68 protein-coding genes, 1 tRNA gene, 1 pseudogene, 1 riboswitch and 1 other annotated feature (1 of these 72 only partly in view) are annotated in these 56,166 nt (G+C 37.5%); of the genes and pseudogenes, 48 read left to right on the top strand and 22 right to left on the bottom strand.

From position 1 onward, the window contains the following. The 10 genes from ribE to KTHG_RS09330 all read left to right on the top strand — a co-directional run. Positions 1 to 351: the 3' portion of a riboflavin synthase gene (gene ribE, locus KTHG_RS09375; RefSeq protein ID WP_139993055.1), read on the top strand. The gene continues 279 nt to the left of window position 1, outside the view; 351 of the gene's 630 nt are visible here — the last part of the coding sequence; the start codon falls outside the window, past its left edge; its stop codon occupies positions 349 to 351. Positions 352 to 362: 11 nt separating this feature from the next. Further along, on the top strand, positions 363 to 983 hold the full coding sequence (gene ribB / locus KTHG_RS09370) for a 3,4-dihydroxy-2-butanone-4-phosphate synthase (RefSeq protein ID WP_139993053.1): 621 nt from the start codon (positions 363 to 365) through the stop codon (positions 981 to 983). Further along, positions 976 to 1,443, top strand: coding sequence for a 6,7-dimethyl-8-ribityllumazine synthase (gene ribH, locus KTHG_RS09365; RefSeq protein WP_139993051.1), 468 nt, complete (start codon positions 976 to 978; stop codon positions 1,441 to 1,443). The genes ribB and ribH overlap by 8 nt, the downstream gene beginning before the upstream one ends. 358 nt (positions 1,444 to 1,801) lie before the next feature. Beyond that, a complete protein-coding gene (locus KTHG_RS09360) occupies positions 1,802 to 2,173 on the top strand; it encodes a hypothetical protein (protein WP_126991701.1) in 372 nt (123 codons plus the stop codon). 172 nt (positions 2,174 to 2,345) lie between these two features. Continuing rightward, complete coding sequence (locus tag KTHG_RS09355; protein WP_139993049.1) at positions 2,346 to 2,978, top strand: FusB/FusC family EF-G-binding protein; 633 nt, start codon at positions 2,346 to 2,348, stop codon at positions 2,976 to 2,978. A 26-nt stretch (positions 2,979 to 3,004) separates the two neighbouring features. Further along, positions 3,005 to 3,292, top strand: a complete 288-nt coding sequence (locus tag KTHG_RS09350; RefSeq protein WP_139993047.1) for a hypothetical protein — start codon at positions 3,005 to 3,007, stop codon at positions 3,290 to 3,292. A gap of 381 nt (positions 3,293 to 3,673) precedes the next feature. Further along, positions 3,674 to 4,057, top strand: a complete 384-nt coding sequence (locus KTHG_RS09345) for a hypothetical protein (protein ID WP_139993045.1) — start codon at positions 3,674 to 3,676, stop codon at positions 4,055 to 4,057. A 14-nt stretch (positions 4,058 to 4,071) separates the two neighbouring features. Then, positions 4,072 to 4,617: an RNA 2'-phosphotransferase gene (locus KTHG_RS09340; RefSeq protein ID WP_139993043.1), complete on the top strand. Its 546-nt coding sequence runs from the start codon at positions 4,072 to 4,074 to the stop codon at positions 4,615 to 4,617. A gap of 24 nt (positions 4,618 to 4,641) precedes the next feature. After that, on the top strand, positions 4,642 to 5,130 hold the full coding sequence (locus KTHG_RS09335) for an LURP-one-related/scramblase family protein (RefSeq protein WP_139993041.1): 489 nt from the start codon (positions 4,642 to 4,644) through the stop codon (positions 5,128 to 5,130). Between the two features lie 152 nt (positions 5,131 to 5,282). After that, positions 5,283 to 9,143 (top strand): lamin tail domain-containing metallophosphoesterase family protein, encoded by a 3,861-nt coding sequence (locus tag KTHG_RS09330; RefSeq protein ID WP_139993039.1) that lies wholly within the window; start codon positions 5,283 to 5,285, stop codon positions 9,141 to 9,143. 38 nt (positions 9,144 to 9,181) lie between these two features. On the opposite strand, the gene KTHG_RS09325 is transcribed toward KTHG_RS09330, so the two are convergent. Continuing rightward, complete coding sequence (locus KTHG_RS09325) at positions 9,182 to 9,685, bottom strand: GNAT family N-acetyltransferase (RefSeq protein WP_126991708.1); 504 nt, start codon at positions 9,683 to 9,685, stop codon at positions 9,182 to 9,184. A gap of 106 nt (positions 9,686 to 9,791) precedes the next feature. On the opposite strand from KTHG_RS09325, the gene KTHG_RS09320 reads away from it, so the two are divergent. Then, a complete protein-coding gene (locus KTHG_RS09320; protein ID WP_139993038.1) occupies positions 9,792 to 11,288 on the top strand; it encodes a class I adenylate-forming enzyme family protein in 1,497 nt (498 codons plus the stop codon). Positions 11,289 to 11,303: 15 nt separating this feature from the next. Further along, positions 11,304 to 11,501: a DUF4017 family protein gene (locus KTHG_RS22120; RefSeq protein WP_139993036.1), complete on the top strand. Its 198-nt coding sequence runs from the start codon at positions 11,304 to 11,306 to the stop codon at positions 11,499 to 11,501. A gap of 185 nt (positions 11,502 to 11,686) precedes the next feature. On the opposite strand, the gene KTHG_RS09310 is transcribed toward KTHG_RS22120, so the two are convergent. The 5 genes from KTHG_RS09310 to KTHG_RS09290 all read right to left on the bottom strand — a co-directional run bounded on the left by KTHG_RS09310 (position 11,687) and on the right by KTHG_RS09290 (position 15,708). Continuing rightward, a complete protein-coding gene (locus KTHG_RS09310) occupies positions 11,687 to 12,283 on the bottom strand; it encodes a zinc-binding dehydrogenase (RefSeq protein ID WP_126991711.1) in 597 nt (198 codons plus the stop codon). Positions 12,284 to 12,321: 38 nt separating this feature from the next. Next, on the bottom strand, positions 12,322 to 12,552 hold the full coding sequence (locus tag KTHG_RS21815) for a hypothetical protein (RefSeq protein WP_233600622.1): 231 nt from the start codon (positions 12,550 to 12,552) through the stop codon (positions 12,322 to 12,324). Positions 12,553 to 12,867: 315 nt separating this feature from the next. Then, on the bottom strand, positions 12,868 to 13,791 hold the full coding sequence (locus KTHG_RS09300) for an NAD(P)H-dependent flavin oxidoreductase (protein WP_255512421.1): 924 nt from the start codon (positions 13,789 to 13,791) through the stop codon (positions 12,868 to 12,870). 277 nt (positions 13,792 to 14,068) lie between these two features. Next, the gene (locus KTHG_RS09295) at positions 14,069 to 15,271 is read right to left on the bottom strand and encodes an MFS transporter (protein ID WP_139993034.1); all 1,203 of its coding nucleotides are present in this window, start codon (positions 15,269 to 15,271) and stop codon (positions 14,069 to 14,071) included. Then, on the bottom strand, positions 15,271 to 15,708 hold the full coding sequence (locus KTHG_RS09290) for a MarR family winged helix-turn-helix transcriptional regulator (protein WP_126991714.1): 438 nt from the start codon (positions 15,706 to 15,708) through the stop codon (positions 15,271 to 15,273). The genes KTHG_RS09295 and KTHG_RS09290 overlap by 1 nt, the downstream gene beginning before the upstream one ends. A 117-nt stretch (positions 15,709 to 15,825) precedes the next feature. On the opposite strand from KTHG_RS09290, the gene KTHG_RS09285 reads away from it, so the two are divergent. The 5 genes from KTHG_RS09285 (at position 15,826) to KTHG_RS09265 (ending at position 19,803) form a co-directional block, all read left to right on the top strand. Beyond that, a complete protein-coding gene (locus KTHG_RS09285; protein ID WP_139993032.1) occupies positions 15,826 to 16,401 on the top strand; it encodes a transglutaminase-like domain-containing protein in 576 nt (191 codons plus the stop codon). Between the two features lie 226 nt (positions 16,402 to 16,627). Further along, positions 16,628 to 16,930: a metal-sensitive transcriptional regulator gene (locus KTHG_RS09280; RefSeq protein ID WP_126991716.1), complete on the top strand. Its 303-nt coding sequence runs from the start codon at positions 16,628 to 16,630 to the stop codon at positions 16,928 to 16,930. Between the two features lie 12 nt (positions 16,931 to 16,942). Further along, positions 16,943 to 17,149 carry a copper chaperone CopZ gene (gene copZ, locus KTHG_RS09275; RefSeq protein ID WP_139993031.1) on the top strand — a complete coding sequence of 69 codons (207 nt, stop codon included), beginning with the start codon at positions 16,943 to 16,945 and terminating at the stop codon, positions 17,147 to 17,149. Between the two features lie 81 nt (positions 17,150 to 17,230). Further along, on the top strand, positions 17,231 to 19,633 hold the full coding sequence (locus KTHG_RS09270) for a heavy metal translocating P-type ATPase (RefSeq protein ID WP_139993029.1): 2,403 nt from the start codon (positions 17,231 to 17,233) through the stop codon (positions 19,631 to 19,633). Positions 19,634 to 19,729: 96 nt separating this feature from the next. Next, positions 19,730 to 19,803 (top strand) — tRNA-Arg (locus KTHG_RS09265). 252 nt (positions 19,804 to 20,055) lie between these two features. Here the strand turns inward: KTHG_RS09265 and KTHG_RS09260 are convergent. Both KTHG_RS09260 and KTHG_RS09255 read right to left on the bottom strand, forming a co-directional pair. Continuing rightward, a complete protein-coding gene (locus KTHG_RS09260) occupies positions 20,056 to 20,256 on the bottom strand; it encodes a cold-shock protein (RefSeq protein ID WP_126991719.1) in 201 nt (66 codons plus the stop codon). Positions 20,257 to 20,463: 207 nt separating this feature from the next. Further along, positions 20,464 to 20,925, bottom strand: a complete 462-nt coding sequence (locus KTHG_RS09255) for a CarD family transcriptional regulator (RefSeq protein WP_126991720.1) — start codon at positions 20,923 to 20,925, stop codon at positions 20,464 to 20,466. A 363-nt stretch (positions 20,926 to 21,288) separates the two neighbouring features. Here KTHG_RS09255 and KTHG_RS09250 point away from each other — a divergent pair, with 363 nt between their 5' ends. Further along, positions 21,289 to 21,573, top strand: a complete 285-nt coding sequence (locus tag KTHG_RS09250; RefSeq protein WP_126991721.1) for a hypothetical protein — start codon at positions 21,289 to 21,291, stop codon at positions 21,571 to 21,573. Positions 21,574 to 21,625: 52 nt separating this feature from the next. Here KTHG_RS09250 and KTHG_RS09245 read toward each other — a convergent pair whose 3' ends face one another. After that, positions 21,626 to 21,880, bottom strand: coding sequence for a hypothetical protein (locus KTHG_RS09245; protein WP_139993027.1), 255 nt, complete (start codon positions 21,878 to 21,880; stop codon positions 21,626 to 21,628). A gap of 167 nt (positions 21,881 to 22,047) precedes the next feature. On the opposite strand from KTHG_RS09245, the gene KTHG_RS09240 reads away from it, so the two are divergent. From KTHG_RS09240 to KTHG_RS21805, 3 genes are all read left to right on the top strand, one after another. Then, entirely contained in the window at positions 22,048 to 22,335 is a 288-nt protein-coding gene (locus KTHG_RS09240) for a YjcQ family protein (RefSeq protein WP_126991723.1), read from the top strand. Between the two features lie 83 nt (positions 22,336 to 22,418). Further along, entirely contained in the window at positions 22,419 to 22,793 is a 375-nt protein-coding gene (locus tag KTHG_RS21810) for a DNA alkylation repair protein (protein ID WP_255512420.1), read from the top strand. Continuing rightward, the gene (locus KTHG_RS21805) at positions 22,738 to 23,106 is read left to right on the top strand and encodes a DNA alkylation repair protein (protein ID WP_255512419.1); all 369 of its coding nucleotides are present in this window, start codon (positions 22,738 to 22,740) and stop codon (positions 23,104 to 23,106) included. Before KTHG_RS21810 ends, KTHG_RS21805 begins: the two co-directional genes overlap by 56 nt. Before the next feature lie 40 nt (positions 23,107 to 23,146). Here KTHG_RS21805 and KTHG_RS09230 read toward each other — a convergent pair whose 3' ends face one another. After that, entirely contained in the window at positions 23,147 to 23,404 is a 258-nt protein-coding gene (locus tag KTHG_RS09230; RefSeq protein WP_139993025.1) for a hypothetical protein, read from the bottom strand. Positions 23,405 to 23,553: 149 nt separating this feature from the next. On the opposite strand from KTHG_RS09230, the gene KTHG_RS09225 reads away from it, so the two are divergent. From KTHG_RS09225 to KTHG_RS09215, 3 genes are all read left to right on the top strand, one after another. Beyond that, on the top strand, positions 23,554 to 23,811 hold the full coding sequence (locus tag KTHG_RS09225; RefSeq protein WP_126991726.1) for a hypothetical protein: 258 nt from the start codon (positions 23,554 to 23,556) through the stop codon (positions 23,809 to 23,811). Positions 23,812 to 23,942: 131 nt separating this feature from the next. Beyond that, positions 23,943 to 24,359: a stage III sporulation protein AH gene (locus tag KTHG_RS09220; RefSeq protein ID WP_139993023.1), complete on the top strand. Its 417-nt coding sequence runs from the start codon at positions 23,943 to 23,945 to the stop codon at positions 24,357 to 24,359. A 57-nt stretch (positions 24,360 to 24,416) separates the two neighbouring features. Beyond that, positions 24,417 to 24,698, top strand: a complete 282-nt coding sequence (locus KTHG_RS09215) for a hypothetical protein (protein WP_139993021.1) — start codon at positions 24,417 to 24,419, stop codon at positions 24,696 to 24,698. Positions 24,699 to 24,781: 83 nt separating this feature from the next. On the opposite strand, the gene KTHG_RS09210 is transcribed toward KTHG_RS09215, so the two are convergent. Next, positions 24,782 to 24,997, bottom strand: a complete 216-nt coding sequence (locus KTHG_RS09210; protein WP_126991728.1) for a helix-turn-helix domain-containing protein — start codon at positions 24,995 to 24,997, stop codon at positions 24,782 to 24,784. Positions 24,998 to 25,094: 97 nt separating this feature from the next. On the opposite strand from KTHG_RS09210, the gene KTHG_RS09205 reads away from it, so the two are divergent. From KTHG_RS09205 to KTHG_RS09180, 6 genes are all read left to right on the top strand, one after another. Continuing rightward, entirely contained in the window at positions 25,095 to 25,373 is a 279-nt protein-coding gene (locus tag KTHG_RS09205; protein ID WP_139993019.1) for a DUF3784 domain-containing protein, read from the top strand. 44 nt (positions 25,374 to 25,417) lie between these two features. Beyond that, the gene (locus tag KTHG_RS09200) at positions 25,418 to 25,699 is read left to right on the top strand and encodes a hypothetical protein (protein WP_126991730.1); all 282 of its coding nucleotides are present in this window, start codon (positions 25,418 to 25,420) and stop codon (positions 25,697 to 25,699) included. Positions 25,700 to 25,827: 128 nt separating this feature from the next. Further along, complete coding sequence (locus KTHG_RS09195; RefSeq protein WP_126991731.1) at positions 25,828 to 26,280, top strand: LytTR family DNA-binding domain-containing protein; 453 nt, start codon at positions 25,828 to 25,830, stop codon at positions 26,278 to 26,280. Continuing rightward, the gene (locus KTHG_RS09190; protein WP_139993017.1) at positions 26,277 to 26,672 is read left to right on the top strand and encodes a DUF3021 domain-containing protein; all 396 of its coding nucleotides are present in this window, start codon (positions 26,277 to 26,279) and stop codon (positions 26,670 to 26,672) included. Before KTHG_RS09195 ends, KTHG_RS09190 begins: the two co-directional genes overlap by 4 nt. Positions 26,673 to 26,683: 11 nt before the next feature. Further along, the gene (locus KTHG_RS09185; protein ID WP_139993014.1) at positions 26,684 to 27,583 is read left to right on the top strand and encodes an ABC transporter ATP-binding protein; all 900 of its coding nucleotides are present in this window, start codon (positions 26,684 to 26,686) and stop codon (positions 27,581 to 27,583) included. After that, the gene (locus KTHG_RS09180) at positions 27,580 to 28,452 is read left to right on the top strand and encodes an ABC transporter permease (RefSeq protein ID WP_139993012.1); all 873 of its coding nucleotides are present in this window, start codon (positions 27,580 to 27,582) and stop codon (positions 28,450 to 28,452) included. The genes KTHG_RS09185 and KTHG_RS09180 overlap by 4 nt, the downstream gene beginning before the upstream one ends. Before the next feature lie 106 nt (positions 28,453 to 28,558). On the opposite strand, the gene KTHG_RS09175 is transcribed toward KTHG_RS09180, so the two are convergent. From KTHG_RS09175 to KTHG_RS09155, 5 genes are read right to left on the bottom strand one after another with little or no spacing between them, the layout of a single operon-like run. Beyond that, positions 28,559 to 29,845, bottom strand: a complete 1,287-nt coding sequence (locus tag KTHG_RS09175) for a nucleotide sugar dehydrogenase (protein WP_139993010.1) — start codon at positions 29,843 to 29,845, stop codon at positions 28,559 to 28,561. Between the two features lie 21 nt (positions 29,846 to 29,866). Next, positions 29,867 to 30,826: a glycosyl hydrolase family 18 protein gene (locus tag KTHG_RS09170; RefSeq protein ID WP_139993009.1), complete on the bottom strand. Its 960-nt coding sequence runs from the start codon at positions 30,824 to 30,826 to the stop codon at positions 29,867 to 29,869. An 18-nt stretch (positions 30,827 to 30,844) separates the two neighbouring features. After that, entirely contained in the window at positions 30,845 to 32,575 is a 1,731-nt protein-coding gene (locus KTHG_RS09165) for a polysaccharide deacetylase family protein (RefSeq protein ID WP_139993007.1), read from the bottom strand. Further along, the gene (locus KTHG_RS09160; RefSeq protein ID WP_139993005.1) at positions 32,562 to 34,376 is read right to left on the bottom strand and encodes a glycosyltransferase family 2 protein; all 1,815 of its coding nucleotides are present in this window, start codon (positions 34,374 to 34,376) and stop codon (positions 32,562 to 32,564) included. The genes KTHG_RS09165 and KTHG_RS09160 overlap by 14 nt, the downstream gene beginning before the upstream one ends. Further along, the gene (locus tag KTHG_RS09155; protein WP_139993003.1) at positions 34,373 to 35,797 is read right to left on the bottom strand and encodes a polysaccharide deacetylase family protein; all 1,425 of its coding nucleotides are present in this window, start codon (positions 35,795 to 35,797) and stop codon (positions 34,373 to 34,375) included. Before KTHG_RS09155 ends, KTHG_RS09160 begins: the two co-directional genes overlap by 4 nt. Before the next feature lie 551 nt (positions 35,798 to 36,348). Here KTHG_RS09155 and KTHG_RS09150 point away from each other — a divergent pair. Then, a complete protein-coding gene (locus KTHG_RS09150) occupies positions 36,349 to 36,531 on the top strand; it encodes a hypothetical protein (protein WP_139993001.1) in 183 nt (60 codons plus the stop codon). 131 nt (positions 36,532 to 36,662) lie between these two features. Here KTHG_RS09150 and KTHG_RS09145 read toward each other — a convergent pair whose 3' ends face one another. After that, positions 36,663 to 37,535 (bottom strand): LysR family transcriptional regulator, encoded by an 873-nt coding sequence (locus KTHG_RS09145; RefSeq protein WP_139992999.1) that lies wholly within the window; start codon positions 37,533 to 37,535, stop codon positions 36,663 to 36,665. A gap of 118 nt (positions 37,536 to 37,653) precedes the next feature. Between KTHG_RS09145 and KTHG_RS09140 the strand changes: the two genes are divergently transcribed. From KTHG_RS09140 to KTHG_RS09130, 3 genes are all read left to right on the top strand, one after another. Continuing rightward, on the top strand, positions 37,654 to 38,562 hold the full coding sequence (locus KTHG_RS09140; protein WP_139992997.1) for a DMT family transporter: 909 nt from the start codon (positions 37,654 to 37,656) through the stop codon (positions 38,560 to 38,562). A 165-nt stretch (positions 38,563 to 38,727) separates the two neighbouring features. Next, positions 38,728 to 39,255, top strand: coding sequence for an RNA polymerase sigma factor (locus KTHG_RS09135; protein WP_139992995.1), 528 nt, complete (start codon positions 38,728 to 38,730; stop codon positions 39,253 to 39,255). Next, entirely contained in the window at positions 39,197 to 39,655 is a 459-nt protein-coding gene (locus tag KTHG_RS09130; protein ID WP_139992993.1) for a hypothetical protein, read from the top strand. Before KTHG_RS09135 ends, KTHG_RS09130 begins: the two co-directional genes overlap by 59 nt. A gap of 118 nt (positions 39,656 to 39,773) precedes the next feature. Here the strand turns inward: KTHG_RS09130 and KTHG_RS09125 are convergent, their stop codons facing one another. After that, positions 39,774 to 40,199, bottom strand: coding sequence for a DUF1284 domain-containing protein (locus tag KTHG_RS09125; protein ID WP_126991745.1), 426 nt, complete (start codon positions 40,197 to 40,199; stop codon positions 39,774 to 39,776). Positions 40,200 to 40,324: 125 nt separating this feature from the next. Next, positions 40,325 to 40,563 (top strand) — a binding site (T-box leader). 41 nt (positions 40,564 to 40,604) lie between these two features. On the opposite strand from KTHG_RS09125, the gene metG reads away from it, so the two are divergent. Continuing rightward, positions 40,605 to 42,239 (top strand): methionine--tRNA ligase, encoded by a 1,635-nt coding sequence (gene metG, locus KTHG_RS09120; protein ID WP_139992991.1) that lies wholly within the window; start codon positions 40,605 to 40,607, stop codon positions 42,237 to 42,239. Positions 42,240 to 42,301: 62 nt separating this feature from the next. Then, a complete protein-coding gene (locus tag KTHG_RS09115; RefSeq protein WP_139992989.1) occupies positions 42,302 to 42,874 on the top strand; it encodes a hypothetical protein in 573 nt (190 codons plus the stop codon). A 198-nt stretch (positions 42,875 to 43,072) separates the two neighbouring features. Here the strand turns inward: KTHG_RS09115 and KTHG_RS22115 are convergent. After that, positions 43,073 to 43,245: pseudogene (locus tag KTHG_RS22115) on the bottom strand (IS3 family transposase); the annotation flags it as partial. Positions 43,246 to 43,501: 256 nt separating this feature from the next. After that, positions 43,502 to 43,915, bottom strand: coding sequence for a VOC family protein (locus tag KTHG_RS09110; protein ID WP_139992987.1), 414 nt, complete (start codon positions 43,913 to 43,915; stop codon positions 43,502 to 43,504). A 230-nt stretch (positions 43,916 to 44,145) separates the two neighbouring features. Here KTHG_RS09110 and sigB point away from each other — a divergent pair, with 230 nt between their 5' ends. The 6 genes from sigB to KTHG_RS09085 all read left to right on the top strand — a co-directional run bounded on the left by sigB (position 44,146) and on the right by KTHG_RS09085 (position 47,744). Continuing rightward, positions 44,146 to 44,901 (top strand): RNA polymerase sigma factor SigB, encoded by a 756-nt coding sequence (gene sigB, locus KTHG_RS09105; protein ID WP_139992984.1) that lies wholly within the window; start codon positions 44,146 to 44,148, stop codon positions 44,899 to 44,901. Positions 44,902 to 45,185: 284 nt separating this feature from the next. Then, entirely contained in the window at positions 45,186 to 45,662 is a 477-nt protein-coding gene (locus tag KTHG_RS09100; RefSeq protein ID WP_126991750.1) for a DsrE/DsrF/DrsH-like family protein, read from the top strand. Positions 45,663 to 45,679: 17 nt separating this feature from the next. Further along, positions 45,680 to 45,787, top strand: a complete 108-nt coding sequence (locus tag KTHG_RS22110; RefSeq protein WP_370362755.1) for a sulfurtransferase TusA family protein — start codon at positions 45,680 to 45,682, stop codon at positions 45,785 to 45,787. After that, positions 45,757 to 46,242, top strand: coding sequence for a sulfurtransferase TusA family protein (locus KTHG_RS09095; RefSeq protein ID WP_370362760.1), 486 nt, complete (start codon positions 45,757 to 45,759; stop codon positions 46,240 to 46,242). Before KTHG_RS22110 ends, KTHG_RS09095 begins: the two co-directional genes overlap by 31 nt. A 38-nt stretch (positions 46,243 to 46,280) precedes the next feature. Then, positions 46,281 to 47,408 (top strand): MBL fold metallo-hydrolase, encoded by a 1,128-nt coding sequence (locus tag KTHG_RS09090; protein ID WP_139992982.1) that lies wholly within the window; start codon positions 46,281 to 46,283, stop codon positions 47,406 to 47,408. Between the two features lie 108 nt (positions 47,409 to 47,516). Further along, the gene (locus tag KTHG_RS09085; protein ID WP_139992980.1) at positions 47,517 to 47,744 is read left to right on the top strand and encodes a sulfurtransferase TusA family protein; all 228 of its coding nucleotides are present in this window, start codon (positions 47,517 to 47,519) and stop codon (positions 47,742 to 47,744) included. A 128-nt stretch (positions 47,745 to 47,872) separates the two neighbouring features. Here the strand turns inward: KTHG_RS09085 and KTHG_RS09080 are convergent, their stop codons facing one another. Continuing rightward, on the bottom strand, positions 47,873 to 48,679 hold the full coding sequence (locus tag KTHG_RS09080) for a glycerophosphodiester phosphodiesterase (RefSeq protein ID WP_139992978.1): 807 nt from the start codon (positions 48,677 to 48,679) through the stop codon (positions 47,873 to 47,875). 109 nt (positions 48,680 to 48,788) lie between these two features. Here KTHG_RS09080 and KTHG_RS21190 point away from each other — a divergent pair, with 109 nt between their 5' ends. Both KTHG_RS21190 and KTHG_RS09070 read left to right on the top strand, forming a co-directional pair. Then, a complete protein-coding gene (locus KTHG_RS21190) occupies positions 48,789 to 50,123 on the top strand; it encodes an AAA family ATPase (RefSeq protein ID WP_186439543.1) in 1,335 nt (444 codons plus the stop codon). 3 nt (positions 50,124 to 50,126) lie between these two features. Further along, positions 50,127 to 51,143, top strand: a complete 1,017-nt coding sequence (locus KTHG_RS09070) for a 5-methylcytosine restriction system specificity protein McrC (RefSeq protein ID WP_126991755.1) — start codon at positions 50,127 to 50,129, stop codon at positions 51,141 to 51,143. 35 nt (positions 51,144 to 51,178) lie between these two features. Here the strand turns inward: KTHG_RS09070 and KTHG_RS09065 are convergent, their stop codons facing one another. Continuing rightward, complete coding sequence (locus KTHG_RS09065) at positions 51,179 to 52,051, bottom strand: YitT family protein (RefSeq protein ID WP_139992976.1); 873 nt, start codon at positions 52,049 to 52,051, stop codon at positions 51,179 to 51,181. A 313-nt stretch (positions 52,052 to 52,364) separates the two neighbouring features. Beyond that, positions 52,365 to 52,470, top strand: a riboswitch (SAM riboswitch). A 95-nt stretch (positions 52,471 to 52,565) separates the two neighbouring features. Here KTHG_RS09065 and KTHG_RS09060 point away from each other — a divergent pair. From KTHG_RS09060 to KTHG_RS09045, 4 genes are all read left to right on the top strand, one after another. Then, entirely contained in the window at positions 52,566 to 53,591 is a 1,026-nt protein-coding gene (locus tag KTHG_RS09060) for a methionine ABC transporter ATP-binding protein (protein ID WP_139992974.1), read from the top strand. Next, positions 53,581 to 54,243, top strand: a complete 663-nt coding sequence (locus KTHG_RS09055; protein WP_126991758.1) for a methionine ABC transporter permease — start codon at positions 53,581 to 53,583, stop codon at positions 54,241 to 54,243. The genes KTHG_RS09060 and KTHG_RS09055 overlap by 11 nt, the downstream gene beginning before the upstream one ends. 12 nt (positions 54,244 to 54,255) lie before the next feature. Beyond that, the gene (locus KTHG_RS09050; protein WP_139992972.1) at positions 54,256 to 55,110 is read left to right on the top strand and encodes a MetQ/NlpA family ABC transporter substrate-binding protein; all 855 of its coding nucleotides are present in this window, start codon (positions 54,256 to 54,258) and stop codon (positions 55,108 to 55,110) included. A gap of 20 nt (positions 55,111 to 55,130) precedes the next feature. Further along, positions 55,131 to 56,166 (top strand): M20 family metallopeptidase (locus tag KTHG_RS09045; protein WP_139993602.1); only part of this gene is annotated, 1,036 nt, incomplete at its 3' end.

Here is a 56,166-nt window from a genome sequence, read left to right as displayed (position 1 = left end):
GGTGGTCATATTGTCTCGGGTCATGTTGATGGTATCGCAACCATTGCGAAGAAACGTACAGTATCAAATGCCGTTTATATTGATTTACGAATGGATGCTGAACTGACACATTACTGTATTCCAAAGGGCTCGATTACAATTGATGGTACAAGTCTAACGATTTTTGATGTTCGTGAAAACGGAATTACGGTATCACTTATTCCTCACACCTATGCGGAAACGATTTTTAGCAAAAAGCGAGAAGGTGCTATCGTTAATGTTGAAAATGATGTAATTGCAAAATACGTCGAAAAACTGACAGCTAAACAGAAGCCATTAACACGCGATTTTTTAGCGCATCATGGCTATTAGGAGGGAACGACATGCTACATACAATTGATGAGGCACTTGAACAATTACTAAAAGGGAAAATGATTATTGTTGTTGATGATGAGGATCGTGAAAATGAAGGCGATTTTGTTGCATTGGCAGAATATGTGACTCCAGATACAATCAATGCGATGGCTACATACGGTAAAGGCTTGATTTGTACGCCAATTTCGACATCGATTGCACAAAAACTAAAACTTACACCAATGGTTACGAATAATACAGACAATCATGGTACTGCTTTTACAGTAAGTATTGATTATAAAGAAACCGAAACAGGGATTAGTGCATTTGAACGTGCATTAACAATTGAAAAAATGATTGGTAGTGATGAGCCAACAGATTTCCGTCGTCCTGGCCATATTTTTCCGCTCATTGCAAAAGATGGCGGAGTGTTAGAACGCCGTGGTCATACTGAAGCAGCCGTTGAATTAGCGAAGCTTGCAGGTGTGAAGGAAGCCGGCATTATTTGTGAAATCATGAGTGCAGACGGTCATATGGCACGCCTGCCAGAGCTTGAACGCATTTCAAGAATGATGAACTGTCCATTAATTTCTATTGAGCAATTAGTCGAATATGTAAAACAACAAAAGGAGCTGGTTACACATGGGTAAAACAATCGAAGCACAATTAGTAGGTACAGGGTTAAAAATCGGAATCGTTGTTGGTCGTTTCAACGAATTTATTAATTCAAAATTAGTTGATGGGGCAATGGACGGGCTTTTACGTCATGGTGTTGAAGATAAAGATATTGACACGGTATGGGTGCCAGGAGCATTTGAAGTGCCGTTTATTGCAAAAAAATTAGCAGAAAAAGGCGAGTATGATGCAGTAATTGGCTTAGGTACGGTTATTCGTGGCTCTACAACACATTATGATTATGTATGTAATGAAGCAGCAAAAGGTATTGCGCAAGTTGGATTACAAACTGGTATACCCGTTATTTTTGGTATTGTGACAACAGAGTCGATTGAACAAGCAATTGAACGTTCGGGCACAAAAGCTGGTAATAAGGGATATGATGCGGCAATATCTGCAATTGAAATGGCAAACTTAACAACATTATTAAAATAATATAATTCTTTTAACGTTTAATAGCTAATTATAGATATACGTCAAAAGAATGGATGCAATAATCTAAGTTTAGAAAATTGACTATATAATATATATAGAAGAAACACAAAAAAACGGGCATTGTAATATGAATGTCCGTTTTTGTCTTCTTTGTATTCCTTTAAAATCTCTTAGGACTTATTAAGCGAATAAAAAATAAAAGCTAGTAATAGGTTTGCTGTGAAGAATTATTATATGAAAGAAAATAAAGGAAAGAGCTCTAAAGACAAGACTAGAGACATATTGAAGTGTTCTATTATGTAAAAAAATTTCCATCATGTATAATGAAAACAATATCAAATGAATTGGAGGTAGTCATATGGAATATTATTCATTACAACATTTACTAGAGAATACGGAAGTTTGCTTGATGAACCGAGAAACCGGGGACAAGTACGATACGTGGTCGACAGAAGTTGAAATTGATTTAACGAGTTTAGGTATCCGAGCGGAGCATTTTGAAATTACACAGTTTGATATCGACATCGTACATAATAAGGAGCGTGATACAACGTTTTTTATTAATGCGACGCCATATGGCACCGATGATTATGAAATCTACTTGTGGTTTAATGATATATTAGGTCCACGCCTCATGGATATGTTTTTACGGACCATTCATGAGTTTGTACGAGAAAAACAAAGTTTAGCCGAGTCATTTATGAGCGATGATGACTGGACAAATGACTAATGGAGGGTGGCTTTGGCCACTCTTTTTTGTGCTATAATGAGGCTAATGAAAGTGTAGGAGGAATCTGACATGGCTTGTACAATACATGCCTGCTCTCAAGTGGGCTAATGCGGTCCAATTCCGTTCGGCTTTGGACCATAAACCAATTGCCTAGACAAACGGAGGAATAATGATGATAAATCCAATTTTAACAGTAGCTAATGTACGCTTGATTGAGCAACAAGTAAATAAAATTTTAAACTCGAAATCGTTATCAAAAGACCCGGAAATACTAAGTGCAGTAAAAGGTATTGCAGTTGCTGAACTAAAAGAAAAACTCCCTGTAGCGACAGAAGAAATTTTGCGTGCTGTTACCCAAATTTCTGATCGTACGGATGCTGAGCTTTTTATTGAGAGCTTAAAAATTTATACGATTCCATTTAAAGCAATTTCTGAAAAAGGACTGCAAAAACTATTTCGTAAAGATAAAAAATTAAAATTGCCGAAACTTGAAACCATTGATTGGCACGGTATTAGTTACTTATCATGGGCAGATCAAGGAACACATCGCCAATATATTGTCATTGAAAAAGATGGCACATTTATAGCGTTGCGTGGTATATCGCAGCCACAATATTATACGAAAGGCATTTGTGCAATTTGTAATCAGCATGGACCAGTTCATTTATTTACGGCAACGGTAAAAGGAAATGAAGATCGGTACACATCTTATAGTAATTATATTTGTGATGATCCTGAAAAATGCAATGCACATGTGACCGATTATAAGGTGCTAGAAGACTTTGTTGCGCGTAATTTAGTATAGTCTATAGCAGAAAGTAGGAAGTTTTTATGAAAGAAAATACTACATGGTTGCATATTCGTGCGACAATTACATTTGTCTCGCTTATCTGCTTAACTCTTTTTATCGCAATGGTTGCGATCTCAAAGGAGACTGTTGTGATTGATGTCAGTACCGCAAAATATATTTTCTTTGGTGCATTATTTTTATTTTTAATTGAATGTATTCGATTTGCACTACGATTTTATTATAATGTACGCTATAAATGGCTAATGATACTAGGCGGTATTTTCTTTGCTGCATGGGTCGTTGTGACATTTATTTGGGCAGTTTTATGAGTCATTAACATAAGAAGAGGCTTTGAGATACGAGTAACAACAACCGCTCCTTTGAGCATAAGAAAAACCGGAATCGTGCTGTGACGCGGTTCCGGTTTTTCTTATGCTAGATTTCTAAATTAAATAGACCGTTATATAAACGTGAAAATATGAAATAAAAATCACGATTATGAATAAAGGAACAGGGAATATAGTGTTGTCAATAGAGAGTGTAAGTTTTTAAATAAAAAGGCTTATTATTAATATATTCCTATATTGAAAAAGTTATTTAGTACTATAACCTAATCCTAATTACTTATTCTAATTTACAAACAAATCACATAAAATGAATAATATAGGGATGTTTGGATAAGTAATTTTGAGTGAAAAAGGAATGATAGTTTGTTTAAAATCGAGTTTATTGAAGAAGGTATCTCCATTCGAAAAATTATTTTGAAAAACTTAAAAACATGTACAGAAGAAATTTGCTTTGATCATACAATGCTATTGAGTTTTCGCAACTTTCGTTTTATGGAGATTGGAGAAATATATTGTTGTAAATTATTTTTATCAGGAAAAGTAACAGCTGATGGAGAAACGTATCGTTTTAATCGTTATGTTTCAATAGGTACACAACATTTTTGTGAAATTGTCAATTTTAAGGGAGATATCTATTACATAGAAGATTTTCACATGAAGAATCATTGTAAATTTATACGCTTTCATGTTGAACGGAAAGATTTAATTCAAGTAGGAGAAATTATACATCCTATTTTAAGTGAATAGTGAGGGGGATATAAATGAGTGGAGCTCGTTTTTATGAAAAATTGAGTCGGGAATTATCGCTCGTCCTTAGACATATGCCAGAAAAATATAACTTAGTTCTAGATGATCGGGGATGGGTGTCACTGGAACAATTATTAGCAGCATTGCATCAAATGGATAAATGGCGTTTTGTAACGATTCAAGATATTGAGAATATGATGAAACAGGCTACTAAACAGCGGCACGAAATAAAAGATGGACGAATTCGTGCGTATTATGGGCATTCATTTAAGGAAAAAATTAGAAAAGAAATTGCTATACCACCGCGTTATTTGTATCATGGCACAACACCAGAGGCAGCGGAACAGATTGTACAACAAGGTCTTAAGCCTATGTCACGTCAATATGTGCATCTATCAACAAATATTAAAACGGCACGTCTTGTAGCCGAACGTCGTACAGCAACTCCTGTATTATTTCGTATTGATACACAGCAAGTGAAGGAGCCATTCTATTTTGGAAATGAAGATATTTGGCTTGTTGACGCTATTATGCCTGAAAATTTGGAAATAATGCTATAGTGTAGGAAAGGAGGCGTTTATATTATGAAACAACTCTATATGAAACAAAAAATATTTAGCTTAAGTGGTAAGTTTTCAGTAACCGATTCCGGACAACAGGACCAATACTTTGTTGAAGGGAGCTTTATGCAAATACCTAAAACATTTACGATTTTGGATAAACAGCGTAATGAAGTAGCGCATATTACGAAAAAAGTATTTAGCTTTTTACCGAAGTTTTTTGTAGAAGTTGATGGACGTGAAATTTTAACAATTAAAAAAGAACTATCTTTTTTTAAAGGTCGTTATACCATTGAAGATGCTGCAATCGAAGTGCGCGGTGATTGGTGGGACATGGATTTTTCTGTCTACCACGACGGCCAGTTAATTGGAGATGTGCATAAAAAGTGGTTGAGTTGGGGCGACCAGTATGAAATAACCATTAACGATGAAGCATTTGAAACGATTTTAATTTCATTAGTTGTTGCGATTGATTGTGTCAAAGCATCTGAAGCAGCAGCTGCAAGCTCATAGTGAAAAATAGAAAGTGGGAATCATAGATAATATGATTCCTATTTTTGTGCTCTAAAATGGATTTTTTAATAAAAATTTACAAAAAATGAATAAAGTATTAAAGAATAAACTTTATACTAGAGTGCAATTGAGTATAAGAGGAGTGTTTTAATGTGAAAAGAACATGGATGTCTAACATAGTTGTCGCAACATTACTTGCTACAACAATCGTACCTTATTCACCTATCTACGGAGTGGCAACGGCGTCAGAAGCTAAAATAAATAAAAATTTAATGATTAAACATCAAGCAATTTCAACTGCGGATGCTAAAAAAGAGTTGTCAATTACAGCTGATTTTAAAGGAGATGTTCCACTTCAAAAAATGACTCTATTATATAAAGCGCAGAAGGGAGCAGAAGCGTGGAGTGAAAAGCCGATGCAATTAAAGGAAGGGCAGTATCATACAAGTCTAGCCCCATATGAATTGCAGGAAAATTTTACATATATGATTTCAGCAACAGATGGTGAAATCATAGAGGAAACGGTACCACAAGATGTTACGGTGGAATTACCCAAATACGAATCAAAACACTTACCACCGCTATTATTGACAGAAGTTGTACCTGACTCAACAAATGTAGACGGTTCAGATGGTTATGAATTTATTGAGGTGTACAATAATTCAAACCAAACAATTGATTTAAAAGATTATAAAATTCATTATCGTTATCCAACAAAGGGGCCAAAAGCTGATTTATTTTGGGGAGATGAGAATGAAAATCGTAATTTACCATTAGCTCCAGGTGAAACGATGATTTACTGGATTATGAATGGGAAAAATAATCATAAAAAACTTGCGGACTTTAACAAAAATTATGACTCTAATGTGGATGAGAATCATTTAGTGCGCGTGTATCATTCTGGCATGACGAATTCAGAATACCGTCAATTGACAATCTCTACAAATGCAAATGAAGACATTGTTATTGCATCTTATAATGAAAAATTAACAAACAATACACAAGATCCAACTGAGATAAATGATGTTGCGAAGGATATGGGAATTCAGTATCAATATCCAGAAGAAGGTTTGGTTATGCGTAAGCATAGCGCAAAGACAGTGAAAGGAAATCCAGGTAAAGTAAGTGATTTTCAAGTTCCGACTGAAAAAGTCGATTTATCAGGAGATACTAAAGCACCGGTTGTAAAAGATATATCAGGATTGACGGAAGTAACAGATCAGAAGGATATTCAGCTAAAATTTGATATACGAGATGAGCGACAACTACGCTCGGCACGTTTATACTATCGGATGAATGATGGTAACTATCATTCTGTAAATTTAAAACGAGGTGCAGATGGTTATTTTAGTCATACAATTTATGCAGTTGATTTAATTCAAAAAGAAAAAGTAGAATACTATATTGCTGCAACAGATGGGTTTAATCCAATACAAACTTCTACACGTACAATTATAAATCAATTACCAAAAGAAAAAGAAGGGCTATCATTAAATGTTGAAAATCAATCGCTCCTATCAAAGGAAGTACTATTAAAAGCATTTCATTCAAAAGACAATGAACCAACGACGCTATCATTTGACGGACAAGATGTAACAACTAAAGTAGAACGAGTATTGCCTAATCAAGCTTATTTTGCGTTAGATGTCAATCAAACAAATTTATACTTTAAAAATGCAGTGACAATTGGTAGAGAAGTATTACGTATTTATGATGATACTATCAATGAATACGCAACGATTACTGTACCAGTGGATCCCTCATATTTTAATCTTGGAGAGACCACAACCATTTCAATTCATGCGGGGGACAAAGTATCGCCATTTGGCGAAGCAGGTGAAAATCGAGATGATTATACAGTTAAAAATATTCGTTTAGTTATGCCCGATGGTGAGATTTTACGTGATGAGAAGTATACAGATCCAAAAAGAGAAATAAAAGTAGGAGATAGTTCAGGGATGGAACCAGATGTTGATTTCAACTTTACTATTCCAAAAAGTCAATTTAGTGGGAAAGCTTACCGTTTAGATACGACAGCAGTAAAAGATGGAGAACATGTATTCGAAGCAAAAAATAATAAAGACAATGAAAAAGCCACTGTGCTTGTAGATAATACATCGCCTATCATTACAACTTCGTTAAATGAAGGTGAACTATATAAGGGGCTTATCACGATTGATGCAGAAATAGAAGATGCTAATATTGGTACAGAAGTTCCTGAAGCTACATTAGATGGAGAAAAAATTACGCTTCCATACGATACATCTTCTGCAAAATTAAAGAGTGGAGAACATCAATTAATTATTAAAGCGACAGATGCTGTAGGAAATGTTGCTACTAAGAAAACCAATTTTAACACAGTAGAAGAACACCCATTTGCACCTGAAAATTTATCACATGAATTACGAGGAAAATCCGCAAAATTAAGTGTAGAGGTAGCAGATCCAACAAAAGATAGATTACGAGTAGATTTTAAGCGAGGCTATGTATATAAACCAACGGACGAAGGAGTAGAGGCGTTTGAACATAATGCAGATAAGGAACCGCCTGAGACAATCACTACAGCACAGGAAAAAACAATTGAAAATGTAGAGGCCCTTGCGAAAGCGGATGGACAATATATAACAACGAAAAGCACAGAAAAGTATCCATATCATCGGTTTAGTGTAAATTTGGATAGAAACATTACTGCAGAAGATTCAATTGATATTCACTGGGAAGGGAAATCACTTCTGGGACGAAAAGTATCAATCTATGTATGGAATTATGAAACATCAAAATGGGAAATAAAACAATGGAAGATTGCTAATGACGAGAAAAATTTTCCTCTTAATGCAACTGTAAAAGGGAACGAATATATTCGAAATCATCAACTTGAAGTAATGGTACAGGATGAAATCGCATCAACGAATCAATTTGATTATTCCTTTGTGTGGATGAGTGATACACAGTATTATTCTCAAAGCTATCCACAAATTTTTGATACGATGACGAAATGGATTGTGAATAATCGTCAAGCTATGAATATACGTTATGTGTTTCACACAGGTGATTTAGTTGATAAATCTTATGAACCTTATCAATGGTTAAATGCAGATAAATTTATGAACACGTTAGATGATGCTGATATGCCATATGGTGTATTAGCAGGGAATCATGATGTAAATCATAAAGATGAGGATTATAGTGAATATAGTCGATATTTCGGTGCTGCTCGATTTGAAGATAATGCGTCTTACGGTGAATCCTACAAAGATAATCGAGGGCATTATGATTTAATTAGCGAAAAGGGACAGGATTTTATCATGCTGTATATGGGATGGGGCATCACACAGGAAGATATCGCTTGGATGAATAAAATACTCGCAAAATATCCAGAGCGTAAGGCAATTTTAAACTTCCACGAATACTTACTTGTATCTGGACAGCGTAGTCCTATTGGAAATGATATTTTTGAAGAGGTTGTTAAACCAAATAAAAATGTACTAGCTGTATTATCAGGACATTATCATGATGCAGAAACGTTAACAGATGCCATAGACGATGATGGAGATGGAAAACCCGATAGACGGGTGCATCAAATGCTTGCAGATTATCAAGGTGGTCCAGAAGGTGGACAAGGATATATGCGCCTTATGCAGATGAATCCTATTAATAATCAAATTCAAATGAAAACATACTCACCTTATTTAGATAAATATAATTTCTATGACCCAACAGAATATCCAGCAAAAGATGAATTTGTGATAGATGCAGACATTGCACCGAAAGAAAAAGAAGTATCAACAGATGCAATATCTGTAGAAGTGTATACGAATGACTCAATTGGGCATGTAGATGATGTTAAAAGTGGTGAAACAGCAAATGTTTTATGGGATAAGTTGGAAATGAAGTCTACTTACAGTTGGTATGCGGTTGTACGGGATGAATTTGAAGGCACAACACGCTCCCCATTATGGACATTTACAACACCTAAAGATAATGGCAAACATAATGGAAATAAGAAGAAATAAAAAAGGAGGTTTCTCGCTTCAAGCGAGGCCTCCTTTTTTTAGACAAATTTATACATCAAAATATCATCAATATACTGATCATCGTCAATTTTGAACTCTTTTACTTTACGACCTTCTACGACAAAGCCAGCTTTTTTATACAGTTCAATAGCTGGTTCATTGATTGAAAATACACTAAGTGAAACTTTTTCAATTAATGGATTTTCTCTTGCCCATTTGAGTAATTGCTTTAATAGTTTTGAACCGATTCCTTGTTGGCGATAGTCTTCATCAACCATCATAAAAAAGGTGCCGGTATGTTGGAGTAGTACGCGGCGTGGTGATTGGAAATACAACCAGCCGACCACTTTTTCATTTTCTTCTGCGACAAAAATAACTTCTCGTTCATTTGTTTGTTTATCTTCAATCCACAAAATTTGTTGCTCAAGTGAACGATTAAATTCCTCTAATCGTGTGACAAAATAATATGGCTCTTCTAATATTTTTCGGTGTAGCGCGAGCATTTCAGGTGCATCGCCTACCGTAGCTAAACGAATAGTCATTCTAAACAACCCCCTTATTGGCTTCATTATACAGAGAAATACATCGAATAACTAATAGAATATTCGGGTAAATAATAGCATACCGGCTTAAAAGGAGAGGATATTTGTGAATACTTCGGAACTTTTAGCACGAAATGCAAGAAAATTTGCGACGCGTGAAGCGATTGTCTGCGAGGAGCATCGCCTCACGTATGCCGAATTAAACGGCTATGTAGAAAATTTAGCACATAGTTTACATGAATTAGAAATCGGCTATCGTGATCCTGTTGTCCTGTTAATGCCAAATTCAATTGAATTTGCGATAAGTTATTTTGCGATTCAACGCGTTGGAGGTATTGTCATACCAGTCAGTGCCCATTCAACGAAATATGAAATCGAGCATATTTTGGCGCATAGTAAAGCAAAAGCTCTTATCGTTCATGATGTACTATACCCAATTGTGGGAGAGATTAATAATGTCATTTGTTTAAAAACAGGAGATGAGGCAGGAAATTTTTTGAGTATGCGTTATTTAATGTCTCATCATAAAGAAAAAACACCGTTTGAACTATCGCTAAAAGAGGATGATTTAGCAGCAATTATGTACACATCTGGTACAACAAGTGAACCAAAGGGTGTGCTTTTTAACTATCGTAATATTTTATCTGTTGCTAATATGGCAGCAATTGAATTTGAGTTAAAGCCTGAGAGTAAGGTACTTGTTTTATTATCATTGAGTCACTCGGCACCGCTGCATATGTTTTTCCTTGGTGCATTACTAGTTGGTGCTACGGTTGTAACAGCACTAGAGTATTCAAATGATTCGATGCTTGAAATGATCCAGCATGAGCGGACAACTCATTTCTTTGGCACACCGCTGACCTATCATGTCTTAGCTCGTTCTGAGCAACTAAGCTATACAGATATTTCGACGATGATTTGGTGGGCGTATGGCGGAGCACCGATGTCAAAAGCAGAAGTGGAGCTCGTTTCAGAGGCACTTGGCACACAACGGTTAGTTTGTGTATATGGTTTGACAGAAACAGGACCTAGTGGTTCCATTCTATTACCTGAAGAGCATGATAAAGGAGCTGGAAGTATTGGGAAGCGGGCGATGTTTGGTACAGAAATGCGCATTGTAAATAATCTTGGAGAAGAAGCGGCTACGGATGAGATTGGTGAAATTTGGGTTGCTGGTGAAGGTGTGATGCAAGGATATATTGATAATCCATTAGAGACACAAGCAGTATTGCAACAAGGGTGGGTGCGTACGGGTGACCTAGCGAAGCGCGATGAGAATGGTTTTATATGGCTCGTTGATCGTAAGAAAGACATTATTATTACAGGTGGACAAATTGTTTATCCTCGCGAAACGGAGGAATTATTAAATCGTATTGATGGTGTTCATGAAACAGCTGTCATAGGTGTGCCACATCCTGAATTTGGTGAGATTGTGAAAGCCTATTATGTAAGTGATGAAGGCATTGACGGCGAAACATTAGGAAATTTTGCGAATGAATTTTTAGCAACCTATAAAGTGCCTCGCCGTTACGAGCGCATTGATATTTTACCACGCAATGCATCTGGTAAAATTTTAAAGCAAGCACTGCGTGAACGACAATAGAAGGAAGGTTTTGCAATGAAAGGATGGCTCGCTTCGATTTTGATGTATGCTTTAATTTGTGTTATAGGGCTAGCACTACTAATAATTCAAGGATATTCAATATGGTCTTGGAAGTTTTTTGTTTTACAACTATACGCCATCCCTATGTCACTTCTTGTATTAGGCTTCAATTATTGGCAATATAAAAAAGCGCCTAATAAACAAGCACTGTAATAAAAAGCATGTTTTTACTAAAATATCTTAAAAAAATTGAGACACTTTCAAGGAGATAAATGCTTTGAAAGTGTTTTTTAATAGGAATAGAAAGTATTTGGCTTAAAAAGCATGAACATTAATAAAGAAACCACCTTTCTCCAGTTGTATACCGGAAAAAGATGGTTGAGTAAACATATGCAAGTTTAAACTTTAAAAATTATTTTCCCACTATTACGTGTACCTTCAAGTAAGCGATGTGCCTCTTTTACGCCATCAACTGTAAATGGAAGTGTGTATGCAATTTGGTCAGCTAAACCATGTTTTTCATAGAAATCAAATAAATAAGGAATGACAATATCATTTGTCATTGCTGGTGTACGTGATAGGAAAACACGTTTTACATCTGGGCGGTATGAATTGTCTGGTAAAGTCGTCATGCCAACATAGGTCGCATTTTCTTTCGCTAATATTAATGCAGCATGCTCACCAGCGTTAAATAATGAAGCATCTAATACGAAATCTGCCGTTTTTCCATGTTGCTCAATAGCTTCAGGGTCACGATAATCGACGAACATATCAGCGCCAAGCTCTTTTAAGCGCGCTTCATTTTTTTTACTAGCTACAGCAATGATCTTAACATCCCATTCTTGTGCAAGTTGAACTAAGAAGCTACCAACGCTACCAGAGGCACCAACAATAGCAATTGTATCGCCATCTTTTAGTGGATAAAAACCACCATGTAAGCCCCAATAAGCAGTTGAGGCTGTAGCTGAAAAGCTTCCTGCGAAGTCCAGTGGCATATCTTCAGGGATTTTAAAGACATTTTTATTATTAGCTGCTATATGCGTAGCATAGCCACCACCACTTGAACGAACGATAACCTTGTCACCAATTGCAAAGCCATCAAGTGGTTCATATAGTTCGACAATTTCTCCTTGTAGTTCATTTCAAGCGCCGCAAATCCTAAATTAACACGGTCGAGATATGAAATAATATACAGTAGTAAAATATAGGGTAATATATGCCACATTGTTTTAGTAGTTGTTATTTTTTCGATTGTTTGTTGCATCTACTTCGCCTCCATCATAGTTTTAATACAGTATACGAGTTATGGAGACGAGAATAGACCAATGATTATCACGGTTTTTTAAGTGTAAATTCATAAAAAAATAATGATTTTTAATGTTAGTAAAAGAATTGTTATACGGTATGTATACTTGCTATGGTATTTTTATCAAAATAGAAATAGGACTGTATAATAAAAAGAACATCTCTAATGTCCCAGCTGTTTACGGGCAATAGAGATGTGGCTACTATAAAATTTGTAGAGAAGAAATAATTTCTTGGATGCTACCTTCTCTTGCTTGATGGCTATGCTCACCCATTAAATAAAAAAATAATCAGGATTTTTCAATGTCTGATTTGCTTTTAAAATGTCTCGCGTTAGTAAATATTGATAAGGGTAAGGTGCAATACAGTTTTCTGCTATACGATTTGTGAATGCGGTAGGTAGCCCACGCGCTGGTTTTCCTGTATACGCTGTAATAAATGTTGTGCTATGCTCTGTGGAATTCAAAATGGCTTGTTTATAAGCGATTGGAATTTCACATTCTTTAGCAACAAGTAGTGCAGTTCCTATTTGTACGGTATCTGCACCGATGTTTAATACTTCTTGAATTTGAGTTGCTGTCATTAAGCCGCCAGCAGCAATGAGTGGAAGTGTTACTAATGGTCGTGTTTCTCTGATAAGTTGATGTAGAGGAACATAATCAAAAGGCATTTGGAAAGTACCTCTATGCCCACCTGCTTCACTACCTTGTAAAACAATCGCATCAAAGCCAGCGTGCGCAATGGCTAGCGCTTCATTTTTGGTTGTAGCCGTACCAATTAAAAATACATGCTGTTTTTTTAATTTATCAATGATAGTTTGATTTGGCAGACCAAAAGTAAAGGAAATAATTTTCACATCTTCTTCTATGACAGCTTGAATTTGTTCATTGAAGTGATTTTCAAAATGTAAATTAGGGGAAGCAGTAAGATTTAGTTTAGTATAATCAGATTGCAAAGCTTCGCAGGCATTTGTGAATACTTCTTTAGATAATAAAGGAGGATTTTGTACAAATAAATTAACGCCAAAAGGTTTGACTGTTTTCATACGTATCTCTTGAATAGCTAATTTTAATTCGGATTTTGTAGCATATCCTCCGGCAATAAAACCTAAAGCCCCTGCCTCACATGAAGCAGCAACAAAATTTGGTGTTGTAACCCCAGACATAGGAGCTTGAATAATTTTTACTTTGTCTAACATATGCGCTCACCTCATTAAAATAGATTATCTAATCTTATTACCCGATGACTTTATAAAATATACTTAGATCGTCAATCCCTTACAAGATATAGTAGAATTTTAATAAAGATAGATAATATGAAAAAGAGGTTGGGACAAAACACGTTATTTTCTTTTTTAGCGTTCGCAACGAAAAAACGGAACCGCGCCACCGCGCGGTTCCGTTTTTTTCTTATGCCCATAGGAGAGGTTGTTTTTATACGTATGTCCCAGCCTCTTTTTATTTTGATATGTTTAGTTAATATGCTTGTGCTGTTAATTCTTTATCTTTGCGACCATGCAGCAACATATACAGCACAAGTGTAACGAGAATTAATACTGCTAAGCCAATATACAGTGTGCCAAAGCCGAAAATTGGTTCGACAAAACCAAGAATGTATGGTCCAAAGCCAAGGCCGGCATCGAGTGCGATAAAGAATGTTGATGTGGCAAGTCCAGCGCGTGCACCTGGTGTTACTTTAAGTGCAATCGCCTGTGCACCAGACTGTAAGTTACCATAACCAGCCCCAATAATAACGGCGGCTAATAATAATAGAAATCCAGAATGTGTCACACTAAGAATGGCAAGTCCTGCTGCAAATAAAATGAAGCAAGGAACCATAATAGCATTTGAGCCTTTGGTGTCCATCAGGCGACCGCTAAATGGACGTGTAACTAAAATAGCTACAGCATAAACTAAGAAGAAGAAACTTGCCGCTGCTACTAAGTCACGCTCTTCTGCAAAGAAACTAATAAAGGATAAAATGGCGGCGTATCCAAGCGACATTAAAAACGTAATAATGGCAATTGGAATCGCATTAGGTTCAATATATTGTTTTAAACTGAATTTCACTTTAGGTGCATCAGCAGCTGGTTGTAATACCGATGCTTTTTGTACACGAACTGTTAAACCAATAATAAAAGCAAGAGCTGCTAAAATAACGCAGAATAAGAAAATCGTATTATAGGACACAAGGCGCCCAAGCATAATGCCTAAAAAAGGACCGATAGCTGTACCAAGTGTTGTACTCATACTAAAGTAGCCAATGCCCTCCGCTTTACGTGCAGAAGGAATAATTTGTGCAATGATTGTGCTTGTGGCAGTAGAGGCAACACCCGCGGCAACGCCGTTTACTAAACGGAAAATAAGAAGCATCGTAATACCACCACTATGAACGAAATAAAGTGCTGTAGTGATAATAAATGCTGCTAAGCCAATCATCATAATTTTTCGTGCACCGACATTGTTAATGACGCGTCCTGCAAACAAACGGCCGACTAATGTCCCGACAATATAAATTCCTGTAGCAAGACCTGCTTGACTTGTGGTGGCATCATATTCATTTTTAGCGAATGATGCGATGGTCACCATTAGTAAATAGAAAATTAAAATGACGATGAAATTCATCAGTGAAACGATAATGAAATCCTTCGTCCATAGCTTGTCTTTTGTATGACTCACTATTTATCCCCGGCTCTCTTTATTAAATTTTGTTGAATTTGATTTAATGTCTCAATAAACATTTGTTGCTGTTCAGCATCAATACCTGTCATTGATTCCATTTCAAATCGGTCGACATATGTACGAACTTCAGCATACATCTTGCGCCCTTCATCTGTGATGAGTAATCGCTTTTTGCGCTTATCTTCATGAGAAGGCTCAACACGTGCATAGCCTATCGACACTAAGTTTTTCATAATACGTGTCACATTTGGTTTTTCAATCCCTAATAATTTAGCGATTTCGACGGATGTTAATTGATCATCCAGAATTAAGTAATAAAGAACGGACCAATCTGAGCGATGAATGCCTTGTTGTTGTAAAATAGCATTTAATTGTGCCTCAAATGTGCGGTTCGTTAAAACAAGCTCATGATAGAGCGTCTGAAACATATGCATATTGTCACCTCATAAAAAAGTAGTTAACAAGATTAACTATTTTGTAGAACGTTTTTAATCATAAGAGATAAACCAATGTTTGTCAATACGCTATACTGACAAAAAGGGGGAAGTGAAATGAAAGAATTTTTAGAGGCAACAGCCATTATTGATTATGATGCACCCGTAATTCAGCAACTTGTAGCACAGTTATTTCATCAAGAGGATAGTGATGTTCAAAAAGCACAGAAGGCCTTTGTATATGTACGTGATAGCATTGCGCATACATGGGATATTCAATCGAATCGTGTCACTTGCTGCGCATCAGATGTTTTCGTGTATAAGGAAGGCTTTTGCTATGCAAAATCACATTTACTAGCAGCGATACTACGTTCGCAAGGAATACCCACAGGCTTTTGCTATCAAAAATTACTGCTATTTGAAACACCGGAGCAGGGCTATTGTTTACATGGCCTAAATGCAATTTATTTAGAAAATCGCTGGATACGGGTTGATGCACGGGGGAATAAACAAGGTGTTGATGCACAGTTTTCACTTGAACGTGAGCAGTTGGCTTTTACTGTGAATTCAGCGCTTGGTGAATGGGATGATAAAACAGTTTATTCAGAGCCAAATGAGGGAGTAATTCGAGCATTAAGTAAAAACAAGGATGCTAAAAAATTGTATGTATCTGGATTACCGGTGAATTTATAAATACTATACAGGGGTATATGAAGTAATAATTATAAAAATATAAAGTTATAAAAACTTGTTTTTTTAGCATTTATATTATTTTTTATGGATAAATTATAATATTTTTTAATATACCTATATAAGGTATAGATATATTGATTGAAAAATTATAAAATCTTAATAATTTACATACCCCCTTTAGGTATGGTAGACTGAAGGTGTAAATAACAGAAGGAGGATGAGGCGCATGGAACCTGAAATGATATCATGTCGAAAAAGCCACCATCCGGAAAAAGTAAAAAAAGATTTAACGGTCCGCTTGAATCGTGCGGAAGGTCAAATCAGAGGAATCAAACGCATGATTGAAGAAGATACGTATTGTGATGATGTAATTACACAACTTGCAGCAACCCAATCAGCTTTAAACAGTGTGGCTAAAATTTTACTCGAAGGTCATTTAAAAGGTTGTGTGGTTGATCGCTTAAATGAAGGCGATGACGAAGTATTGGATGAGTTACTCGTAACATTCCAAAAATTAATGCGAAAATAGGAGGCAATTCAAATGGAAAATGTAACATTAAATGTACAAGGTATGTCATGTGGACATTGCGTGAAAGCAGTAGAAAGTAGCGTAGGGGAATTAAACGGTGTAGATTCAGTAAACGTTAATTTAGAAGCGGGTCAAGTAGCTATCGCATTTGATTCAGCAGCCGTTACATTAGATACAATTAAAGAAACAATCGACGACCAAGGTTATGATGTTGTTTAAATAAGATAGGAGAGTGGAATGTCCTCTCCTTTTTATTTTCAAAATTATATACCCCTTATAGGTATGAGGAAGGTGGAAGAAATGACACAACAACTAAAAGAAAGTAATCTTCAAATATCAGGTATGACGTGTGCAGCCTGTGCTACGCGGATTGAAAAAGGTTTAAAAAAATTAGATGGTGTGGAAGATGCAAATGTAAATCTAGCGATTGAACGTTCAACCGTCCATTATGATCCGGAGAAAATAACAGAAGAAGATTTTGAAAAGAAAATTGAAGCGCTTGGCTATGGTGTTGTTAAAGAAAAACAAGAGTTTGATATTACCGGCATGACATGTGCAGCTTGTTCGGCACGTATCGAAAAGGTACTAAATAAAATGGATGGTGTATCAGTAGCAAATGTCAATTTGGCACTTGAACGGGCAACGGTAGAGTTTAATCCAAGTAAAGTGTCTACTGCAGATATTATTGCGCGCGTTGAAAAAATTGGTTACGGTGCGCATAAACACCAAGATGAGGCAGCTGTTGATTACCGAGAGCAAGCAATTAAAAAGCAACAATGGAAATTTATCGCGGCAGCAATACTATCATTACCACTTCTTTGGACGATGGTAGGGCATTTCTCCTTTACACAATGGATGTACGTACCTGATTTATTTATGAATCCGTGGTTTCAATTTACGTTAGCAACCATTGTTCAATTTGCGATAGGCTATCAATTTTATGTAGGGGCATATAAAGCACTTCGAAATGGTAGTGCGAATATGGATGTCTTAGTTGTACTTGGGACATCTGCTGCATATTTCTATAGTGTTTATGAAGTGTTAACGATGCATGGAAATCATATGCCGCATTTGTATTTTGAAACGAGTGCAGTATTAATTACATTAATTCTGCTTGGTAAATTATTTGAAGCAAAGGCAAAAGGCCGCTCATCTGAAGCAATCAAAAAATTGATGGGACTACAAGCGAAAACAGCGATTGTTGTCCGACAAGGCGAAGAACTTGAGATTCCATTAGAAGAAGTTGTTGTTGGCGATACAATTATCGTGCGACCAGGTGAAAAAATTCCTGTAGATGGGCAGGTGCTCGAGGGACATACAACGATTGATGAATCGATGTTAACAGGTGAAAGTATGCCAGTTGATAAAACACAGGGCGACGAGTTATTTGGCGCCACAATTAATAAAAATGGTGCGATTAAAATGACCGCAACGAAAGTTGGACGTGATACAGCACTCGCACAAATTATTAAAGTCGTTGAAGATGCACAAGGTACAAAAGCACCAATCCAACGTCTAGCTGATAAAATTTCAGGTATTTTTGTACCGATTGTTGTCGGCATTGCGATTATCACCTTTATTGTATGGTATTTCTTTGTACAGCCAGGTGATTTTGTGCAAGCATTAGAAGTATTAATTGCGGTACTTGTTATTGCTTGTCCATGTGCACTCGGTCTAGCAACACCAACATCGATTATGGCTGGTTCTGGACGTGCTGCTGAATATGGTATTTTATTCAAAGGTGGCGAATATCTCGAGCAAACGGGAGCGATTGATACGGTCGTCGTTGATAAAACGGGTACTGTCACAAATGGGGAGCCAGTTTTAACAGATGTGGTGACAACATTACCTGAAGCAGAATTTTTAGCATATGTGGCAAGTGCCGAACGAAAGTCAGAGCATCCTTTAGCACAAGCCATTGTGAATGGTGTGAAGGAGCGCGGCATCTCGTTATATGAGCCGCAATATTTTGAAGCAGTGCCAGGATACGGTGTGCAATCAACAATTAATGCGAAAGCGACGGTTGTTGGGACAGTTAAATTAATGGAGCAGTACGGCATTGATGTATCATTCGCACTTTCGCAAAAGCAAGCGTTTGAAAAGCAAGGGAAGACGGCTATGCTTGTGGCAATTGATGGTGAATATGCTGGCTTAATTGCTGTAGCAGATACTGTAAAAGATACGTCAAAAGAAGCGGTAGAGCGATTACATCAAATGGGTCTTGATGTGATTATGATGACAGGTGATAATGAAGCAACTGCACAAGCGATTGCGGGTGAGGTTGGTATTAAGCAAGTAATTGCAGGTGTTTTACCAGAAGGCAAAGCAAATGAAATTGAAAAATTACAACAGCAAGGCAAAAAAGTAGCGATGGTAGGCGATGGTATCAATGACGCGCCGGCCCTTGCAACGGCAACGATTGGTATGGCGATTGGTACGGGAACAGATATTGCAATGGAAGCGGCCGATATTACATTAATTCGCGGGGATCTAAATAGTATTGCAGATGCCATCTTGATGAGTAAAAAAACAATGACAAACATCAAACAAAATTTATTTTGGGCATTTGGCTATAATACATTAGGTATTCCAATTGCGGCACTTGGATTATTAGCACCATGGGTAGCAGGTGCGGCAATGGCATTTAGTTCTGTATCGGTTGTATTAAATGCACTGAGATTACAGCGTGTGAAATTAAAATAATGAAATAAAAACAGAAATTGTGTTGACGATTTCTGTTTTTTTTGCATGCCTTTTTATTTTTGTGAAATAATGCTATAATAGAAGACGTAATTTTACGTCCTTGTAGCTCAGTAGGATAGAGCAACTCCCTCCTAAGGAGTAGGTCGCAAGTTCGATTCTTGTCAAGGACATTCCAAATCAAATAAGACATTACTATATGAAGCACTTTCAATTTTTTCTATATTACAGGTTGTGTACCGTAATAATGAATAGAATGAGTTGAAGGTGTTTTTTTGACGAGGAAAAAGAGTAGGCTGATAGTAAAGAAGTTAGGTAGCTTATATCTTTTAAATGTTTTTTGCTAGTAGTACTATATTTCACGATAAAGTTATATAAAAAAAGCACCCTGTAAACAGGATGCTTTTGAAATCGTTAACTAAAAATTAAAGTTTTACGATGTTAGCAGCTTGAGGTCCGCGTTGGCCTTCTTCTACTTCGAATTCTACTTTTTGACCTTCTTCTAAAGATTTGAAACCTTCGCCTTGGATAGCTGAGAAGTGAGCGAATACGTCAGAACCGCCTTCAACTTCGATGAAACCGAAACCTTTGTCTGCGTTAAACCATTTTACTGTACCTTGTGTCATTTAAATGACCTCCATTTAATTATATTTAATAAGATTATAATTCCTCAAAAAGAAAAAATTCACATATTACAAAAAATACTAAATCAATCACTAGTACGCTTTGTAATAGGTGAATTAATTATTATCTTGTAAATTTCTTATTAAATATAGTATAAAGGAAAATATTACATTTGTCTACTATATTAATACATCTATAAAAAAATTAAATTAACTAAAAATATTTAATTGATCTTCTGTAATGCCTTTGATTAATTTTAGTTCACTACGTAAAAATTTCTGTGCATGATCTAGCATTTCTTTTTCACTTGTATTTAATGCTTTTTCTTTTTTTAAACGGCTTAAGTCGCGTACAACTTCAGCACAATCTTGCATACTACCAGTTTTTACTTTAGTTGTATTTAATGTATAGCGTTGTTTCCATGGTAGTACTTCTTCAGACTGCTCGTGCTGAAATACTTGGATAATATGATTTAATTCTACAATATCTGTAACGGGACGGATATTTGAACTTAGTATTTTATCTTTAGGTATTGTAATTTGCATATTACTGATAGCCATTTCAATAACATAATATAATTGTTTTTGTCCTGATATTTCTTTTTCTTCTACTGCTTTTATTGTACCCGCACCTTGCATTGGATAAATGATGTTTTCACCAATTTGAAACATCGAATCCACCTCCGTTTATAGTCATCTATTTCATAATAACATTTAAACGTAATTTTATCAAATTTTTAATGATAGCATAAAGTTATTTTTCGTGTCAAATTATTTCTATTAAAAAATCATTGATAATAATATGGATAGAAAAAATAAGACAATTATAATAATAATTTATTAAAAATAACCTCTTATATTTTAAAATAATGCGACTTTAGAATGGATGTTCAGCGTTGTACAAATGACAGGAATTTGTTATATTCAATACAAAGTGAATACGTTGGTTTTAAAAAATATTGAATTTAGTTTATAGGTAAGTAAATAGGGTATATGGGATTGTTGGAATAGAGAAAATCAGAGGGTGAAGCTACGATGGAATTTAGTGCAAATGATGTTTATTTAACGTGCGTATTACAAAATTATGAAAATGCAATCAATCTACATATGAAGCGCTTGTCTGATTATGAGCAAAGCATTGCAGGCTATGAGCAAGATTTAAAAGAATTTAGTCTTGAAGAGCAACAAATGAATGCGGAAGCAAAAACCATTTATATTGAGTTGCAACTGTTATTAGAAGAGATGCGTGTAGATGCGGCGACATTAAAGCGTCATATTAATGAATGCCAGCAAAAGATTGAGCGTTTGAAACAAATATAATGATGAAAAGCAGGTAACATGTGGGGGCATGTTACTTGCTTTTTTCATACGATTAAATCGAACCGATAGATAAACCAATAATGAAATACAATGTTGTAATAAATCCAGCAAAGAGTAACCATAAAACTAAAAACGAACGCTTGCCTTTAATAAATACGTAAAGACTAACGCCGAAAGCTAAAAATGAAGCAGTAATACCCCAAAAATCCCACACATAGCCATTCGGTATGAGATAAAGGCTTTTTGTTAAAAAGAATAGTAGAAATAAGCTATGATAACAAAAAATACCCCATAGTAATCCATTCATAGACCCTGCCTCCTTTTATTTTCACTATATAAAAGAAGTACAAATGTGTCAAAAATGTGTACATATTGGTTTTAGATTTATTTGTTTTGGGAAAAGATAAACAAAGCCGAGATATGAAATGATTCGTATACCCGACTTAAATGAGTAATTGGTATGGAGGGATTTTTATGAATTTAGAACGTTTACAATATAGTTTTATTAAAGAATTAGAGCGCAAAAACACAAAAATTTGTGCTGCTGATTATGGTGTTGACGTTGCAAAATTTCAACATTTTGTATATCAGCTACAAAAAGATGGCTATATTAGCAACGTACATTTAGCTCCAGAGGGTGGCTTAGATTTGAAAAAAGCAGAAATTACTTATACGGGAATGAAATACTTAGCAGAGCATTTTGAGTGGATTATGCCTTATCGTGATGCGGTTGACCGAAAAGTTTGGATTGCACAATCATAATTATAGATTATTCACGCGGTGCAACGAGCATCGCGTTTTTTTTAGTTTCACCGTATAATGAATGGACGAAGGAGAGATGAACGATGTCGATTCATGAACGTCTAAAGGCAGTGCAAGAGCCATCTTACCGAGAATTTACAAAAAAATTAATTCCGAATGAGCCAGATATTTTAGGTGTGCGTATTCCTGTGCTTCGCCAGCTAGCAAAAGAAATTATAAAAGATGAGCCACTTACTTTTTTAGCAGAAGTAGAAAATCGCTATTTTGAAGAAACACAGCTAGAAGGCTTTGTTATTGGCATGATGAAAATGCCTGCAGAGGAACGGATTCCTTATGTGGAGGCATTTATTCCAAAAATTCGCAATTGGTCGGTATGTGATGGCTTTTGCTCAGCACTAAAAGATGCAAAAAAATCAAGCGCTTTACTGGCCACTTGTGGAAAAGTATGCCGCAAGTGATAAAGCGTATGATCAACGTTTTGCAGCGGTGATGATGCTCAATTATTATATTAATGACGACTACACCGAAAAAAGTTTAGCGCTATTAGATACGCTGAAGCATGATGATTATTATGTTCGTATGGGTGTCGCATGGTCAGTGTCCATGTTCTTTATTCGAAAACCGATTGAAACGATGCCATATTTACAGCAGAATACATTGGATGACTGGACGTATAATAAGGCTTTATCGAAAATTACAGAGTCGCTTCGTGTATCGAAGGAAACGAAAGATCGTATTCGCGCAATGAAGCGTAAAAAGAAAGTGCAATAAAAAGAACCTCTTCTGTGTAATGGAAGAGGTTCTTTTTTAGTTAAAAATCAATCGTCATATGGACACGAACAACTGATAAAATACCACATACTGCGACTGGAAATCCACAAAATAAAAGCGGAAATAGCGAGGGAATAAAAAAGCTAAGAAGCATACAGACAATCCCCGCTGTAAAATAGCTAATCGCAATACCCATTGTCATACGCTTGTTCATACGGTTCTGTAGGCGTCGTCCGATATAAAGAAAAAATGCGATACCGATGAAGAGACCAATAATCGTAAGAAAAAATTCAACCAAGATGTCGCCTCCTTTGTAGCATATTCCTTCTAAGTCTATCATGTTAGAAATGGTGATGCTTACTGATAAAGAAATTCCTTTAAAGAATAGTATGAAAAGGATTACAAATGGTAGAAAACGGTTATTTATTATGAAAGGGGTGATGTTCAATGAATATGCAAGAGCTTGATGTGCAATTAAAGCGAGGTCGCGAAATTGGCTTCATATTCCAAAATGCACATTATTATATTGCGCAGCGGAATGGTGGCTTTGTACTTGTAGAAATCGTTGGCACACAGGAAATTGACCGCTCGATGCGCACGTCGAATTGTGAAGCGTTTATACGCGATACCGAAATTATGGGCTTACCATTATCGACTATTTTTTCAAGTTGTCATGAGGATGTAAAACAGCTGACGATTTATTAGCCAGCTGTTTTTTTAGGTCCATTGCTCGGTAGTTTTTCGCTGTATAATATTTTATAATTGTAATTATTAAAATTTTCAGTCGAGTGGAAGGGTGAATAACATGGAATTTGAATTACATAATGATGTGACAGGTGACGCATATCAATCATTTATTGAAGCGGCATGTAAAAAAAAGTGCGAAATTTCACTTAGTCATTCGTAAAGAAGTTGCGGTAGCGCAGTCTGCTAAAGCAATTTTAAAAAAATTAGAGCCATCATTGATTCAGAAAGTCGAAAAATCAGAATGGGCGAGCACTATTCTAGATGGCGAAACAGCATATGTATATTATTATCATACTGATGATGCCGCGAAGAAAGTGTTACAGCAAGCCGTATCCTCACTTTATGCATGGCAGCAACCAAACTTTCCTGAAGATTTATCTTTTTTCCGTGACAACGGGGCAGACTGGCTTGCAACATCGAGTCGTGAACAGAATTGTCATTTGACGCTAGAACCGCAGGAAGCAAAAGAATTGCTAGATAAGGTAGCAACATTGCAATTCGATTAGGGAGTAGTCACGCATTGGCGTGGCTTTTTTTAGTGGTGAAAAGCGGATAAAAAAGTAGTGCCGTATCAAGTTGCAAAAGGCGAAGAAAACTATACATTTACATTACATGTTGATAAGAGTGCAATTCATATTCAAATTGAAAAAGAAAATCGATCAATAGGGCCATTTGAATTTAAACAAATTCAACGTTTTATTATTTTAGATAATGAAATCAATAAAAAGCGTTTTGCATTCGAAGTTATTCATGGAGACACTGTGCAATTACTAGAATTAAAATGGAAATCATATTTCAGTGTTATTTTAAAAGAAAAATTGTCTATCGAATCATTTGCGGTATAGAAGTTTATGGCAAGGAGGGAAATAGTGTACCATGCCATACCTAACAGCGTCGACCGTATGGGATGAGCGCTGTTTTGGAGTGCTTAAAAATCTGTATCGTCTGGTACATAGTGTAATAAATCACCTGGCTGACAGTCGAGTGCCTGACAGAGTGCGATTAATGTTGAAAAACGAATCGCTTTCGCTTTACCTGTTTTTAAATGGGATAGATTAGCGTTTGTCATGCCGATAATTTGTGCTAAATCTTGTGATTTCAATTGTTTTTTTGCTAACTGTTTTTCGAGTTCTATGTGAATCATATGATACCGTCCTTATATAGGGAAAGCCCGTTTATTTCTTTTAATCCCATTATTTTCTAACTTTGTTTTATAATAAGTGTAACAGTGAGGTGAGGATATGACAATTGAGTTACTCGTATTTGGTGTAGTAATGATTGTGTGCGGCTATTTAATCGGTGTGAAAAAGCTTTGGCAGCTACTAGCAGGTGTGCAAATTAAGCGCGCAAAGGATCCAGAAAAGACAGCTAACTTTCTAGCAACGCTGATGTTAATTGTCGGTGCTTTCGTCGTTACAATGGGGGTAGTTGGTATTACACCTGCAGAGATGGTTTTGACACCAGTTGTTTTTGTGCTGTTACTTGCGGTGCTTTACGTCAATGTGAAGATGATGCGTTGAACAAATTTAAATGGGGTATCAAATAGCAAAGGGGGCGATGCTTTGTGGCAAATGGGCTCTATGTCTATACACTTAGCGTGCTTGGCTTAATGTTCGCGTTTACAAATATGTATTTGATGAATAAGATGACAGGCTCCTCAGCAGAGATCGTAACGTCGATGCTAACTTTGCTAACCTTTGCGACGTTTATCGGTGTTTGTGGACTACTCATTTATTGTCGTGCGAAACAGTTAATGACTACGGGAGAAATGATTGGCTACTCGGTGCTGACACTTGTGACGGGCGTAATATCTGGTTTTATTACATTGTTTGCGCAACTTTACTAAACAAGGTTGCGTTTTTTTTGTGCCACTTAATTAAAAAAAATGACGTGTTAGGTTAGAAAAACGACCACATACAATGGATTTTAGAAATAGGAGAAAGAAGGGAGTTATAGTAGATGCAGGAGGATGATATGAACATTCATTTACACATTGAACCCGCGCACGAGGGGTTAGATGTCCATGTTTATACTGCGCAATATGACGAGCGTGTCGAAATGTTAATGAAGGGCTTAAAGCAACAGCGTGCAACGACTGTTGTTGGGTATATAGAGGAGGATATTCACCTCATTAAAATTGAGGAGGTATTTTCTATCTTTGTAGAAGAAGCGAAAGTTTTTATTCAAACGGAGGAAGAGGAATATCGTGCGAAGCTGAAATTGTATGAGCTAGAGGAACAATTTGAAAAACAATTGATTCGTGTGAATAAATCGACACTTGTTCAAATTAATCATATTCAATCATTGCAGTTAAAAGCATTAGGAACGACGCAAGTAGTGTTATCAAATGGTGTGGAAATTCCGATTAGTCGCAAATTTCTAAAGCCACTCAAGGAAAAACTAGGTATAGGGAGGGGCGCACAATGAGATTTTTATTAAATGCGATTACAGGTGCAATGATTGGCATGACGATTTGTACGATTATTATCGCGCTCACGACAACTGGGAGTATCTCTATTGAAAATTTACGTCAACAATTACTCATCTCCTCGATGATGGGTGCTTTTATTGGCTTGTTTACACATATTTTTACGATGGAACGTTTCCCAATGATTGTTGCACTAATCCTTCATTTTATAGCGACCTATATGAGCGTATTAGTTGCTGGTTATATGGGTCATTGGTATGTGTTTACTTGGCTATCTTTCGGCTTTTTAACATTCTATTTTGTCGTTATTTATAGCTTAATTTGGCTATTTCAATATCAGTCATTGAAGCGACAAGTGTATGAGGTGAATGAATTCATCCGTAAAAAATAGGAGGTATGTTTATGAATGCGATTGAAGTGACGAATTTGGTAAAAACGTACAACGACAAAGTCGCGGTTAACGATATTTCATTTACGGTAGAAGAAGGCTCTTTTTTCGCTTTTTTAGGAGCAAATGGTGCGGGAAAATCGACGACAATTGAAATTTTATGTACATTACGTCAGGCGACAACTGGTGAAGTAATGGTTGCAGGTCAATCTCTTGGTACATTGAAAGGAAATGAGCATATTCGCCGTTCTATTGGCATTGTGTTTCAACAAAATTTGCTGGATGACTATTTAACAGTATATGAAAACATTCGTCACCGAGGTCGCTTTTATCAACAATCGAAAAAGAAATTTGAAGAAAATTATGCATTCGTGAATCATTATTTAAAGCTAGATGATATTGCACATAAGCGTTATGAGAAGCTATCAGGTGGGCAACGTCGTCGTGCAGATATTGCGCGTGCATTGATTCATCGACCACATATTTTATTTTTAGATGAGCCAACAACCGGCTTAGATCCGCAAACGCGTCGCTTCGTTTGGAATGCGGTACGAACACTTTGTCAGGAAACGAATATGACGATTTTTTTAACGACACATTATATGGAAGAAGCGGCGGTGGCTGATAAAATTATCATTATGAAAGAAGGCACTATTGTTGCAGAGGGCTCACCAGAAAGCTTAAAGGCAGCCTATGCAGCGGATGAATTAATTATTGTATTAAAAGAGGATGCCGAACTGCCCGCAGAGCTACATGCTACAAAAATAGGAGAACGCTATCATTTTCAACTTGAGGATACACGAGATGCCCTGCCACTGCTACTGAAGCTGCGCCCATATATCGCATCTTTTGAGGTTATTAAAGGATCGCTTGACGATGTCTTTATTCGCCTGAATGAGGAGAGACGCGTATGAGTGCTTTAGCAAACTTTGTTATTCGTAACAATAAGATGTTTTTCCGCAACCGGATGCAAGTTTTTTTCTCTGTGCTATCGATTATTATTTCAATTGGACTGTATGCGATTTTTTTGCAGAAGCTACAAGTAGATTCTATTGCTGAAATGGCGAAGCAAAATGCGGCGATTAAAACACTTGTGAATGAATGGATGATTGCGGGCGTATTATCGATTATTCCTGTCACATCGACACTTGGGGCATATAGTTTATATGTTCAAGATAACGAGCGCAAAATATTATATGATTTTTTGACGACGCCGATGTCACGTCATACGATTCAGTTTAGCTATATGTTAAGTGCTTTCCAAATTGGACTGTTCATGACATTGATTGCTTTTATTGGCTGTGAAATTTTTCTCGTAGCTACTGGTGGTGAATGGCTAAGTTTCACGAGCTTGTTAAAAGTATTAGGTGTTCTTGTATTAGCAGTCTTTTTGAGCAGTGTTATGATGTTTTTCTTCACATTAATTATTAAAAATTCGGGTACATTTTCGGCCTTTGCATCAATTGTTAGTACAATGATTGGCTTTTTGTGTGGCGTGTATGTGCCAATGGGTGTGCTACCCGTCTTTGTACAAAAAGTGGTTGAAATTTTCCCGATTAGTCATACGACAGTGTTACTGCGTCAATTGTTTATGGAGCCAACATTGCCAACAGTCTTTGGTAATATGACGGCGAACAAGGAGTCGTATATGCTCGCCTTTGGTGGACAATATAAGGTCAATGGCGCTATTCTAACAATGGCACAAAGTACAGGGTATGTCATCTTCGCAATCGTCGTTTTTACGCTCATTTCCCTCGTGATTTATCGCTTGAAAAACAAATAGCATTGCAACAACAGCTTTCATCACGTATAATGAAGGCAATTCTATAAAATGTTCTTATATACCAGACATTTAAAACGACTTCTCTTTTGAGAAGTCGTTTTTTTGTTTATAAGCTCCAAACATCAAAATCTTGGACAGTTAAATCGTGCCGATTATATAAATGTTTTAAATCAAATAAGAGCTTACTGTCTGCTGAAAAATGAGTGTGTAATGTCTCTACTGGGAAGGCTTCTAAGAACACATCATGTTTCACCGCAACGATAAGCGCATCTAATTTTTGGAGGTCGTCGAATGAACAAAGCTCAATGCCGTATTCACATACGGTTTCTTTTGCATCGGCATACGGGTCATAAATGTGTAAATCGAAACCATATTGCTGTAGCTCTGTAATAATATCGATGACTTTCGAATTGCGCGTATCGGGACAATTTTCTTTAAACGTAACGCCCAGTACCCCCACCTTACGCGTCGTTTTTTGCGGGTATTTTGTGAAGAATTGCTTGGTGAAATTTTCGACAATGTAATGGGCGAGGCCGTCGTTGACTTGACGTCCTGCGGCGATAATTTTTGATTTGCATCCGAGTACTTCCGCTTTGTAGAGAAAATAATATGGATCGACACCGATGCAGTGCCCTCCTACAAGCCCTGGTGTAAAGGGGAGGAAATTCCACTTCGTTCCAGCCGCTTCGAGCACTTCATTTGTATCGATATTCATTTTGTTGAAAATCATCGATAATTCATTCATAAAAGCGATGTTAATATCACGCTGTGCATTTTCAATGATTTTGGCTGCCTCTGCTACACGAATCGACGGCGCAATATGAAGACCTGCATCAATGATGGAACCGTAAATCTCTTGTAACACAGTGAGTGATGCTTCATCAGAAGCGGAAACAATTTTTAAAATGGTTCGTAAGCTATTATTTTTGTCACCAGGATTGATACGCTCTGGCGAATAACCAACTGCAAAGTCCTGTTCAAACTGTAAATTTGATTGTGCTTCTAAAATAGGTACACAAATTTCTTCTGTTGTACCAGGGTAAACCGTCGATTCAAAAACGACAATATCCCCCTTACATAAGTGACGACTAATGATTTCACAAGCGCCAATGAGTGGCTCAAGATTAGGTGTTTTATCTAAATGAATCGGTGTAGGAACCGTCACGATATACATATTACAAGAAGTTAATAATGTTTCGTCATATGTGAATTGTACAGCAGCTGCTTGAAGTTTTTCATTCCCGATTTCTTTTGTAGGATCGATGCCTTCTTTGTAAAGAGCGATTTTTTCACGTTGGATATCAAAGCCTATTACATCATAAGCATGTGATAACTCAACAGCCAGTGGCAATCCGACATATCCTAAACCAACTATGGCAATTTTGTGTGGCATTCTCTACACCTCCATTAATAATTAGTCGTCTTTGAGCATTGTTAGCGTTTTTTCAGCTATACCACCTGCACGCCAATAGGCAAAATACGTATAGTTCTTTTTCTGCATATAATCACGCCATTGTTTAAGTGTTTCTGTGTCGCTGTACCATACTTCACTACCATCTTCATTTGTAAATGACATGGCGGCACTCGCTGAATCACGTTTTGCTTTAGATGTATCAAGTGCTGCGATCTCTTTATCCGTTAAACTTTTTACACCATCTTGTGTGAAAAGGAAGCCACCAAGTGAAAAGGCGATGGTGATGTTTTTTGCGTCATTTGGAAACCGTTTTGCGAGTGTATCTAAAAACTCAAAATTTGCTTTTGGACCGGCATCATTATGCGGACCATGAAGATTATAGGCCATAATAATAAATTGGGTATTGGCCGGTAGAGGCGCCTTAAATGTTGGCTCAATGACGACACGTAAGGCTAATTCTTCATCATTTAGTTGCTGCTGTAAGTCTTTTATAAATTGAAGATACTGTGCTTCTTTGTCGGCTGGAATATTTTCATAATCTAGTTCGAGCCCATCGACCTGTGCTTGTTTTGTTAGATGAATGAGCTGTTGCTGATGCTTTTTTGGGTTATCCAACATGCTATTGATGACTGCAATGGATTTTAATTCTTTCTTGCCTTGAATTTGATCATTCACAACGGTTAAATAACGTTTTGCATGTAAATGCTTTGAATCCATAATTAATTTTTTAGAAGAAGCCGGTAGGAAACTAGTATGTTCTTTATTGTAATAGATACCGAATAATGATACGCTGCCGAGCGCATCTCCTAGCTTTTGTGCATCTTGAAGTCCGGCTTCTGGCTGCCAATCAACAAGCCACATACTAGAAGAAGCTGTTGACTTAGTGGCTTTGTTTTGGCTATAAAGATAGAAGCCTAGCAGCATGATGATAATCAAAGTGGCTACAAATAATTTCTTCATCCTGTTGCTACACCTCCATTAAAATGTTTGAATAAAGAAATCGACAACATTATCATATTGTTTTTTCGCACTATCACGAACACGTTCAGCGACAGAAGCGCGTGTGGAGTATAAAATTTCGCGGTTTTTGGAAACGATTACATCTTCAAAAAAGGCATCGTAGCGTGTATCTGTATATTGTTCTTTCTCGCTATCACTTGTTAAGTGCTCTCCAGATAATGTGAGCGCAAAATCAGCTAATTCTTTTGGTAACTTAGCTTCGTAATGTTTGTTATCGACCGTAATTAAAAGCGTGTTTTTCACTGCCTGAACGCGTACATAGCGATCATTCATTATATTATTTGGATACGTCTCGGAATTGACACGAGAACCTTGCTGCGTTTCAAGATACGTATAATTGGTTGCTTTACCAAAGGCGTAATTTTCATTTTTCCAATCAATTTCTGGTAAGTTGATTTTTTGAAGCTGGCTTTTTTTGTAGCCATTTTCTGTTGCAATGAGTAGTTTATTTTTTTGTAAGCTAATTTTAGCTTTTACTACACCGTCGGATAATGTCATGCTTTGTGTGCCCATAATAGCCCCATTAAAATCTGCTTCGACAATCGACTGTGCGGGCCATTTTTTTGTTAATGTTGCGGAAACTTCTTTACTCGCCTCAGAGGTTAAAATAATTTGTTGTTTTGTAAATTCACCATAACCTTGTTCGACAATCCAATCATTTGCAAGCTTTTTGTTCCCAGTGACCATTTTAATGTCCAAATCAGATTCATCTTTCATTTTTAATAGCATGTGGTTTGTTGACCAGAATGGTGCAATTTGAAGGCGATTTAGATTGTAAATATTTTGTTCGGCGTCGTTATAGCTTTGATGGTTTGTATTGAAATGTAGGGAGAAGAGATGTTGGATATTACGTTCATTCACCTTCTCAACACTGTCATCCATCATATTGTACATAGCATTTGAGTGCATAATGGCATAGGCTTTTGGTAGCGCGCCACCATCTTGCGTATAGAGCTTTTTCATTTTTGTATACTCATTTGTCAAACGTGTGTCCATTTCTTCATTTGTTTCTTTTGGAATCATATACTCATCGCGTAAATAATCCATTAAAAAGTGGTTGTAGTATTCGATTTTTGTTTTATCGGTAACATTCTTTTCAGCAATCTCACCGAGGTAGTCACCATTTGGAGCATAGGCATTAATGTACGAAAGGTGATTACCATTTGTGCCATGCTCCCAGTAGCCACTGTCAACCATCGCTTGAATATCTTTTGTTGTTAAAAATTTATTGTCCTTACTTTGCATATTATCGGCATACGTAAACATCGTTGCTTTGAAATTTAACTCTTCGAGGGTAGCTTGTGAGAAAATACTTGAATCGGTACGCCCATCTTCAAACGATAAGAACAGCGCTTTTTCAGGAAGCGGTGTTCCCTTGTTATAAAAATCAATAATTTGTTGCTGTGAAATTGTAGTGAAGCCTTGTTCCTTTAATATGCTAAGCTGCTTGTTTAATTGTTCGCGTCCAATATGTTTTGTTGAGCCGCTACGATCTACACCAAAGTACGAGATAGCAACAAAGCCTTTTGCATCATTTGCAGCTGCTTTTGGTTCTTCATAATGATAAAGAAAGAACACCGATTTGATGACAAAAAAGCCAGCAGCAATAATCGCAATGACTTCTAAAATTGTACGGATGACCTTATGACGATTTTTTGCTTTGACATTTAATTCCTTATTTTTCGCCATCTAGACGACCTCCTCGCTTTAGTGTCGCACGACGCATTTTTCGTTCTTCTTTTAAACGACGTTCCTCTAAATCTTGTGGGGTATCGCGCGTTCCCCATGTAGATTTCCAGAAAGTAAACCAAGCAATTGGCATTTGCCAAAGTAGCACGAACTCATAAAATAATACGAATGTTAAACCATGTAACCAAAGTGTACTTTTACGGAATAACAGATGGGCAAAGCTTAGGAGTAGTGCCATAACTGTGAGTCCCACAACAAAGGTTGTCGGAAATACCTGGTGTGCAATTGGGACATAAATTAAATTGTAGACAACGACAATAGGTGCCGCAATCGGGACAATCAAGCCGACGATAAAGAACAGGAACATGAGCGGCTCTTTTTTCCACATAAACGTTAGTGCGCGTAACGATTCACGTAGCCAAGAACGTTTCCAGCGCATTTGTTGCTTTAAAAATACATTAAATTGAGATGGCACAATTGTTGAACAAATCGCCGCATCTTGATAAGCAGTCCGATGTGTTTTTAAAATATAGTTTGTCATACTACGATCATCGCCAAAGGTAGCGGGGTGGCCTAAAAATTGTTGCTTTAACCAGGCATCCTGATGCTTCTCAATTAAATCTTTACGATAGCAGGATAGAGGGCCTGAGAGACATGTCACAACATCGAAATATGACTCGGCTGCTTTCATAATGCGGAAAGCGATGTAGTAACGCACGGTTTGTAGCTTTGTCATCGTATTTGTATATTTATTTTCGACTTCTGTACGACCAGAAACGCCACCCATTTTAGGGTCTTGGAATGGCTGTACGATATTACGAATGGCATTTGGTTCTAAAAAGCTATCTGAATCGACGAAAACAATCAGTTCATGCTTTGCTTTTTCAACGCCGGCAACGAGTGCTTCGCGTTTGCCACTATTTTGCGCTAGACGAATCAATTGTAGACGTTCTGCAATTTGAAAGCGCTCCCCGTCTCTTGCTAATTCTTGAATCGTGCGCTGAGCATTACGGAATGTCTCATCTGTCGAGCAGTCATCAACAACGATAATTTCTAATTTATTAATCGGATAATCCTGGTCGACACATGTAGCAATTGTGCGGTGAATCCACTGTTCCTCATTAAAGGCTGGAATAATAATGGTGACACCCGGTTCATAATGTGGATTGATCGGAACATTTCGGTAAAAGAGCCCAAATACATAACGACTTAATAAAAACGTTGCAGCAATTAAACTATATAAATAAAGGAATTTATTGAATTTAAAATACAATACACTTTCCGTACGCATTAGGAGCACGATGACAGCACAGAATAGTAAAAATAAACTTGCAGCAAAAATGGATAATCCCCAGCGTCTTTTTTTCATGTAACGGTTCAGTGGTTGTTCAAATTCAAAAGCTTGGTAGTAGTCACCATCTTCCTCGTAAGCACGAATAGGTGTAGCTCGGATGCTTACACGTGCCTCGTAACCCTCTGGCATAACGCCACCATCTATTTTAAATTTCAGGGTTACTGCTTGCTCAGTATGAATGGGCTCATCTGAACGTACAAGCATGCCTTTATTAGAAATGTCTAAACAAGTGACGGTTTGGGCCGCTTCTTTTGTAGAGAGTAGTTTTACTGGGAAATTGCTAACATAACGTTGACCTTGTTGGCGCTGTACGTATTGCTCATTTGCGTCTAAATCATTTGCTGAAATACCACGTCGGTCGACTTGATGGCGTATTTGATGTGGGTCTGGAATATTAGATAATTTACGTCGGTCTTTTTTCGCCAATGTTAATACTTCTTGTATCATCTATCGTCACCTTCATTCGTGTAATAGTCATAGTCTTCTAACATATCCGAGACTAAACGGAATTGATAGCCTCGTTCTTCGTAAGTCTCTAAAATTGTTGGTAACACAGTTAAGATATGGGAGTCGTCTAGAATATGCATGCCAAGAATACTACCTGGCTGCCCTTTATCGAGTACCGTATTTAATACTTTTTTTGATGAACGCGTCATATCCCAGTCAAAAGATGCGACATCATATAAAATAATGTAATCCATACCCGTTGCAGTAATCGCCTGTGCACTTTTATAGTCGATTGAGCCATAAGGTGGACGATACATACGATTTCCTGGCTTTTGAATTGCATAAGAGATGGCTTTGTCAGTTTTTATAACGGATTCTTGTAAGCGCTTAGGCGTAAGGGTAGTGGAATCGTCATGGGCATAAGAGTGATTTGCTACTTCATGTCCTTGGTCCACAATTTGTTTAGCAAGTTGCGGAGAGGTATGAACACCGTTTCCAATTAAGAAAAAGGTCGCTTTTACGTGATGCTCTCGTAAAATATTGAGCACCTTTGTAAGGGTTTCCTCACTGCTCCAGTCATCAAATGTAATCGCGAGCTCTTTTTTGCCATTTGTTTTGAAGCGTTTGACAATGTTGGGCTGAACATCTTTATAATCTTCTGCATAATTTAAATTGTTTGTTTTATAGTTGTTGGTTAAATACGCATGCTTCATCGCTTCTTTAATGGTGGTCATTTCATAGCCTTGCTTGGCGAACATTTTTTTAAGCATCGGAATGGCATGAATGACCTCATCATTTAAATACGTATTCAGTTCAAGAATCGAGCCGCTTTTTGCCCAGCGCTTTGCATATTTTGTGATTTCTTCAGCGCTTTGCATGTCACCGTCTTTTGGATTGATATTATTCGTAACAACTTGCATGCCTAGTTCAGCAGCTGCTTGTTCGAAATTGCTACTTGAATCTCCAGAACGAGAACGAACTAAATTTGGTTCGATACCTAATTTATCCTTCATTACTTTATTAGCAAGGGAAATTTCTAAGTACGCTTCTTCATAAGTTAATTTCTCAGGCATGACAAAGTTTAACGTGTTATTTTCCACATCATGACCATCTGCTAAAATTCGTTTCACAAGATCAGGGCGTTCAGCAACTTCAATACCAGGAATAAAGAAAGTTGCTGTTATATTATTCGCTTTTAATTCAGTGAGTAATTGGTCCATTTTGCCATCATCTGCAAGTCCATTAAATGTAAGTGCGATGAGTTTTTCAGGGATTTTTACTTGTGAAATAGGTTCTACAGATTTTTTTGAAGGTGTTGGAATCGTTATTTTTTCATGTGCTTTTGTTACGGGTTGTGCCTCTTCTCCCGCACATCCTGCTAGTAACATGCAAGAGAGAAGAGTATAGCTTAATTTTTTCATGTGCTCACCGTCCTTATTTGCTTTTTACTATAAATGCCCCAAAAAAAATAAAATAACCTAGTTCATAAAGTCTATTTTTATATCTATTTAACTAGTGTGAAATTAAATTTAACTTATTTTTAATATTGATATAATCAAAAAGATATACTTAAGGTTAAAAAGAAGTTAAAAACTATGAGGAAAGACATGTTTTTGATATTCGGGATTTTCTAGCAATTATTTTACAAAAAAGAGGTTTGTTTCGATAAAAAGTGATAGGAGAGAATGTTATGGTCATTCATTCAATTTTTATGGAACAAGCGATGCTTGCTGTAATGAAAAAATACATTAATCCCCAGACAAAAAGTCAAACGTTTTCAGCTATTGTCTATAATCTTAGGCAAAAGCAAATGTACAACACGTTGTCGTCCTCCGTTTTATAAAAAGGTGCAACAATAGATAAGTGTGTACAGACAATCTATGCAAAATTTACGGCGGACAAAGCATTAACTGCAAGCAAGATTGTATATTTACGTTTCCCTACACTAGATAAAATGATTGAGGTTGAAAAAATGATGCGAAAGCGACGTATGATGGAAATAATGATGCGGATGGCGCGTACAAAATCGGATGTAGACATGACGGTTATGCATTTATTATCAACGATTTCAAAAAGTTCGATGTCATCAGCCGAAAAGGAAGTTCTGATGAATCATTTGAAAGATGTACAAAAACAGGATGAAAAAAACAAATAATCCGCTTGCTGAGCGTAGTTCTAAACGTATCGAAAAGCGTCAATCTTATGCGGATGTTTTACGTGTCTATCGGTAATAAAAGATGAAAAAGACACCTCCAAATTTTTGGAGGTGTCTTTTTAATGCAGAAGTTATTTTTGGTCGACATATTGTTGTAAGTAGGAAATAAAGCGTTTTGTAGCGGGTGCAATCGTTTTAAAGGAAGGTGCTGCAATGCCGATTGTACGGTATTCCTCAGGTTCTAATTTAATAATATGAATATTTTCAGGGATACGGAACATCGCTAATTCTGAAAGCACACTAATGCCCATACCATGCGATACCATTGAAAAGATGGCTTGGTCGTCTGCTAGTTCAAAGCGGACATTGGGGATGATTTGTTGTTGCTTTAAAATCCGTCGTAAATCATTGTCACTACCCTTTTTTGCACGTATAAATGGCTGTTCTTTAATATCAGCCCATGTGACGGCATCAAGTTTTGTAAACGGATGATGCTCCTCCACAAAACAGACCATGCGATCTTTTTTAAGCGGAATAACATCCAATTGATAGGAAGTAGGGAGTGATACAAAACCGAAATCGACATAGCCATTCGCAATCCACGACTCAATGGCGTCATAATCTCCCTCGTAGAGTTGAATATCAATATTAGGGTAGAGTTCGGTGAACTGCTGTAAGATTTCTGGTAGCCACTGCGAAGATACACTTGAAAAAGTCCCGATGCGTACTTCACCAACGATAAGGCCGTTAATGTTGGCGATTTCTTGTGCCATTTCTTTTTGTGTTTTGAGCATGGCTTGCATATAGCTAAGCATACGTTCGCCGTTTGTTGTTAAATGAATACCCGCACGCCCCCGAGTTAATAACGAAAAGCCGTATTCCTTTTCTAAACTAGAGACAGCATGGCTAACGGCAGACTGCGTAAGTCCAAGTTTGTCGCCAGCTTTTGCAAAGCTTCCTAACTCAATAATTGTGCTAATAATTTCAAATTTTGCTAGAGACATGACCATTTCTCCTTACGTGAATTTTTTTCATGTAAATCGTCAAAAACATTCATTTTTCTTATATGTATAAGGCTATTATAATAAGTTTTATATAATTTTGAAAGATAGGTGATACAAAATGCACGAGACAAAAGAACGTACCTCGACGTTGCAAATGCGTGGCGATTTGATTATGGTCGTTGTGACATTATTTTGGGGTGCCTCGTATTTATTTATTAAAATGGGCTTAGGGTCAATTGAACCGAGCAATTTATTAGCATTGCGTTTTGGTATTGCCTTTATATTAGCAGCAGTTGTTTTTTATAAACGGATGTGCAAAACGACATGGCTTATGCTGAAACATGCCTTTTTACTTGGCACTTTATTGTTTGCTTCATTGATTGTGGTAACCATTGGTGTAAAATCTACTTCGGCATCGAATGCAGGCTTTTTATTTAGTCTTGCGGTCGTATTTGTGCCGTTATTATTAGCGTTATTTTATAAAAAACGTCCAGAACGGCATGTGTTATTTGGTGTTGTGCTATCTTTTATCGGTATTTGCTTGATGACGATGACACATGGATTCGGTATTCGCATGGGGGATTTATTCATTATTATTGGTGCGCTATTATACGCATTGTACATATTAGTGACCGATCGTGTCGCAACGCAGAGTGATGCGCTTGCACTTGGCATTTGGCAGCTTGCATTTACAGCGCTTTGGGGACTCGTCATCGCATTTTTATTTGAAACACCTAAACTACCAGAAACATCAACTGCTTGGGTAGCGGTACTTGCTTTAGGTATTTTGTGCAGTGCGTGTGGTTTTATTGGACAAACGGTCGCGCAGCAATATACAACACCGCTTCGAACGGGACTTATTTTCTCATTAGAGCCCGTATTTACGATTGCCTTTTCCTTCATTTTCTTACACGAAGTTTTAACGATGCAAGGCTATATAGGAGCGGCCTTTATGCTTATAGGTGTTATGACTGCTAAATTAGATTTGCGCTTGTTCCGCGCAGTCGAACGTGTAGAGTCTCATTAGGGTTTTTAGGAGTTTGGATAAATATCCGAGCTCCTTTTTGCTGTAAGTCAGGGGTTAGTAAAGATAACATTATATTAGTCCATCTCTCTATTTTCTTCATTTATTTTAAAAGAAAATGGGACGTTTTTGGCAGCTACTACGTCTATAAGTAAAGGGGGCAAAGAAATGGAACAGGAAATACGGCTATACAGTAGCTATTTACATCAGGTTGCGTATTTGTATGTTAAGGACCGCGAGCTCGCAAAAGATGTTGTCCAGCAAGTATGGCTAAAGCGTTTGAAGAAGGTGGACCAGTTTCGTGCGGAAAGTCAGCTTAAAACGTATTTAGTGCGGATGACGGTGAATGTATGTCATGATTTGTTACGTAAGCAGAAAAAATGGTATGAGCCGATGACAGAGAAAGTTGATTTTAGGACACCCGAACGAAGACTACTACAAAAAGAATGTACAGAAAATCTGATTGGCGCGATCCATACCCTCACATTTAAAGAGCGTGAAGTGATTATTTTACATTATTTTGAGGAGTGGACAACGCCTGAAATTGCTTCCTGTTTGTCGATTACGTCCTCGGCGGTGCGCAGTCGATTACAGCGGGCACGCATGCATTTAAAGGAGAAATTGGAGGTGGCAATAGATGAAGAAGAAACTCGAAGCGGAATTGAAGCCTATTATGCTAACGGAACAAGAGATTGAACGCATCGTGCGAGAAACACAAACGGTGACGAAACCTTCTCGAAAACCAATGCTTATCAGTGTCGTATGGGTAGCGACAGCCTTGTTATTTTTTGTACTATTACTGCCGACTTTTACGCCAGCGTTACATACGGGCGCTACAGTCGCGTTTAACTGGTGGTACGCTATCGTTGCGCTATTCTTTTTAAGTCACATCGTCTATATTTATTTACTAAGACGTGTGAAACAAACGATTTACTGTCCATCATGTGGGGAGGAGCTTTCCGAGCGTTATTTACGTAAAAAAAATGTGGAAGGGAAAAACACCCTGTCCTCGTTGTGGGACAACAACATTTCGCTTGCGAATGCGCAAAAAAATGTTTGGCTTTCAATTTTATTTACTGGCGATGCTGCAGTTTGAAGCATTTGTTTTTCATACAATTGGTTGGCCTATTTTCTTTAGTTTTTTAATTGTTTTCGTGTTATATGGCTTCTTTTTTTATCATGTATCTTCTAATGGATGTGAAACAGTTGAAAGCCTATGGTGAAAACTTCACATCCTGGAGCCCGTGCCCATCGAGTAAATGTTTAAAACCTTGCTCACAATAGCCAAATTTTCGCCATGTACAATGCCCACAAAGTGTTTGAATGCTATTAGGCTTTGCATAAATTTTTAAGCGTTGCTCAATCGTCGCCCAGGACACAATTTGCCCAACTTGTAGACCGAGGAAATCTAAAATAGCCGCATCTTGCGCATAAATTCTTTTTTCATGACAATGATTTTCCTGATAACATGGGAATTTTGCACAGAGCATATCAGGGCCACTAATCAGTTGAACTAATTTTTGGGGTTGTTGCTGTAATTTATTATGAACAGCTGTCATATTATCCGCGTATTCCTTAGAATACCCAACTCCTTGATAGCCGACCATACAAAAAATATGGTGTCCGCGTAATTGATACATTCTTTTGCACCTCATTTAGGTTAACTTTATTTTTATTAATGTTAACTCAAATGGAGGTTGAAGGCAATGCTCATTATTTTAATTGTCAAACAATTTAAAAAATGATATGCTCATACGTGTAAAATATTCAGGCGAAGAAAAGGAAGAGTAATTCTTGTCGCATAGTAAAGAGAGCTTCTGCTGGTGGAAATGAAGCGTATGACGGAGAATGAATATGACCTTGGAGCCCTGCACCGAAATGAAAGTAGGCTGCAGCGAGAAGCCACTCGTTACAACAGGAGCAGTATGAACACGTACTGATAGAGACTAGCTGCAGATGCAACTAGTAAATTTAGGTGGTACCACGATACGATTCGTCCTAATCGATTTTTCGATTAGGGCGTTTTTTTATTAGGAGGAGATATTATGAGTATTTTTATTGGTGGCGCATGGCCATATGCGAATGGCTCACTACATTTAGGGCATGTCGCAGCATTATTACCGGGTGATATTTTAGCACGCTATTATCGATTAAAAGGAGAAGATGTATTATATGTTTCAGGTAGTGATTGTAATGGTACGCCGATTTCAATACGTGCAAATCAAGAGGGGACAACGGTTAAAGCTATTGCTAATCGGTATCACGAGGAATTTGAGGCCTGTTTTCAAGAACTAGGCTTCACCTATGATTTGTATACGCGTACGGATAGTGAGGCGCATCATCAGGCTGTGCAGCATTTATTTTTAACATTACAAGCGAATGGCTATTTGTATACGAAAAAAATAGAGCAAGCCTATTGTCCTGTAGATAAACAATTTTTGCCGGATCGTTTTGTTGAGGGCATCTGTCCGGTGTGCGGTGCAAAGGCACGCGGCGACCAATGCGATAATTGTTCGACGATTTTAGATCCACTTGAGTTGCTTGAAAAGCAGTGTAAAATTTGTGGCACAGCACCTGAAATTCGTAAAACAGAGCATTTTTATTACCAATTTAGTGCTTTCCAGAAACAGCTAGAGCATTTTGTCGAGCAAGCAGAAGCGGCGGGTACCTGGCGAGATAATGCATTGCAACTAACGAAACGTTATTTACAAGAAGGTGTACCAGACCGTGCCGTGACAAGGGATTTGCCTAATGGTATCGATGTACCAATTGCCGGCTATGACGGAAAGAAAATATATGTCTGGATTGAAGCAGTGGCGGGGTATTATACAGCGAGTTTAGTATGGGCACAGCAAAATAATCAGCCACTTGAGAAGTGGTGGCCCGCACGAACAAGAGCTTATTACGTGCATGGTAAAGATAATATTCCATTTCATACAATCATTTGGCCAGCTATTTTAATGGGCGCACATAATGAGGCATTGCCAACACATATTGTTTCGAACGAGTATTTAACGTTAGAAAAACGTAAACTATCTACCAGTCAAAACTGGGCGGTATGGGTACCTGATTTCTTAGAACGCTACGATGCCGATTCCTTGCGTTATTTTTTAACAATTAACGCACCTGAAAATCGCGACGCTGATTTTTCATGGCGTGAATTTATTTATAGCCATAATAGTGAGTTACTTGGTGCATTTGCGAATTTTGTGAATCGAAATCTAAAATTTATCGCCAAATCTTTTGATGGCAACGTACCGCAAGCATCGATTGATACAGCCATATATCAGCGTGTTGCTGTATTGTATGAAAAAGCTGGACAATTAATTGAAAATGGGCACTTAAAGCAAGCACTAGAGCTCATTTTTGAAGGCATACGAGCAGGCAATCGTTATTTTGATGAAGCACAGCCATGGCGCACATTAACAGAGGCTCCTGAGCAATGTGCCAAAACGCTTGCAACATGTGTTTTTTTAATTGAGAATTTGGCACAACTTTTGCAGCCCTTTATTCCATTTGCATGTGAAAAATTAAAACGTATGTTAACAATCGAGGCAAACGGTTGGCAAATGATTTCGACATTGCCAGCAGTAGTCCAGCAAGTACAGCCACTATACGAACGCATTGATGTGGCAAAAATTGACGAAGAGTTACAACGCTTGCAAAATAACATTAAATAGTAAATATTTATTATGAAAAACCATCTTTTTAGGGTAATATGGAGAAGAAAGGTGGTAATGATATGAAAAAAGGGTTTTTAGTAGCCTTGTTTGCGTTTATGTTGGCTTGGGTGCCGCTTCAAGCGAGTGCCGCGACAAATTATATGCCGACAGTTGGAAAAACGTATACATACAAGGCGTTAATGAATGACGACAATGATAAATTAATCACGAAAAAATTTGCGTTACTTGCGGATGAACCGACTGCTTTTATGACAGAGGAAGAATGGCAGCAAACGGCAGAGGGTCTAACAGGTGTGATTGGTAGTACAGAAGATGAAGAAACAATGCTGATTACAATGTATGAGCCAAAAAAGAAAATTATGACCTTCTCGTTATTTAGTGGCACTAGCGAAGATTATTTCACAGTGAAGCTAGATAAAGTAGGTACGAGCATTCAAACGGATTATGGCAAAATGCGTGTAGCATCTGCTAATAAGACGGTGAAAATAAAAGCGGGTACGTTTAAAAAATGTACAGTCGCAAAAATCGGTAGCGGCAAAAAAGCAATTAATTATGTTATCGCACCAAAGCATGGCTTGATTCAAATTAGTCAAAACGGCAAGTCCATTTTAGAAGCAATAAAAATTAAATAATAAAAGAAGCTGGGTCCATAACAGATGTCCAGTTGACAAAAATTAGCAAAAAGAAAAGAAAGAATCGTTTGCGCGGGAACTGACCCACGAAAGTGAGACAAAGAAAAAGACAATATCTTTCAGCTGAATTTGACGGCGACTCCTAGGGGCCTCTAGGAGTCGCCGTCAATTTCTTGTTAAACCATCTTTTTCCGGTATTCAACCGGGGTGTAACTTGGCCAAAATCCGCGTATCATTATCGTAGTTGATGTATGCTTGAACGACAATGCCATTTGTCGTTCTCAAAAGCCCATCAAAATAAAACGTTTCGTACTAATGATGGCGTTATTAGCGGGCGTGCCTTTACGGGACATGCTCATGATAACGCCTTTTTTGATTGCTTGCTAATAATCATGCGACGTCATTTTAGATATACCTTTCCAATAGGTGTATTGTTTCCCGAAAGGCTGTTGTAACCAATGCGCCTTTCCGTCTAGATACTGCTTCACCCATTAAAAAACACCTCTAAAGATGTTTCTCCTTGAAGGTGCCTTTTCTTTTTATACTGTCTCAGATTTTTAGGTCAATTCGCCAGCGCAATTCCTTCTTTATATTGTGTACGGCTCCTAAAATGAAGATAAGATTCTATTATGCATCGAGTCCTTGAGCTTTTAACCATTCAGGATCAGGTGGCACTAACTCGATTAACTCAATAATTAAACCGTCGGGGGCTTCAATTTGAAAACGCGTTTGTCCCCATGGCTCCCGTAAAATATTTGTCAAAATAGGCACGCCTAAATCTTCTATTTTCTTATACATTTGCTGAATATCCTCAACAATATAGGCGAGTAAAAATCCTGCTGGGTCTTGGAACTGTCGTTTAAGTAAGCTTTCATGGTCTTTCTGTACAAAATCAATGGCCATTTGCTGCATGTCAGAGCGCGCAAGTGAACGATACCAATCCCCAACACTTGTTTGCACTTCATAGCCTAAAACCTCACAAAAAAATGCGGCAGATTGGGTCACATTTGATGCGTTAATCGCTAAACCGAATGTCGGCATTCCGCTCCCTCCTTTTTTTATTGTATACCCGTTTTAACAACGGATAAATTTCCATAAAAAGGATTTTGTTTATGCAACCATATGCCTGAGCACTCCCACTTTTACACTATTTTACAGAAATAAAGATTTCTTTTTACACTTAATGGGTAGGAAAGTGAGAGAAGGTCCTTATTGTAGTATGTTGTTTTTTGTGTGAATGCTTCATACCAATGAAAAGTAGGTGTATATCGATGACAACAAAGTATGCATCAAAAGAGCAAGTACATCAGTGGATTCAGCAGTGTCAGCAAAGTCGTGACGAAGATGCGCAAACGCAGTTAGTACTTAATTACAAATCATTAATTTATTCCATTACAAATCGATATGTGAAAAACTATGCGCAACAGGAAGATTTATTTCAGGTAGGGGTTATTGGTTTATTAAAAGCGATACGTCGTTTTGATGTATCCATTCAGCGTAGCTTTGAAGCTTTTGCGATCCCGACAATTTTAGGTGAAATCAAGCGGTATATTCGCGATACGACATGGGATGTACACGTACCACGTAGGGTAAAAGAATTAGGACCTAAAATTAAACGTAAGGTAGCAGAGTTAACGACTACTTTACAGCGTTCCCCATCGATTTTAGAAATTGCACAAGCTTTAGATACAAGTTTAGAAGAAGTGCTTGAAACGATGGAAATGATGACAAGCTACAACACGTTATCATTAGATGTACCTATGGATGTGGACAGTGAGGATAGAGATCGAACTTTTTTTGATGTAGTAGGATCGGTAGATGAAAACTTTGATTATTTGGAAAAAATGATGGCTGTTCAAGCAAGCATTCAAGTATTAGATCACCAGGAACGGGATGTTATTGAGCTAACATTTATGGCAAATATGACACAAATTGAAATTGGTAAGCAGCTAGGTATTTCACAAATGCATGTATCACGAATTAAGCGAACGGCACTTGATAAATTAAAAACAGCTGTAATGAGCTAGAGAAAACTTTAAGTATCTAATGAAAATTAGATACTTTTTTTATGAAAAAATACATATACCCCTATATATATAAGGAAATATCGATGTATATAACTTTATAAAACCCTTCATTTACGGTGTTTTAAAGAAAATAAATAATATTCGTTGACATATACCTAATAGGGTATTAATATAGAGCTTGTAAGATATCACAAAATAAAAATGAAAAAACAAATAAATTGCTGTATACAGCTTTTTATTTTTCAATAAAAAAATACCTATGCGGGTAATTAATGGAGGACTTAATGGAAAAGAAACGCACGACAATCGTATTATTTAGTGGAGACTATGATAAGGCAATGGCTGCCTATATTATTGCAAATGGGGCAGCAGCGTACGACCATGAGGTAACGATTTTTCATACGTTTTGGGGTATTAATGCCCTGCGCAAACAACAGCCAGTAGCGGTGAAAAAAGGATTTCTTGAAAAAATGTTTGCTAAAATGATGCCGCGCGGAGCAGAGCAGCTTGGTTTATCAAAAATGCAAATGTTAGGCATGGGTCCAAAAATGATTAAACATGTAATGAAAAAGCATAATGCACTAACGCTAACTCAACTTGTTGAAATGGCGCAGGAGCAAGATATTAAATTAGTAACATGTACGATGACAATGGATTTATTAGGGCTTCAAAAAGAGGAGCTATTAGATGATATTACGTATGCAGGTGTTGCAGCATATTTAGCGGATGCTGAACAAGGCAACGTCAACTTATTTATTTAACTTGGAGGAAACAAATTATGACAATTCATGCAGATGTAAAATTAGATGCAAAGGGTTTAGCTTGCCCAATGCCAATCGTAAAAACGAAAAAACAATTGAAAAAGAAGTACAAGAAGGACAGGTAGTAGAAATTCAAGCAACTGATCAAGGCTCAAAAGCAGATTTAGTGGCATGGGCAAAATCAACAGGCCATCAATATATCGGCCTAATTGAAGAAGGCGACGTATTATTCCACTATATTCGTAAATGCAACCCAGAAAAAGCAGATGCTACTGAGAAAACATTTACACAAACTGCTTCAAATGATGATTTAGCTAATGTAACAGGTACTATTTTAGACGTTCGCGAAGCAGCTGAATATGCATTTGGTCATATTCCAGGGGCGCTATCAATGCCACTAGGTGAGTTAGAGGAACGTATGAATGAATTAAATAAAAATGAAGCAATCTACGTTATTTGTCGTACAGGTACACGTTCAGATTTAGCCGCACAAACACTTGCAGCAAATGGCTTTACAAATGTATATAATGTTTTACCAGGCATGAGTGAATGGCAGGGTGAAACCGCGCAAGAACTATAAAATTTTTTCAAAAAAATAATACCTATGGGGGTAAAAAGATGACAGTATCAACATGGACAGCACAACAAGTAGCACAAAAAGTAATTAATAATGATGAATTATTTATTTTAGACGTTCGAAATGCAGATGCGTTTGCGGATTGGAAAATTGAAGGTCACAAATTTGAGTATTTAAATATTCCATACTTTGAATTATTAGATGGTGTAGAAGAAATTTTACCGAAATTGCCAGCGGATAAAGACATTTTAGTTGTCTGCGCAAAAGAAGGTTCTTCTATCATGGTAGCAGAAATGTTAACAGAAGAAGGATTGGATGTAGCGTATTTACAAGGTGGCATGAAATCTTGGTCAATGTATTTAGAGCCAATTAAAGTAGCTGATTTAACAGACGGTGGCGAATTATATCAATTTGTACGTTTAGGTAAAGGTTGCTTATCATATATGGTTATCTCAGGTGGCGAGGCAGCAATCATTGATGCAGTGCGTTTTACAGAAGTGTTTACAAACTTCGCAGCTGAAAAAGGCGCAACAATTAAACATGTATTTGATACACATTTACATGCTGACCATATTTCAGGTGGTCGTCATATTGCAGCACAAACTGGTGCAACTTACTATTTACCAGAAAAAGATGCGGAAGAAGTTGTATTCGACTATACAGCATTAGAAGATGGTCTAACAGTAAAAATTGGTGCATCTCAAATCGAAGTTGGCGCGCTATACTCTCCGGGGCATACAATTGGTTCAACATCGTTTGTTATCGATCATCGCTTCTTATTAACAGGTGATATTTTATTCATCGATTCAATTGGCCGTCCTGATTTAGCTGGTCTCGCAGAGGACTGGGTAGCTGATTTACGCGAAACATTATATAGTCGTTACCGTGCATTAGCAGAAGATTTAATCGTTTTACCGGCACACTTTATGATTATTGATGAATTGAATGAAGATGGTACAGTAGCACGTCGTTTAGGCGATTTATTTGCACAAAATCATGGTTTAAATGTTTCGGATGCAGACGAATTCCGTCATTTAGTAACAGATAACTTACCACCACAACCAAACGCATACCAAGAAATTCGTCATGTAAATATGGGGAAAGTAACACCAAATAACGACGAGCAAACGGAAATGGAAATCGGTCCAAACCGTTGTGCTGTACGCTAAGATTCGCAGTTTGCTGGAGCATATTATTGTCACACACTGCGTGAGAGCTGTCCCAAACGGCTGATTCTATAAATCACTTACACAAAAACAGGAAAAGAGGAATTACACATGAATATTACAAAATCATTAGACGCAAAAGGCCTAGCATGCCCAATGCCAATCGTTAAAACAAAAAAAGCAATGGATACACTAGCAGCAGGTGACGTATTAGAAGTTTTTGTTACAGATAAAGGCGCACTAAATGACTTCACAGCATGGGCACAAGCAGGTGGTCATAACATTTTAGAGCAAAAAGAAGATGGCGATGTGATTACGTTTTACATTGAAAAAGCATAAAAAATGAACTAGGATAAAATACTCTAGTTAAAAATGAATAGAAAAAAGAAGGAATCGATAAGACGATTCCTTCTTTTTTTAAAAATAATGCTCATTCAGAAAACCTATCCCCTATACTCATCCGATTCTTACGGAATAATAACATCCGTTTCGATTAAACGAGGATGCAATTTTTGAGCTTTTTCATATTGTGCTTCTGTATTGACGCCATATACATGCAATTTGAGTTTAGCACGTTTAATCTTTTCTGCAGTTTCCGCGTTTATGTTATTAATAGAAACAGAGTAGAGTGCTTGATTATATTTTTTCAATGCGATAAGATCTGTATCAACATTTTTAAGTGCGTTCCCAAGGAAAGTTACGGGTGCTTCAGGGTACCATTTATTAAATTGTTCACGAATTTCTGTATTACTTAGAACAAAGAACGAATGGTTATATACATTTTCTTGTTGTGCTAGTTGAATCACATCATCTACAAAATCTTTATCATCCCAATTCCCCTTAGAACCATCAAAATTGATACCAACATCATAACGGTCCGCTTCTTCAAGCGCTTCTTGTAATGTAGGTACTTTATAAGATGTTAAACGGCCTGTATCATCTTCAATCTTTAATTTTTCAATTTCAGCAAGCGTCATATTACTTACTTGTCCACTACCATTCGTTGTGCGATCAACCGTTTTATCATGCATTAAAATGTAATGATGATCTTTCGTTCGTTGAACATCAATTTCGACAAAACCATAGCGCAATTTACCAGCTGCTGCAATGGCTTCAACCGTATTTTCAGGAGCTACTATTTGTGCACCCCGATGTGCGCTAAGTTCAGTTTTATTACTTTGAAGCCATTGAGAATGTTTGGCTGCGCTTGCCTCTCCTGTAAAGATAATAGTTGCTGCAACAGCAACCATAGTTCCTATAAGTGATTTTTTCATGAGGTCACTCCCTTTAGTTTATCGTACAACCTTATAATAAGGGGAATATATTAAGGCAATATAAAGGGTATGCTAAAATGTTGTTAGAATAGAAAAAGGGGGCGATAATATGGCAGTAGTCATTCGATTTGATTTTGATGAAAATCCAATGGCTTATTTTCATTTTGAGCATAATAATCGCGATGGTTCCTTTGATAAATATTGGTTCACAGAGGAGGGGGATGAACTTCCTTTTGTGAAACGGTTTATTGATGAACAACTCGAAACAGGGGAAGCATTATATGCGCTTTATTGGTATGACGGAGCGCCGGTCATGATGTCGCGCATTCAGAAGGTGCTGACAAAGAAAGAACTTGATGAAGTAAATGAGACGTTAACGGATAAAATTGAGCTTTCTCCAACATATGAGCAGCCGCTTATTTGGTTTGAGAAATCCTTTCGATTGGTACACCCGGCGATTGAGGGTTTTTTAACAGCGCTTGATGTGCCAAAGATTGAATGGGATTTTTATGCCTTCGATGATATCGAATACGAGCAGTTTTTAGCATCAAATCATATTCAGTACTCTTTATTTGAGGCAGAATTAACGGTTGATGAAGAACAACTTAAGCAACAGCTCTTTTTCGATGAAGCCCAATTAGACATGATACAAGAGGCACTTTTATACAAGAAAAATATCATTTTACAAGGGCCTCCAGGTGTTGGGAAAACCTATTTAGCGAAGCAGTTAGCCTATTTAAACATGCCATTTAAAGAACAGCATTTCATCCGAACGGTGCAGTTTCATCAGTCGTATAGCTATGATGACTTTGTGCAAGGCTATAAACCGACCGTTGACGGAGGCTTTGAGCTGAAAAATGGGGTGTTTTATACATTTTGTCAGACGGCACAGCAAGATCCATCGCATCCCTATTATTTTATTATTGATGAAATGAACCGCGGGAATGTTAGTAAGATTTTTGGTGAGCTGATGACGCTGATGGAGGCAGATAAACGCGGACCGTCATTTGCGATTCCACTAGCATATGATGACACGCCGTTTTATATTCCGGAAAATGTATCAATTATTGGCATGATGAATACCGCAGACCGCTCACTCGCGGTTGTGGATTATGCGCTGCGTCGTCGTTTTGCGTTTGTGACGTTGACACCGCAGTTTAATCAGAAATTTCGCCAGCATTTACTTGATGCAGAAGTACCGCTCGTATTAGCGAATTTTATTAATGAAAAAATGACGAAGCTCAATGCAATTATTGCAGAGGAACCAAATCTAGGACGTGGCTTTATGATAGGGCATAGTTATTTTTCACAGCCACAGGCAGATGCGGTAAAGTGGTATAATCGCGTCATTCGTCTAGAGATTGCGCCGTTATTAGAAGAGTATTGGTTCGATGAGCCGGAGCTTGCGCGTACGGAAATTGCGAAGTTACGCTATGAGGTTTAGTGGATGATTCCAATTGCGAATATTTATTATATGCTGAGCTACAGTGCTGGTATTTTGCCAGAACAGGGTGAGCGTTTTGTGACAGCGTCGAATGATGAGGCACTTGTGGAGTTATTTGCACAAGCCTTTGAACGCCGATTGACGCCAGTTGTAAAGCGTGGATTTTATAAAGAGTATGTAACAACAAAGCAAGAAACGACTGCACCACGCGGCAAAATTTTAATGCGTGAAACGATGCGTCTTGGCCATAAACCTCGTGTTGTGAGTGAGGTAGACCACTTTTCAGTCGATATTTTGCATAATCAAATTATACGGGCGACATTAGTGAAATTAATTCATGACGGCTCATTGACGCGGCAAACGACAACAAAATTAACGCGTCAGCTGCGCTATTTTCAAGAAATCACACCCATTCGTGTCACAGCGCAGCATTTTGAGAATTTAACATTTCATCGTCAAAATCAAAATGACCGCATGCTGCTAGATATTTGCCGCATGATTCATTTATATACGATGATTGATGAGGTAGACGGGCGACTGCGCTTTATTGATTTTGAAAAGACGCATCGTATGCATGAGCTATTTGAGCAGTTTGTCCGTAATTTTTATAAGCAGCATCTACATGACTATCAGGTGTCACGTGAATATATGGATTGGCATGTTGGGCGTGTTGTAAAGGGAGACCGTTCACTTATTCCAAAAATGCAGACGGATATTTGTTTGACGAATGAGGCGCGAAAAATCATTATTGATACGAAATATTACGAGCATACGCTCATGACGACGCGTTACGGAGCAGAGCGCGTACATTCGCAAAATCTGTATCAGCTTTATAGTTATTTAGAGAATGCTGAATCTCGGCCCATGATGGCGGGTATGCTGTTATATCCGCAGGTCGATGAGCCAATTGATTTAGTTGTCGAGTTAAATGGCTATCCGTTAACCGTCGCAACCGTCGATTTAAATGTGCATTGGTCTGTCATTCATACTCGTTTAATGCAATTAATTGAACGCATTTAAAAAAGAGGAATTGCATTTGCAATTCCTCTTTCGTTTTAGTGAATATCTTTTTTCTTGAAATTCCCGCCCTTAACTTCGGCTGTGTCATACACAGTAACGAAGGCATTTGGGTCTGTTTCAAAAATAATTGATTTCATTTTTGTATCTTCCATACGGTTAATGACGCATGTTACTTCTTTGAACATTTCATTTGAATAGCCACCATAGACCTCTGACAATGTCGAACTACGACCAAGACGATCGCGAATCGTTTCGACAAGTAAATCAGGGTCCTTCGTAATGACTTTATATGTTTTCGAGCCGCTCAGACCTTCTTCAACGATATGAATTACTTTTGAGGCGATAAAGTATGCTAGACCAGAAAGAATCGCACCTTCAAGACCGAATACCGTTGATACGAGAATAAAGACAAACATATTTAAAAATAAAATTAAATCACTCGTACCAAATGGTAGCTTGCGTGCTAATAATACTGCGAGCATATCAATACCATCTAGAGCACCACCGTTACGTAATGCAAGACCCATACCAAAACCTAAAATGATACCACCGACAACGGTAATTAATAACGTGTCCCCTTCAATAATTGTATTGACATGGTGGAGTATAATTGTTCCGATTGCTAACGTTGCGATCCCTAAAATTGAATAGAGTGCAAAACTTTTACCAATCTGCTTATAGCCTAGCCAAATAAAAGGAATATTAATAATTGCGATTAACGTGCCAAGCGGTAAGCCGAATAATTGTGATAGTACGATACTAATACCTGTAACGCCACCATCGGATACGCTATTTGGAATTAGGATTGCTTCTAGTCCATAGGCCGCAATCAAAGCCCCGATAATAACCATTAATCCTTTAAATAGTGTTTTCTTAAAACTCTTCTTTTTTGTTTTTCCTTCTGCCATAGAATCTCCTTCACTTTGCTACAAATTGTTGTTCTATTATTATTTTATAAAAAATTAGACTCAAATGTATAATTATAAGTATTTTTTTCACGATTTTTTTTGAAAGTCTACTGAATGGCAAGGATATAAATACGGGTTTTACGTTATTTCAGTGAGGCAATTGTCTATTTTCAGTAAAAAAATGAAATCGTTTTCTTTTTAACGACTATAATTTTCTTATTTTCAGAAAAAAATATTTTTTCAGTAAATTTATTGACAAGTAATTTACTAGGGTTTATGATGAAACCAATCAAAACAAACAACAATTACATAGTTCTTATCAAGAGAGATGGAGGGACAGGCCCGGTGAAATCTCGGCAACAGCTTTTTAAAAAGTAATGTGCCAAATCCTGCAAGTAGTTTCACTTGGAAGATAAGAGTACGATTTTAACACCTTTCGTTTCTCTTTTATTTCGAGAAGCGAAAGGTTTTTTTGATGTAACTTACGTTTAAGAGGGAGAAGGTAGATGCTTAAATGATTGAATTTTCAGATGTTTCAAAAATATTTAAAGTGAAAAGTCGTGAAGTGAAAGCGGTGCAAAATGTATCATTGAAAATTGAAAAAGGAGATATTTTTGGCGTCATCGGCTTTAGTGGTGCGGGAAAAAGCACGCTACTACGCATGGTGAACTTATTAGAAAAGCCAACAGTAGGTACAGTCAAGGTGCATGATACCGATTTAATGAAGCTTTCACCTAAAGAATTACGTGGTCTACGCCGTAATATTGGTATGATTTTTCAAAACTTTAATTTAATGACCTCACGCACGGTTGCTGGCAATATTGCCTACCCAATGAAGCTTGAAAAAGTGCCAAAAAAGGAAATTGAGCGTCGTACAAAAGAGCTGTTATCCTTTGTCGGCTTATCAGAGAAGGCAAAGGATTATCCGGAGCAATTGTCTGGTGGTCAAAAACAGCGTGTCGGTATTGCACGAGCGCTAGCAAATAATCCGGACATTCTCATTTGTGACGAGGCAACATCGGCGCTTGATCCGGAAACAACAGCGGATATTTTAAAGTTGTTAAAGCGCGTCAATGCAGAGCTTGGTATTACGGTGTTATTAATTACACATGAAATGAATGTCATCCAAGAAATTTGTAATCGTGTAGCGGTCATGGAAAACGGTTTTGTGATTGAATCGGGGGATGTGTATGACGTATTTACAAACCCGCAGCATCCAACGACACAGCGCTTTATTCAGTCGGTGAATCAAGATAGACCGTCTGAGGCAATTTTAAAAGAATGGCGGAAAAATGGGGGCAATCATTTATATCGTGTGTTATTTAAAGGCTCGACGACACATACGCCATTATTATCGGAGATTACGCAAAAATACGGCGTTTATTTCAATATTCTTTATGGTACGGTTCGAGAATTGCAACAGCAGATGTTTGGCAATTTACTCGTTTCCTTTGAGGGCGATGAACGAGCGATAAAAAAAGCTATTTCGGAATTACAGCAAATCGTAGAGATGGAGGAGGTGGTTGTGCATGAAAGTTGATTGGGCATTATTTTGGCCGCGTATTTTAGAAGCGACAGGTCAAACGATTTACATGGTGCTACTAACATTAATTTTTGGCGCTATTATCGGCATTGTAATTGGGTTACTACTTTATGTGACACGCGAAAATAATATTATGGAAAGCAAAGTCGTCTTTACCATTTTAAATATTCTCGTTAATATTATTCGCCCCATTCCATTTATTATTTTCCTTGTGGCGCTATCACCATTAACGCGTATCGTGATGGGAACGACGATTGGCACGACAGCGGCGATTTTTCCGATGACCATTGCGGCAGCCTTTAGCATTGCGCGTGTTGTCGAAAATAACTTAATTAGTATCGACCCAGGTGTTATTGAAGCAGCGAAGGCAATGGGTGCGAGCTCTTGGCAAATTGTGTTCACTGTCTTAATTCCAGAAGCACTTGGACCATTAGTGTTAGGCTTAACCTTTGTGACGGTTGGTTTGATAGACTTCTCAGCAGTTGCCGGCACAGTAGGCGGCGGAGGTCTTGGACATATTGCCATTACATACGGCTATCAGCGCTTTGATACGAGTGTCATGATTGTGACGGTCGTTATCTTGATTGTCCTTGTGCAATTAGCGCAGTGGCTTGGAAATACGGTATCGAAGAAAATTTTAAGAAGATAAGGGGATTAAGAGATGAAAAAATTAGGATATGTATTAGTAACAGCACTACTGGTCGTTGTATTAGCAGCGTGTGGGAAATCAGATGATGCCGCAGATAAGACCGTGAAAATCGGTATTAGTGGCTCAGATGGCATGCAGTGGCCATTACTAGAAGAAAAATTAGAAAAAGAAGGCATCCATATTGAATTTGTTGAATTTGAAGATTACACATTACCAAACAATGCATTAGCACATAAGGATATCGACATTAATGCATTCCAGCACGTATCATTCCTTTCTTCTTATGTAAAAGAAAGTGGCAATGACCTAGTACCATTAGCATCAACCGTATTTGCACCACTTGGCTTGTACTCAGAAAAATTAAAAGATGTAAAAGACATTAAAAAAGGCGATACAATCGCGATTCCAGATGATCCATCAAACCAAGCGCGTGCATTAAAGTTATTAGAATCAGCGGGCTTAATTGAATTAAAAGCAGATTTTGGTCTATATGATGATGCATCAAAAATTACAGAAAATCCATTAGAGCTAGACATTAAACCAATGGTGGCACAGCAAACACCGCAAGTATTACCAGACGTTGCGGCCGCTATTATTAATAATGGTATCGCAGGTCAAGCAGGTTTGTCACCAGGTGAAGATCCACTTTATCGCGAGGACGAGGCAAGTGATAATATCAAACCATATATTAATATCTTTGCAGTTCGTGCAGAGGATAAGGATAATGAAACATACAAAAAAATCGCTGAAGTATACCAAAGTGAAGACATTCAAAAAGCTGTAAAAGAAGAAACAAAGGGCGGCCAAAGTATCGTTGTTGAGCCACAAGAAGACTTATTAAAAACATTTGATGAATTAAAAAAATAACCATTTAGGAGGTTCTAATCATGCAGAAAGTACTCAGTAAGCAACAACGTATTACGCAGTTCATTGATAAACAGCAGGCGCGGTATATTTCTATCAGTCAGGCCATTCACGCGAATCCTGAAATCGGCAACGAGGAATTTTTCGCGAGTGAGCAACTCGTCACTTTGCTTAAGGAAAATGGCTTTGATGTACAGACAGCCGTTGCAGGTCATGAAACATCATTCTATGCAGTAAAGGATAGTGGGAAGCCCGGTCCGACGATTGCGTATTTAGCAGAGTATGATGCGCTGCCAGGATTAGGACATGCTTGTGGGCATAATTTAATTGGTGTTATGAGTACAGCGGCCGCGATTGCACTGAGTGAAACACTCGATTCAACAGGTGGCAAGGTTGTTGTTCTCGGGACGCCTGCAGAGGAGGGTGGTCCAAATGGTAGTGCGAAGGGAAGTTTTGTAAAGCATGGCTATTTGGAAAAGATTGACCTAGCCCTTATGCTGCACCCATTCGGTATTACGATGCCAACGACAGATTCACTTGCGGTCGACCCGATTGATTTTCATTTTTACGGAAAGTCAGCACATGCGGCCAGTGCACCAGAGGAAGGCATTAATGCATTAGATGCGGTGATTCAGCTTTACAATGGCATCAATGCGCTACGTCAACATGTGGCAGCTGATGTGCGGATTCATGGCATTATTACAAACGGTGGAGACGCACCAAATATTGTGCCAGACTACGCCTCAGCGCGCTTTTATATTCGTGCAAATTCATGGAATCGTACCGCTGAAACGGCTAAAAAGGTCGAAGCGATTGCCGAAGCGGCCGCACTTGCAACAGGTGCGACGGTGAAAATTGAACGCTTCCAAAATGAGGTGAAGGATTTAGTCGTGACACCCGCAGTTGATGCAGTATTAAGTGAGCATTTAGCCGCAGTTGGTGAAAACGTCATATTAGATAGTGGCAAGTCACTCGGTTCAACAGATGCCGGTAATATTAGCTACGAGGTTCCGACAGCACATGGCTATTTGAAAATTGGTGATGAAGCACTTGTGCCGC

The organism is Kurthia sp. Dielmo (genome assembly GCF_000307285.2).
Taxonomy (GTDB): Bacteria; Bacillota; Bacilli; order Bacillales_A; family Planococcaceae; genus Kurthia; species Kurthia populi.
This window is presented reverse-complemented; position numbering and strand designations above follow the sequence as displayed.

Coding starts and splice junctions, on each gene's coding strand:
- ribB (WP_139993053.1), top strand. CDS start 363: ATGCTACATACAATTGATGAGGCACTTGAACAATTACTAAAAGGGAAA.
- ribH (WP_139993051.1), top strand. CDS start 976: ATGGGTAAAACAATCGAAGCACAATTAGTAGGTACAGGGTTAAAAATC.
- KTHG_RS09360 (WP_126991701.1), top strand. CDS start 1,802: ATGGAATATTATTCATTACAACATTTACTAGAGAATACGGAAGTTTGC.
- KTHG_RS09355 (WP_139993049.1), top strand. CDS start 2,346: ATGATAAATCCAATTTTAACAGTAGCTAATGTACGCTTGATTGAGCAA.
- KTHG_RS09350 (WP_139993047.1), top strand. CDS start 3,005: ATGAAAGAAAATACTACATGGTTGCATATTCGTGCGACAATTACATTT.
- KTHG_RS09340 (WP_139993043.1), top strand. CDS start 4,072: ATGAGTGGAGCTCGTTTTTATGAAAAATTGAGTCGGGAATTATCGCTC.
- KTHG_RS09335 (WP_139993041.1), top strand. CDS start 4,642: ATGAAACAACTCTATATGAAACAAAAAATATTTAGCTTAAGTGGTAAG.
- KTHG_RS09325 (WP_126991708.1), bottom strand. CDS start 9,685: ATGACTATTCGTTTAGCTACGGTAGGCGATGCACCTGAAATGCTCGCG.
- KTHG_RS22120 (WP_139993036.1), top strand. CDS start 11,304: ATGAAAGGATGGCTCGCTTCGATTTTGATGTATGCTTTAATTTGTGTT.
- KTHG_RS09310 (WP_126991711.1), bottom strand. CDS start 12,283: ATGCCACTGGACTTCGCAGGAAGCTTTTCAGCTACAGCCTCAACTGCT.
- KTHG_RS21815 (WP_233600622.1), bottom strand. CDS start 12,552: ATGCAACAAACAATCGAAAAAATAACAACTACTAAAACAATGTGGCAT.
- KTHG_RS09300 (WP_255512421.1), bottom strand. CDS start 13,791: ATGTTAGACAAAGTAAAAATTATTCAAGCTCCTATGTCTGGGGTTACA.
- KTHG_RS09290 (WP_126991714.1), bottom strand. CDS start 15,708: ATGCATATGTTTCAGACGCTCTATCATGAGCTTGTTTTAACGAACCGC.
- KTHG_RS09285 (WP_139993032.1), top strand. CDS start 15,826: ATGAAAGAATTTTTAGAGGCAACAGCCATTATTGATTATGATGCACCC.
- KTHG_RS09280 (WP_126991716.1), top strand. CDS start 16,628: ATGGAACCTGAAATGATATCATGTCGAAAAAGCCACCATCCGGAAAAA.
- copZ (WP_139993031.1), top strand. CDS start 16,943: ATGGAAAATGTAACATTAAATGTACAAGGTATGTCATGTGGACATTGC.
- KTHG_RS09270 (WP_139993029.1), top strand. CDS start 17,231: ATGACACAACAACTAAAAGAAAGTAATCTTCAAATATCAGGTATGACG.
- KTHG_RS09260 (WP_126991719.1), bottom strand. CDS start 20,256: ATGACACAAGGTACAGTAAAATGGTTTAACGCAGACAAAGGTTTCGGT.
- KTHG_RS09255 (WP_126991720.1), bottom strand. CDS start 20,925: ATGTTTCAAATTGGTGAAAACATCATTTATCCAATGCAAGGTGCGGGT.
- KTHG_RS09250 (WP_126991721.1), top strand. CDS start 21,289: ATGGAATTTAGTGCAAATGATGTTTATTTAACGTGCGTATTACAAAAT.
- KTHG_RS09245 (WP_139993027.1), bottom strand. CDS start 21,880: ATGAATGGATTACTATGGGGTATTTTTTGTTATCATAGCTTATTTCTA.
- KTHG_RS09240 (WP_126991723.1), top strand. CDS start 22,048: ATGAATTTAGAACGTTTACAATATAGTTTTATTAAAGAATTAGAGCGC.
- KTHG_RS21810 (WP_255512420.1), top strand. CDS start 22,419: ATGTCGATTCATGAACGTCTAAAGGCAGTGCAAGAGCCATCTTACCGA.
- KTHG_RS21805 (WP_255512419.1), top strand. CDS start 22,738: ATGCAAAAAAATCAAGCGCTTTACTGGCCACTTGTGGAAAAGTATGCC.
- KTHG_RS09225 (WP_126991726.1), top strand. CDS start 23,554: ATGAATATGCAAGAGCTTGATGTGCAATTAAAGCGAGGTCGCGAAATT.
- KTHG_RS09210 (WP_126991728.1), bottom strand. CDS start 24,997: ATGATTCACATAGAACTCGAAAAACAGTTAGCAAAAAAACAATTGAAA.
- KTHG_RS09205 (WP_139993019.1), top strand. CDS start 25,095: ATGACAATTGAGTTACTCGTATTTGGTGTAGTAATGATTGTGTGCGGC.
- KTHG_RS09195 (WP_126991731.1), top strand. CDS start 25,828: ATGAACATTCATTTACACATTGAACCCGCGCACGAGGGGTTAGATGTC.
- KTHG_RS09190 (WP_139993017.1), top strand. CDS start 26,277: ATGAGATTTTTATTAAATGCGATTACAGGTGCAATGATTGGCATGACG.
- KTHG_RS09185 (WP_139993014.1), top strand. CDS start 26,684: ATGAATGCGATTGAAGTGACGAATTTGGTAAAAACGTACAACGACAAA.
- KTHG_RS09180 (WP_139993012.1), top strand. CDS start 27,580: ATGAGTGCTTTAGCAAACTTTGTTATTCGTAACAATAAGATGTTTTTC.
- KTHG_RS09175 (WP_139993010.1), bottom strand. CDS start 29,845: ATGCCACACAAAATTGCCATAGTTGGTTTAGGATATGTCGGATTGCCA.
- KTHG_RS09170 (WP_139993009.1), bottom strand. CDS start 30,826: ATGAAGAAATTATTTGTAGCCACTTTGATTATCATCATGCTGCTAGGC.
- KTHG_RS09165 (WP_139993007.1), bottom strand. CDS start 32,575: ATGGCGAAAAATAAGGAATTAAATGTCAAAGCAAAAAATCGTCATAAG.
- KTHG_RS09160 (WP_139993005.1), bottom strand. CDS start 34,376: ATGATACAAGAAGTATTAACATTGGCGAAAAAAGACCGACGTAAATTA.
- KTHG_RS09155 (WP_139993003.1), bottom strand. CDS start 35,797: ATGAAAAAATTAAGCTATACTCTTCTCTCTTGCATGTTACTAGCAGGA.
- KTHG_RS09150 (WP_139993001.1), top strand. CDS start 36,349: ATGATGCGAAAGCGACGTATGATGGAAATAATGATGCGGATGGCGCGT.
- KTHG_RS09145 (WP_139992999.1), bottom strand. CDS start 37,535: ATGTCTCTAGCAAAATTTGAAATTATTAGCACAATTATTGAGTTAGGA.
- KTHG_RS09140 (WP_139992997.1), top strand. CDS start 37,654: ATGCACGAGACAAAAGAACGTACCTCGACGTTGCAAATGCGTGGCGAT.
- KTHG_RS09135 (WP_139992995.1), top strand. CDS start 38,728: ATGGAACAGGAAATACGGCTATACAGTAGCTATTTACATCAGGTTGCG.
- KTHG_RS09130 (WP_139992993.1), top strand. CDS start 39,197: ATGAAGAAGAAACTCGAAGCGGAATTGAAGCCTATTATGCTAACGGAA.
- KTHG_RS09125 (WP_126991745.1), bottom strand. CDS start 40,199: ATGTATCAATTACGCGGACACCATATTTTTTGTATGGTCGGCTATCAA.
- metG (WP_139992991.1), top strand. CDS start 40,605: ATGAGTATTTTTATTGGTGGCGCATGGCCATATGCGAATGGCTCACTA.
- KTHG_RS09115 (WP_139992989.1), top strand. CDS start 42,302: ATGAAAAAAGGGTTTTTAGTAGCCTTGTTTGCGTTTATGTTGGCTTGG.
- KTHG_RS09110 (WP_139992987.1), bottom strand. CDS start 43,915: ATGCCGACATTCGGTTTAGCGATTAACGCATCAAATGTGACCCAATCT.
- sigB (WP_139992984.1), top strand. CDS start 44,146: ATGACAACAAAGTATGCATCAAAAGAGCAAGTACATCAGTGGATTCAG.
- KTHG_RS09100 (WP_126991750.1), top strand. CDS start 45,186: ATGGAAAAGAAACGCACGACAATCGTATTATTTAGTGGAGACTATGAT.
- KTHG_RS22110 (WP_370362755.1), top strand. CDS start 45,680: ATGACAATTCATGCAGATGTAAAATTAGATGCAAAGGGTTTAGCTTGC.
- KTHG_RS09090 (WP_139992982.1), top strand. CDS start 46,281: ATGACAGTATCAACATGGACAGCACAACAAGTAGCACAAAAAGTAATT.
- KTHG_RS09085 (WP_139992980.1), top strand. CDS start 47,517: ATGAATATTACAAAATCATTAGACGCAAAAGGCCTAGCATGCCCAATG.
- KTHG_RS09080 (WP_139992978.1), bottom strand. CDS start 48,679: ATGAAAAAATCACTTATAGGAACTATGGTTGCTGTTGCAGCAACTATT.
- KTHG_RS21190 (WP_186439543.1), top strand. CDS start 48,789: ATGGCAGTAGTCATTCGATTTGATTTTGATGAAAATCCAATGGCTTAT.
- KTHG_RS09070 (WP_126991755.1), top strand. CDS start 50,127: ATGATTCCAATTGCGAATATTTATTATATGCTGAGCTACAGTGCTGGT.
- KTHG_RS09065 (WP_139992976.1), bottom strand. CDS start 52,051: ATGGCAGAAGGAAAAACAAAAAAGAAGAGTTTTAAGAAAACACTATTT.
- KTHG_RS09060 (WP_139992974.1), top strand. CDS start 52,566: ATGATTGAATTTTCAGATGTTTCAAAAATATTTAAAGTGAAAAGTCGT.
- KTHG_RS09055 (WP_126991758.1), top strand. CDS start 53,581: ATGAAAGTTGATTGGGCATTATTTTGGCCGCGTATTTTAGAAGCGACA.
- KTHG_RS09050 (WP_139992972.1), top strand. CDS start 54,256: ATGAAAAAATTAGGATATGTATTAGTAACAGCACTACTGGTCGTTGTA.